This is a genomic window from Serratia sp. TSA_198.1, from assembly GCF_052686505.1.
Genome location: NZ_JBQZFP010000008.1, coordinates 114,395 through 155,704, shown reverse-complemented (window position 1 = coordinate 155,704; position 41,310 = coordinate 114,395). Strand labels below are relative to the sequence as shown.

The following is a 41,310-nucleotide window of genomic DNA, read 5'->3' as shown; positions in this document are numbered from 1 at the left end:
CACTCGCCCTTACTGAAGTCATAAAAAGCTTGTCGAATGTCTCAGGGCGTGAAGCGGACGTTTTCTTTGAGCCAGAACTGCCAAATTTCTATCAGTATCAAAACCATTAAACTGTGTGTGCCGCAAAGCGGTTTTCAGGTAATCCGGGACTGAGATCAGATTTAGCTTTGAGCAATGCACCGTCATATTCAGACAGCGCAGTGAGTCCCACTGTAGCCGTGGTGCAATAGAGACGGGTAAAACCCTCACCGGCGAGTGTCGGACAGGTGCTCTGGATTCCAGGTGACGTCAGAATAACGTCTGTGGTCCCATCCGGGCGGTAACGGACAACACGGTTCCCCCCCCATTCAGCATTCCATAGATAGCCCATCTCATCCACGCAGGAGCCGTCAGGCGCGCCGCTGCCTTCGCTTTCGGCGAACACGCGCTGGTTCTGCAGCGAGGGGTAATCACAGCACATTATCCGACCCTGCATCGAGTCACAGTAATAGAGCGTGCCGCCATCGGGGCTGAAACAGATGCTGTTCGGTATAGCGACATCGGGCAGTGCAAGCATCTCAACAGTCAGCGTTGCCGCGTTGAGTCGATGAAACTTACCGATGACTTTAACGGGATAACCGTCATCCATCGTCCCGAAGACAAAATTACCGGCACGGTCACATCGTCCATCACCTATGCGGGTGCCGGTGCCTCCCGGTGAAGCGGCCACTGGGGTAATTAACCCGCTGTTGAGATCATAGAAAGCCAGCCTTGACGCGAATCCCATCAGCAGAATGTGACTTTGTTCAGTCAGTGCAAAGGAGCCGAGGCGTTCAGGCAGCGACCAGCGCATCACAGCATCATTGCCTTCTTCTATGGCGAGCAGTTCACTGGCTTCAATGTCAGTCCAGTAGAGCCTGCGGGTTCTTTCACACCACAGCGGGCACTCTCCGAGCGTATTCCTGACCTCAGCTGCAATTGAAAACATGATAATCCTCCGGATATAAAAGGTCGTACTGCACGAGGGCAAAAGTGGATAACGCAGTTACTGCAGAAAACGTGCAGAGAGCCGATCGCCGAAAAGCATGACGGCAAGTCCGATCAGCATGACAACCATTCCCCCCAGCCTGAGTAACGAAACCGGACGCCGCACAGCGCCCAGCAAGCCAAAATGGTCAATCATCTGCGAGGAAAGTAACTGTCCGACAATCGCCAGCCCGAGCAGAGCTGAAAACCCGATTTTCGGCGCAAGCACGACATAGCTGAACAGGGCACATGCGCCTATCATTCCGCCCGCCAGACTCCAGAGGGGTTGCGACGGGATCGCCGCTAGCGATGTCATCAACCCACCCCGCAGCAGCGCGTAAATCCCCAGACTGAACGCGCCCGCCGTAAATGAAAACAGCGCCGCAGTGACCGGGTCGCCGCCCAGTCCCTTTGCCAGCTGGCTGTTCAGGGTCGTCTGCAGGGTGATCCCCAGACCTGCGGCAAAAGCGATTACGTAATAGATCATGCCCATGCTTTTCACCCTGGTCAGTCGGCCTGCACCAGCGGCAGGAAGGTGTCAGCAAAAATGTCAGGCTGGTAGCCAGAGGCTGCAAAAAGGTGCTCACGCGACTCATCAATCGCCGCACGTAGTCGCGCGCTGTCTACGCCCAGCACCTTACCGTTCTGTTTAACGATGCGTCCGCCGATCATGACGGTGTCGATGTTGCTGCGCTCGGCGGCATGAACCACCGTGCCAAAGGCATTGCCGGACGGGTAAAGATTGAGATCACTGACGCTAATCAGCACCAGGTCGGCTTGTTTGCCTGGCGTCAGGCTGCCCACTTTGTCCTGCAGCCCTGCACAGGCAGCGCCATCAAGAGTCGCGGCTTTAAGGAGTTGCGCCGCCGGAAGCGTTTTCAGCGCATGTTCAGAATCGCAGCACTGCTGCTGATGCATGCCCATCACGCGCTGCAGGTAAAAGGCGACGCGCATCTCCATAAACATATCGGTGCTGTACGACGTTTCATTGTCTACGCTCAGGCCAGGGTTGATGCCATGACGCTGCGCGGCCTCAATGGCGAACATCCCGCTTTCGATGCCATAGTGCGAATCTGAGCGCGGGCAGACATTCACCCGGACACCGGCCTCCCGTAGAATTTTCCATCCCCGGTCGGGCAGCGCCGTGCAGTGATTGAAAATATTGTCCGGACCCAGCAGCCCTTGCTGATGCAGCGACTCAAGTTCAGACCCCATCTCAGCGCCAAAGAACTCAGTGACAATCGACAGTCCCAGCCTGCGGGCCTCGGCCCACAACTCCGGCTCCAGCTGGGCCATGACGGCGAGAGAGACCAGGCTTTCAGGGTTGTCGGTGAAATACTTATCCTGCAGACGCTGCCAGTTTCCCGGCCAGTGGGCTTTATCCCATTCGCCAGCTACCGGTGCGCCGGAAGCATGAATGGCACGAATGCCGGTATCAAGCAGGGCCTCCACGGCGGCATCGGAATGCGCTGCGGTTCGGCTGTTGTGCGAGTTATCGATCATCATGGTGATGCCCGCGTCAATAGCGCCCAGCGCCGTCAGCAGGTTGCCAACATAGATATCGGCAGGACGGTAATATTTAGCGAAGGAGAAGTGCGTGGCGTTGCTGTAGTCGTCCAGGCAGGTGGCGTTTGGGTTAATGCGGCGCAGCTGTCCTTCCCATGCGTGACGATGAGAATCGACCATTCCCGGCATGGCGATCATGTTGGTGGCATCAATGACATGCGCACCCTGCACATCAAGGTTCTGGCCCACGGCGGTAATCGTTGAGCCGTTGATGAGAATATCGCCGCGCTCAATGTTACCGACGTTCCCGTCCATGCTCAGTATCGTCGCGCCACGAATCAACGTAGCCCGTGAAGTGACATTCTGATTGTTAACAATATTTCGGATGTAGTCGGTCATTAAACCTGCCTCTTTCCTGATTAATGGGGAAACGATACGCCACGTCATTAGCCTAAAAAAGATGCTTAAAACGTTTTCATAATTCATAATTCGCGAATAATCAGACTCACTTTTACCCAGGAGCAGGACGATGGATCGGATTCAGGCTATGCAGGTCTTTATAAGAGTTGCTGAAGCCGGAAGCTTTGTGCGCGCGGCAGAGACACTGTCACTGCCAGCTTCCACCGTCACCAGCACGATTAAAAATCTGGAGAGATACCTGCAGGTGCGTCTGCTTAACCGGACGACGAGGCGGGTCAGACTCACTCCTGAAGGCCTGCAGTATCTTGCGCAGTGCCGGGAAATCCTTTCACTGATTGAACACACGGAATCCAGCCTGACCGATTCCGTCAGGCGGCCCCAGGGGCGACTGCGGATAGATATGCCCGGTGGGATCGCCCATTTTATCGTCATGCCGAATCTGAAAGATTTTTACCGGCTCTATCCGGATATTTATCTGATGATTGGCGTCAGCGACCGGCAGGTTGATCTTGTTCAGGAGGGTGTGGATTGCGTCATCAGAACCGGGGAATTAACCGACTCCACGCTGGTTGCCCGTCCCCTTGGCCGGTTTCGCTGGGTGACCTGTGCCTCGCCGGACTATCTCAGGGAGTACGGTATCCCTGAGATGCCGGAAGCGTTGTCGCAGCATCGTGCGATCCATTATTTCTCCGGTTCGGGAAGACGGACCAATGAACTGCGTTTTACGCGTGGCACTGAGATGCTTTCCGTTCCGGTAGAAGGAGACGCAGCCGTTAACGAAACGGGACTCTATATCAGACTGTGTCTTGAGGGTTTTGGGCTGGCGCAGCTTGCTGAGAATGTGATTTCGGAGAATCTGCAGCAAGGCAAGCTGGTCGAGGTTCTGGCGGACTGGCAGCCACCTTCAGTGCCGGTGACGATGCTCTATCCGCATCAGCGTTTTCTCTCTCCCGCAGTGCGTGCTTTTGCTGACTGGGTCGCCGGGCTTTTTAACGATGGCGCAGGTCAAAAACGGTCTTCTCTGTAAAAGGTCGCCTTAAGTAGCAGGAATATTTATCGGAACGATAATGGAGAGTATCCACAGCAGGAGAACAGAGCGCTCTCCTGCAGTGTCAGCAAATTCAGCCCGGCTGCTGTGCCGGTTCCAGGTGTGCATTTCGTCCGGCAGCCATTCCTGTGCAGGCACCAGCGACCGCGATTGCTGCGGTCATCAGTAATGGCAATGTCCAGCCTCCGGACAACTCCTGTACTTTGCCCAGCAACAGCGGACCCATCGCCGCCATCAGATAACCGACGCTCTGCGCCATGCCTGACAGCGCGGCGGCGTCACCGGCATTTTTGGTACGTAGCCCGATGAAGGTCAGGCCCAGCATCATACTGGCACCCGAGCCGAAGCCGAGAAGAGCAGCCCACAACATCGCCAGATTTGGCAGGTATAGGATGCCGATAAAGGACGCAGCGGTTAACAGGCTGACGCCGGCAGCGGCTGCTTTCTGATCGTTGAGGCGATGCAGCGTGGCCGCCAGAATCAGGCCGGGAATAGCTGTGGTCAGCTGAAGAATGCCGTGTACTTCACCGGCCTGGGCTGAGGAGAGTCCACTGTCCGTTAGAATGGCGGGTAGCCAGCCGACAGCAACATAAAACGGCATCGCATTCAGGCCCATAAACAAGGTGACCTGCCATGCCAGAGGCGAGCGCCAGACCGCGACGGTCGCCGCTTTTTTCTCACCCTCTCCTGGCAACTGATGCTTCATCTTTAACTGGGGCAACCATAAAAGCAACGCAAGCAGCGGTGCAATAACCAGCATGGCTAACGCGATGTTCCAGCCCCAGCCCTGCGTCAGAGGAATGACAATGGCTGAACCAATAGCACCAGCCGCGCCCATGGTGATGGAATATGCCCCCGTCACGGAAGCCACGTTGCCAGAAAAGTCACGTTTGATAAGGCCAGGCAGCAGGACATTGCCGAGGGCAATCCCGATACCTATCAATATGGTTCCGCCATAAAGCGCCCAGACACTGCCTGCGGAGCGAAGCAGGATGCCCGCTGAAATCACGGCCAAGGCACCAAAAAGGGTGCGTTCAAGACCGTACTTGTGTGAGATGGATGCGCTCAGCGGTGAAAAGGCGGCAAAGGCCAGCAAAGGCAGCGAGTTAAGCAACCCAACGGCAGTAATACTTAGCCCAAAATCATGGCGAATAGACTCTAAAACGGGTGCGATAGCGGTAAAAGGAACACGCAGGTTGATAGCTATAAAAAGGATGCCGGTCACAAGTATGATTGAAGACCACTTGTTCGTAGTGTGGGACATAAATTTTGCTTTCTCTGGTAAAAAGAAAGACTTTAAAGGACGCATGAGTTACAGAATATAGATAATCTGACAACATATAACTAAATCATGCCAGTTAATAAAAAACCGGTGACCTCACCGGATGAGTTTAATGCCGATGCTTTCAGTCAGGCTGCTATCGCGCTGCATGTATCATCGTCAGGCGAGTATGCAGGTCAGAGTCCGCACTCTCACCGTAAGGGACAACTTATTATCTCTTTGCGCGGTGCAGTGAGCTGTGAGGTTGAGGATGCGCTGTGGCTTGTTCCACCGGGACATGCTGTCTGGGTTCCGGGTAAAATTCCCCACAGTTGCCGGGTCACGAAGAATGCAGATACCTGCTTTTTGTTCATCGAACCCGGCGCGGCAGCGATGCCGGAAATCTGCTGTACCCTGGCGATGACTTCTCTGGTCCGCGAGCTTGTTCTGTATCTGGCAGAGCAGGGACAGGCTTATTCTCCTGACAGTAAAACTGCCAGGCTCGCAGCGGTGCTGCTGGAGCATATTCCGGATGTGCCGGTTGAAGCGCTCCATCTTCCCGTATCCGATCATCCTAAAATCCGGAATATGGCGGAGGCACTTTTTAATGAGCCTGATGATCGGCGAACGTTAAAGCAGTGGGCTGCACATCTGGTCACCAGCGAACGATCGCTGGCCAGGCTGATAAAAGAGGCGACAGGAATGAGCTTTGGTCGCTGGCGTCAACAACTGCATTTGATGATTGCCCTGAGCCATCTGGCTGAAGGTCAGTCCGTGCAGCGTGTAGCCGGAACGCTGGGATATGATTCGGTCAGCGCGTTTATTACGATGTTCAGAAAAGCGCTGGGTAAATCACCGACGCAATATTTTTCGTCTCTAAACTAATGCAAAACAACACAAACCGAATTTTTATAAAGAACGTCAACGTCCGCTGTTTGCTCACAGCGGACCTTATGGCTTTGCTTTCTGTCCGCTCCGTGCCAATAGCGGACATAAAAGAAATTGCGATACCTTGAGTGGTGAAAAGCCGTTTCCGCTCAGTTTTTAATGTTGAGAGCGGCCTCCTACAGTGAATCCAGCAAATGCTAAAGGAACATTCACTCATTTACTGTATTAACGCCTCTTGCTGGTCGCTGACGCATAGCGCCCGGCGGATATCCATTGATGCGCTTAAAAGCTCTGCTAAACGCTGCCTGTGAGGCATAGCCGAGGCGAAGAGCAACGGTGTCAATTGAGATCTTATCGTGAATAATCCAGTGACCTGCGATGCGCATTCGCACCTCCCTTGCATAGCGCAGGGGAGGTATGCCGATGATTGATTTGAAGCGTTCAGCAAAAACAGAACGTGACACATGTGACTGTGCAGCAAGTTCAGCAACAGACCACTCCCGACCCGTATCGCGATGAATGGCCAGAATTGCACGGGCGAGTCGTGGATCACGTAACGCAGCGATCAGGCCAGCTGCGTTCTCGCTGCCGTTTTCGATCCATCCACGCACAATCATGGCAGCCGCCACTTCTGCGAGGCGGGCCAGAATGCCCGCGAAGCCAGCGCGTCCGGAACAGATTTCAAATTTCATCGCGCCCAGAATGGGAACCAGCCCCGGATAGATCTGTTCATTTGCCTCAACCACTATGGCTTGCGGCATCAGTTTACCAAGACCCTGCATTCCACCGAGATCGAACTCCATACAGCCATAAAACAGAACCGTGCTGGGTGTCGGATGCGAACTCGGGCAAGTATTGATTCCGCTGACGGCCTCGCCTAAAGGAGCAGAGCCTAACGTGTCGATATGTTGAAATGAACAGCTGACATCCGATACAAGCTGGTGATCCTCACCCTGCGGCATGAATACCATGCTGCCAGCTTTCAGTTCGTGCAATGTACCATCGTGTGTGCGAAGCAGAGCAGTACCTACAGCGATGTAATGAAAATAGGCATGTCCCGGTCTGTTGCTAAAACCCACGCCAAACTCAGAGCCAGTCTGTAAACGGCGATACTGCACGCCACGCAGGCGCATTTCCAGCAGCAATTCACTGATGAGCTCGGATGTAAGGGCAAAATGTCTGTTCACATGCATAATCGGAGTTTCGGGTAAAAAATCAGGATGTAGCATCATAGATCGTCCAGCGACTCAACTCTAGACTAGGCGTTATAATTTTTCTCCAGGTAGAGTGTGTTATGAGAAATGAAGCAACTGAAGCTGTATCCGCGAGTTTGAATAGTTCGGAACCCAAAGAATCCGCATGGATGGCCGTTATTTCACTGACTATGGGTGTGTTTGGCTTGCTGACTGCAGAATATCTTCCTGCCAGCCTGTTGACCCCCATGGCTGCCGATCTCGGTGTGACCGAAGCTCTAGCTGGTCAGGCTGTGACGGTAACGGCTGTGGTGGCCCTGTTTGCTGGTCTGATGGTTCCCCGCCTGACGCGTAATTATGATCGCCGAAATGTTTTGCTTGGTTTTACCGTGCTGATGATTGCCTCCAACCTGCTGGTCGCACTTTCATCCAGTCTGGCTGTTCTGTTAGTCATGCGCATTTTGCTGGGCATCGCGCTGGGAGGCTTCTGGAGTATGGCTGCTGCCGTCGCTATGCGGCTGGTCCCTGCTAAAAGCGTCCCGCGCGCTCTCTCCATTATTTTTAGCGGTATTGCTGTCGGTACCGTGGTTTCGATCCCGCTGGGGAGCTATTTGGGTGGGCTTTATGGCTGGCGTAGTGCTTTTATCGCTGCAACCGCAGTAGGCGTGCTGACACTGATTTTTCAGCTGTTTACCCTTCCTGGAATGGCTCCGCGTAGAATGATGATAACAGCCTCTGTCATGGATTTACTCCGTCGCCCAGGCATTGCGATGGGTATGACGGGGTGTGTGATTGCCCATACCGGTCAGTATGCGCTGTTTACCTATATTCGTCCGGCTCTCGAAAATATTGCCCAACTTGATGTGGATCGTTTGTCTTTGATACTGCTTGGATTTGGCATCGCTAATTTTATCGGTACGCTGCTAACCGGGTGGCTGATGGAGAGAAGCCTGCGTCTCACACTGATACTCATGCCAGCGCTTGTCGGTTTCGCGGCATTAAGCATGATTTTGCTGCCACTAGAGGAAAAAGGATTGGTGTTGTTCGTCGCGTTGTGGGGGATGGCATTTGGTGGCGTACCCGTTGCGTGGTCAAATTGGGTAGCGCGTTCCGTTCCCGATCAGGCTGAAACCGCTGGCGGCATGGTAGTCGCAGCAGTTCAGTCCTCAATTGCGGCGGGTGCTGCGTTGGGAGGATTACTCTTTGGTATCAGCGGCGTAACAGGTGTTTTCATCACCGCTGGTTGCATAATGTTTTTTGCCACGCTCGTTATTGGACTAAAGGTGAGGGTCGCTCTGACCTGACCACTTCCCCTGTAAGAAAGTTTCAATGAAGGCCAGCTGAACCAGGTGGCTGGCCTGAAAAAAACAGCGAGATTTCCTCCTCCTTTTCCGCTCTATTTGTTATCCGCTAGTCGTTGTCAGCAGATCTTCAGCGTCAAGTGTTTGTCTGCTGTGTGCCAGAAGCGGATGTTACTTCTTGCATATTTCAATTTTCTTCTCCCCACAGCGGTGTATCTCCTAACGCTTTAGCAATAAAATCAACAAAGCTGCGAACCTTGAAAGGAATACGGATCGCGCTGGGATAAACAGCCTGAATAGTAAGTTCAGTCGTCCGGTATGCTGGCAGCAGCTTTATCAGCTTGCCCTGCTTAATATGCTCGCCAAAAACAAAGTTGGGCCCGTAAGCAATGCCTGTTCCGGCCAGTACGGATTCAAGAAGCAACTGAATGTTATTGGCAGTCATACGGCATGGGCCTTCAATACTGTGCGGCCTGCCTTGTGCATCATAAATCGTCCAGTCTCCCGCTGAAACCGCCTGGCTGAACGCCAGTCGAGGCGCACGGGAAAGATCATCCGGCGTCTCTGGTGTGCCATGTTTTTTCAAATACTCCGGTGAAGCGCACAAAACCATCCTGCAAGGTGCCAGCCGCCGCGTAACCAGTGTCGGATCCTCAAAACGCCCAACTCGGATGGCAACATCGATTCGATTTTCGAGCAGATCGGCGTATTTATCCTCCAGTACAACGTCCAGACTGACCTCCGGAAATTGCTCCAGGTAGCGTGATACGATCCTACCAAGATGCATTGCACCGAAGGCGACCGGTGCTGCAACGCGAAGCAACCCCTTCGGTGTTTTCTGAACATCACTGGCTTCCCGGTTCGCATCCTCAAGAACCTCAAGAATAACTTTGCAACGTTCATAATACCGCTCACCGGCATCCGTCAGGCTAAGACGGCGTGTTGAACGCTGAAGAAGTCGTACATTTAGATCAGATTCTATAGCGCTGACATGCTTTCCTGCCATTGCAGCCGAAAGCTTAAAACGTCTCGCGGCGGCGGCGAAACTGCCTTCATCCACTGCCGCGATAAAAATCTGCATGCTGGTGAACCTGTCCATAACTTACCACCATTCGATAATCAGAGTATCGGCTGTCGACACAATTACGCTGATTATCATCACTCATGACAGCAATTACCATTACCTTAATGACATGAAGAGGCATGAGACGATGAAAATTAAGGTGAATGGAACGGGTATCCACATTGAGCAACAGGGCAGCGGTGAAATTGCACTGGTATTTTTGCATTATTATGGCGGTTCATCCCGTACATGGGAGAGCGTGATAAGTCAGTTACCTGACCACTACCGCACAGTTGCAATCGACCACCGGGGCTGGGGGGGCTCAGACGCACCTAAATCAGGATACCGAATTGGTGACCTTGCTCGGGATGCCGAAGGGGTTATTTCAGCGCTTGAGCTTAAACGCTACATTCTTATTGGCCATTCGATGGGGGGAAAAGTTGCCCAACTGATGGCGTCGCGTCGGCCTGCAGGTCTTGAAGGCCTGATGCTTATCGCTCCCTCTCCACCTTCACCTATGCGTCTCACGCCTGAGCAGCGCGATACGTTATCCAGCGCATATAACAGCCGCGAATCTGTCGGCTTTGTGATTGATAATGTCCTGACAGCGGGGGCACTAAGTTCTGCTCTGCGTGAACAGGTAATCGAGGACAGTTTGAGGGCCTCATCCGAGGCCAAAGAAGGCTGGCCTAATACGGCTATCGGCGAAGACATTACCCAGGAAGTGGCCTCAATTAATGTCCCTGTGACGGTCATTTCAGGGGAGTTGGATCGTGTAGACCTTCCGGCTACTCTGCAAAGAGAATTGCTGCCCCTTATTTCACATGCATCAATGTATATTATTCCAGACGTCGGACATCTCTTGCCTCTGGAGGCCCCTACAGAGGTCGCCAGCCACCTGTTAAAATTTACAGCCGCCATTGAAGGGGGGACAGCAGTCTACCATTCGCCTGTCGAAACGATAGCCGCGTTTGATGATGCTTTCAATGCAGGCAGGGTTGATGACCTGCTGGCTCTGTTCAGTAACCGTGCCACTATGAAAATGACTGATGGTGTGGTCATCGAAAGCGATCCTGAAAAGCTTCGGGACACTTTTTTGTCACTGACATCATCCCAGCCAGTTATCAGAAACCATATCCGCTCGATCCTCTCCGCCGGTGAAATTGCTCTGCTTATTATTGACTGGACTTTGACCATAACCACCAAGGATAGAACACTGCACGAAGAGTCCGGTACAGCAACGCAGGTGTTGTTGCGAAGCGTTGACGGAGGTTGGCGGCTGCTGATTTCAAATCCATCAGGAACGTAGTGAGTTCAGTAAGAATAGCTTGCGCTAGCAATATCGCGTGGCTGCAGAGAGGTAAGTGACATCCGCCACCACCCGCATGCCGTTTTAAGGCATGCGGTAATAACGATGAGCGCAAGATTGCTGTTATGTCTTGCTGCTTTCGGAGCGCCTGCTTTTCGCTCAGAGCGGACTGTGAGTCCTACAGCTGTCTGCTTCGTACCAGAAGCGGATATAAAGGCTCTATACCAACGCCTCGAATTCAGTGAGCGAGATCTGGTAGCGTTTGACTGCTTCTGAAAAGGCTTGTACGGCATCGGCATTCGATACCATGTATTCTTCAGTAACTCCGGTTTGAGACTGAAAAGTAATATTCCCATAAATACAGATAGGGATTTGATAGTTGTCTTTAAATCGGCGGTCTGGTGAACCATTCTTGTTCGTTTTAGCCCATGTATGCCCAGCTACACTGGTATCACTCGGTACGCCCTCCTCCTCATGGAATCCTCGATGTTCTGCACTAATTTGTAATTCGCGTAAGTCAATCAGAGCGAATGCACCATCGGCACGTGGTATGACAGCAACACCAGGGTAAAGCAAAATATCGTCACCATTAACATTTTCAAACCGCATCGCTCTTCCTGTAAACTGAATGAGATCAGTTGAACTGAAATCGAAGGTAACAGGATGACGATTAACAGATCGCGTGGCTAACGTCCTTTCGGCAAATTGGTCTGTAGCCTTATCCGCAGTAATATCCCATTTTTTTACGCTTGACTTCAATACGTCGAATGCACGAACCATTGCGGCATAGGCTCGCTGCGAGGCATCACTGCTTTCGAAAGTGATCGCAATTTTAGTGTTGTCTTCCCAAGATACGAGGCGAGCTATTTCTGCTTGGGTTTGGGGAAGTTCTGTCTCAAGTTCCGCAATACGGCGCTTGTAAAACCAACGGAACAGGCTTGATTTACGTCGAACCAATTCGCTCTTTTGTTTTGACTCTTCTGCAATTGCTTCTTGTAAATCAGCTTTTACCTCTGCTCTTTGCTCTCGTGCTTTGGCAATCAAATCTCGTAAAGGTAAAAGGGATGTGCTTGTCAGAACTTCAACAGAAGCGCTGGAAATTTCATTCATGCCGGCTTGGGGCATGTAAATTTTGGCGTTTGAAGGAATGTTATTTGGCATTACCTTAGGTATCTCGAAATGAGATTCTGTAGCGGACGGATTTAGTGAATTGGTAACTGGGCGCTTATCTTCGTAAGGCAAGTTAGGTGTTGTATACGATAAACCAGAGCCAGGTAATCCTACTGTGCCTCTAATTCCTTTTTGTCCAACATTGACTGTTGCACCCGGCACACCAATGCTCGCGCTTATTCCACGCTTACCAATATTGAGGCGTACGCCGGGGAAAAGAGTAAATGTTTGTCTTAAGCGGAGAGACATAAGGTAATCCTTGTGTGGTAATACATGCCAAAGTTCGAAGTTTTCTTTATATGAACATCAAGCCGATACAGAAGCCGAATCCTTAGCCCATCCCCGTACTGTCTTAAGCTGTTGATTATTACTTCAGAGAAATACAGCGATAAGCTTGCTTCTTCATGAGTGATTTTCACACTCCACTGGCTAAATTTCCATAGAAGTTATGTTGATGATAACCAAAGGTAACTTGTGGCAAGTATTGTTATAGTTATTAATACCTATGAATAATTGCCAGAAATTTCTGCGCGCTACCATGAAAGATGCTCTCTGCCTACATTCCCTATACGCCACTTAAGGTGGCCTCTATGGGGAGCAGGTCACGTCCGCTTCACGCCCTGAGACATTCGACAAGCTTTTCATGACCTAAGCCTGGTTGAAGCATCAACGGCTAAAATTTTCATAATCCAATAAAGACTTCTTTGCTGCCTTTCTGAGCTTCCCATAGCACCCTGTGTGGATTCAATCCATGCAGGAGTGCAGGCCATGAAAATCAGCACGTTGCTGACGTTGTTCCCTCTGCTGATGCCGGCATCGGTGTTTGCCGGCACGGTACTTTATACCGATTCCCACCATCCCCCGAGTAACGTCGATGCCTCGGTCTCCGTTATTTATCTTGACGGTCCTGAACAGCTACAGGCGCAGACGTTTGGAGAGCTGTCGTCGAACCTGGATGAAGCCGAGCGCCAGGCTAAAGCCGTGCTGCAGTCACCGCAATGGCAGGCTCATGAACAGGAGCTGGCCACGGTTTACCGCGCGGTGGTCCGTGCCTGGGAACTGGGCGTTACAAAAGTACCGGCCGTCGTGTTTGATGATAGGGATGTGGTGTATGGCACGGCTGACGTAGCCCAGGCAACGGCACTGCGCGCCCAGTCACAAGGGGGGCAGTGATATGCAACGACCCCCTTTGATGCCCCCGGAACAACCTCGCCTTACCCTTAAATCCCTCAGTGTGGCCATTATGTTATCCGCGGCCAGCGTGCCGGCAGCGAACGCTGCGCTCAACAGCGCGCAGATTGTCGCGAGTGCTGTATCGCAGGCTTGTATCAGCTGGCGTGTCAGCGGCATTTGTTATTGGCTGCTGTGCACGCCGTTTGGCTGCAAGGTGCGGACTTCCGTCAAAGTAACCCACTTTATCCCGGAAGCCGTAGTGTCGGCGTACAACACCCAGGGAGGTAATCCCTGGCGTGAAATGTCGATGTTGAGCCAGTCTGCCGGCGGGCTGGAAAGCAGTATCACCAGCGCGCTGAGTGGCGTGTCTGCCGGCGGTGGTAACAACGAGCTGAAAACCCCCGGGGAACGTAAAACCAACCTCCACTTCAAATATGCCGATGCCATTGGTCATCCGGCAACGTCCCTGATTGGCGGCAGCATTGCCGGCTATTCGTGCCGCAGCGCGGCGACCCCTTTTGTACCGTATTTCCTCAGCACGCTGGACAGCCTGGCGTGGCGTACCGGTATTCCCGAATCCCTCTACCCGGAGGCATTGGTGCCGGGGATGCGTGAGGTTGGCAGTCAGGCGGCCGCGAATATGTGGGGCAACGTCTATCCCCGCTCGGGGTTTGTGACCCAGGTCGATGACGACAAGGCCGGTGCCCTGGTAGCGCAGCGGGTGGCGGACATCATCACCCGTTCTGGCCAGCCCCACGTCTATCAACCCCTGATGGGCCAGCGCTCTGAGGGGTACTGGCCTCCAGGCGCTGTGACGGAGAACACCGGTACCAGCAACCACAAGTGGCAACGTCTGGCGCCGCAGCTCAGCCAGTCTTGTGCAGTGTTTCCGGACGGTGACCATCCGCCGGCAGCGGATGCGAACGCTGCCTTTGCCTTGTGGCAACCCTACAGCTGCTGCCAGCGCCGCGGGCAGCGTTTCCTCTCCAGCACGGACTTTTGAGGCATGAACGATGAATAACACGATGAATAAACGCACTTTCCGAGGCCGGCGCAGCCTGCTGTCTCTGTGTGTTGTCAGCAGTCTGATGCTGGTCGGCATGAACGCGCACGCTGACGACAATGATGACAACGGTACCTTGTTTGGCATTTCGTTGCCCCAGGTGAATGACAGCAATATCGGTTACGGGAAGAGCGCCAGCGGCGCGGTCTCGGACAAGCTGTTTTATTCCCTGGGCGGTGGCTCGGTGATCTCACAGCCGGCGACACGCGGCAACATGCAACGCCTGGGCATGAACCTGGGCTGGAGCTCGGATTTGATGTGCGGCAACTTCGACCTGAAGACCACCATTGGCAACCAGCTCAATGGGGTGACGGACGGTTTCAAGAACCTGATGGGTAGCGTTATCCAGGGGGCTACTGGCGCGGTGGCCAGTTTACCGGCGATGGCTATCCAGCGCGCCAACCCGGGACTGTATGAAATGCTGACTAACGGAGTGCTGCAGGGCGGCGTCGCGTTCGACAAGGCGCAGTTGAACTGTCAGAACCTCTCGAAGCGCATGATGGACATGGCGGATACCGGCGGCTGGAGCCAGGCGGCAGCGATGGAAGAAGCCAAGAGTCTGGTCAATAACGGGGATGCGGATGCGGTGCGTTCAATGAACGCGACGGAGAAGGTGACCGGGCAATCGGGGCAGACCTGGATCGGCGGTCAGAAGCGAGGTGGCTCCGGTCAGCCGGCCATCAAGCCAACGCACGACCTGGCAGCTGCCGGCTACAACATGATGAATGCGCTGCCCGTCATCAGTACCTCCAGCGTGTCTGGCAGCAACTGCACTGGCGGCGCCTGTGCCAAATATGCCAGCAGCGAAGAAGCGGCCGCTGCAGTGGTCAAGGTGTTGGGGGATTCCTCGCTGCGTACCTGTAAGGATGCGGCGCAATGTACCAGTGGTGAAGGCAGTGAGCAACCAGGCAGTACCGTGGCCGGCACCGGCTTTGCGCCGATGCTGGAAGAGGCGACGAAGGAGAATAACGAGCAGTTGACCAAACTGGTCAACGGGGCAGAGAAACCCACCTCGGCCAACCTGGCCAAACTCAAAACAGGCAGCCTGGCGGTGACCGCCGGGGTTATCAAGGCGCTGCAGCGTGACCCTGATAATGCTGCCCTGGTAGGCCGTCTGGCCAGCGAACTGGCAATGGCGGACACCATTGAAACGGCCTTCATTATGCGTCGCATGATCACTACCGGCATGTCCGAGCCCAATGCCTCCGCACAGAAAGTGGCGATGGAAGAGGGCGATCGGCGTATCGAGGCGCTGGATCGCGAGATCACTGCGCTGAAGAATGAAATGGAAATGAAACGCGAGATTTCCCGTAACGCGGTGCTGACCATCATCGATCGCGAGAACAACCGTGCGGAAACCAACCCGCAGCGCCAATCGGTTGACAGCCCGGACACCAAGTTCAACCAGCTGGCCGTACCGGAAACCGACCAGTAATCGTGGGGAGGCATCAATGACTGGAACAGAGAAACAAGGTATGTCGCCCCGCAGGGGCGGCCGACTCGGTCACCGGGCAAAGCGTGTCCTGCAGATGCTGGGCATGCTTGTGATTGCGATGATAGTGGCGCTGGGCATGGCCCACTGGGGTGTCAATCACCCAGGAGAGAGTGCCGCGCTGCGTGACTGGGTGCACAGCACCCGTTATGGCTGGCTGAGCTGGCGCCTGGCGCTTTACGCCGTGCTGACCTGGGGATTCTGGAAAATCTGGCACGCACCGGGCTGCAAGCCAGAATTCCGGCAACCGCTCAAACGTATGGCCATTGCGTGCGCTGTATTTGCCCTGGCGTGTGAATACAGCCTCTTTGGCGGAGGGCTGACCTTATGATGACCAACAGCTATCTGGAGTATTTCCTGACGCTGCTCGGCTGGCTGATTAACAACGGCCTGTGGGAGCTGCTGGTCAGTACGGGGCTGTTTGTGCTGCCTCTGCTGTTCAAGGTAGCGGCCATCTGGCTGAAGGTCCGGGAGGAAGGTGAGGATGAGGGCAACAAAGGGATGCTGTCCCTGCCGCGCATCGAGAACTTGCTCTACGGCGCGTTCTTCGTGATGCTTGCCTGCTGCCTGCCGCTGATGAATGTCAGCCTGGATACCATCAAATATGACAGCAGTCGGGCGGCAACCTGCGGTACCTGGACACCCAAAAAGCCGGATGAAACCGGGTACGCCAATATCATGTCGAGTATGAACGGCCAAACGGCGAAGGTGCCGGTGTGGTGGTTGGTAGTGCATAAGCTGTCGAAGGGGATCACCTCGGCGGCCGTGGCCACCATTCCGTGCCGGCCGGATCTGCGGCAGGTCCGCTTTGAGGTCCAGCACAGTCGGGTCAACAACCCAGCACTGGCAAAGGAGCTGCAGGACTTCACTAACGACTGCTACGCGCTGGCGCTGTATACCTGGCAGAACCGCGACCAGGGGCAAACGACCGACAAAACCACGTTGCGTGATATCGAGTGGCTGGGGTCGAAAACCTTCCTGAATGGTGGCTACTACAACAATCTGCAGTCGAAAACGCCGCGCGCCAGTTTCCCGTGGAATGAAGGGCGGGACAGCGGTCGGCCAAACACCGGACGGGGTGGGTACCCGACCTGCAGCGAGTGGTGGTCAGCCGGCGAGACGGGCCTGGAGGCCAGGGTAGTGAAGCAGGTCGATCCGGGCGTAATGCTGCGGATGTCGGCCGCGCTGAAGATGATGGGGCAGCCGGATGCGGACTATAAAGAGGCGGTGGTGCGCCGCCTGGTCAGCCCGGATAACCTGACGGTCTCCCAGGGCGGACGGGCGTATGCCGGCTATGGCGGTAATGCTGACTTTACCCTGGACAACTCGGTTAACCGTATTGCCTCGATGGGTGGGAGCGCACTGGGGAGCCTGGCGGCGTATCCGGCGTTTGATGCTATGCGTCAGGCGCTGCCGATGGTGCAGGCGGTGCTGTTGATGGCGGTGTACATCATGGTGCCACTCATCTTGGCATTCGCAGCCTATGAGTATAAGACGGTGATCACGGTGACATTCGTGGTGTTTGCGCTGAACTTTTTGACCTTCTGGTGGGAGCTGGCGCGCTGGCTGGACAGCTGGCTGCTGGAAGCACTATACGGCTCGGATACACACAGTCGTTGGAATGTAGCCGGGTTCCAAAACAGCACGGATGACCTGATTATGAACCTAGTAATGGGGTGCATGTTTATCGTGTTACCGGCGGTATGGTTAGGGGCACTTTCTTGGGCGGGGATTAGTATGGGGCATGCACTTGGCCAGGCTATCAGCACAGGAACTCAAGATTCAAAAGCTGCAGGTAGTCAGTTGGGAAGTGCAGCGGGAAGTGCTATTACACAGCAAGCCAGTAAATGAAAAAATAAGGCTGGATTGTATATCCGGCTTAATCATTCTGGTGCCAAGTCTGCCTATCATATGTGTTTTTATAAGGTTCATTTTCCCATGAAAAACGTTCGTAACTGTTTTTCTTTAGTCTTGTCTGACTTGTTGCACCAGTTGTTTGTCGTAAAGCATTCTGAATGATTGAAGCTACTGCCCAAAGAGCAATAATACAACCCAAGCTGGCTAAACTGACAATGGCATATGTCGATAACAGAGCGACAAGCACTACACCCAAAAATACAATAGGAATGTGTCCTATCCAAGAGGGAAGGTTTCTCTCCTGAACCTTCCCTACGCATACATTGTCCCAATGTTTCATTGCAGATGACAGGCGTTTCCAAGCCTTGGCGACATTTCTCCCGCGTTGGTAGGCTCGTTCATGATTTGATTGTTCCATTACCCCCCCTAAATGCCAAAGGAATATGTTTATTTCGCCCACTATAGTCGAAATAACAACCAATTGCTATTTGTCGGCTACCACTGACAACAGTTGTCCAGGTTGGTTTTTCTGTGTCTGATGACTACCTCAGGCTTAGTAAAGTATTCTGTTCCCCGAGAGATGATTTTGTTTCTAAATCATCTCTCGGAAGATACTGTTTTCATCCTTGTACGCATATGGACATGTTCAGAAATGCCATACCACGCCGGCATTCATACCGTTATCCTGATAATTCTGAGATAACAAACCGGTGTAGTTGAGGGATACGGCAACCGATTTTGTGACGTTGATTTCTGCCCCCGCCTTCATCACCATGCCGTCGCGTGAGGCTGCGACCGTGGCGGTATTGAAGGTGGCGTCAGTGCCGGCAAAGCGCAAGCCGACTTCGCGCTCAGTTGCGTTGTACTGATGCTGCCAACCCAGTTCACCACGCAGGGTAACGGCGCTGTCTTTACCGGTACTCCAGCGTTTGTCCGCACGCATACCCAGGGTGGATAATGTTGCGCTGGTGCTCTGGCTGTCTGCTTTCAACGCGGCGGCACCGCCATTTTCCGTCATATCATCGCTACGGTAATTCACCCACGCCAGATTGGCGAACGGCTCCAGATTGAACCAGGTATTGTCCAGACGGTAACCCGCTTCTGCGAAGATCTGGCCTGTTCCCGCGTTATAGCGTGCCTTGGCGTTATCGGACTGGCCGTAATACCCGATACCCCGGGAGGTTTCAATCCGGTGCCAGGTATAGGCGGTACCCGCGCGCAGATTCAGGTTGTCATAGGTTTTGCCGGCATAGACAGCCAAATGGTAGTTATCACTGTCGGCAGATGCGCCGTCTCCGTGCAAAGAGGTGCGGGTGTAACCGGTGGCCAGGCCCAGACGCCAACGATCGGCCAGCTCATTATCCGCACCGAGCAATACCCCAAAGGTAGAGTCGTGGAAGCCCGTGGCATTATCATTGCCGCTGGCGTGCTCCCAGTTGCCCAGCAAACTGACCCATGCGCCGTCCTCGTCTTGTTTGATGTCGCTGTTGTCCGCTGCACCCTGAGTCTGGCGCAAACGGCCGTTAAGCGTATCCCGAACATAACGGCTGTTATTCACCAGCGCGGAGGCGATATCCGCGTGTATCTGCCCGGACAATTGACGATAGGCTTGCCGCGCCAGTTCCGCAGAAGGGGCTATCAACAAGCTTTGATACACGGGGTGATCAGCCGGTAAGCGTTCAATTGCCGTCGCGAGGTTACGTTGATTGGCCGTGACGGCGACATCCGCAAAACGGGTGGCGTTACGTTGTAAACCCAATGAGAGGCTAGTGGCCTGATAGACCAGATCGGGCGTTAAAAACAGCCCTGCGTCAGCAGAGCCAAATTGCCCCGTAATACCTTGCGCGGCAGTAAGCAGGGTATTACGCTGTGCCAGGATATTGCCGGCGGAGGATGTTGAAGCCAGCAGGTTTTGCCCCGCTTGCGGCACCACGGCAATCTCGCCGCCGTTCAGTATCGCCTGGCCATTGACCTGCAGCAAATCGCTGCGACCAGCCTCAATTTCAGCCAGATAACGGGAGCCATTTCCCAGCGTCAGATCGTTATCAATCGTCAAGGTACCGATAGAATTACCGGGTGCCACCGAGCCTCCTTGATTGGCCGTCAGCGTGCCGATATGCCCACTGCCGCCTACCAGCCCGCCATCGCGCACCACAGTAGCGCCGGCGGCTTTACCGTTGGCGATAAAGCGCCCGTCAGCCGTGACATCGCTGGTTAATGTGCCGGTGTTGGTCAGTTGCAACACAGCGCCTTTGGCAATCCGCGTCTGGCCGGTGTAATCATTATTCCCGCTGAGCGTTTGGCTACCGCCCGCAATTGTCAGGCCGCCTTTATAGTGCGTTCCGTCAGGATTACTGAGGTCAGTGTCTGTGATACGGCCCGAGAAATTATCCTTCGCCTGGCTTAACACCAGCGTTCTGTCCCCCAGCGTGACCACGCCATTGCCGCTTAAGCTGCGGAGAGTGACGTTGTTCATGCTGTCTGGAACGCCCCACAGCGGATTAAAATTACCGTGTTCGGTGATGTCAAACCAACCGTTATTTTCCAGCGATGCAGAGTGGGCGAGACTGCCGGGGCCGGCAAGGTATAACACCGCGCCTTTATTCACCCGGGTCACGCCGGTATAGGTGTTCATGCCGGTCATGTTGACCACCACATCCGGCATGAGCGTTAAGTCGCCGGCGCCGGAGATGGCGCCCGCCAACCCAAGATAACCTTTTCCTCCATTAGGGTCACTCGAGGGATCGCCGGCAGGGGCACTCATCAGATTTCCCATTTGCCTGGTCACGCGGTTAAGGTGCAATCCGCTGCCGTTGGCATCGGTAGAGAAATTATCGGCATTGACGACGAAAGGAGTAAACGCCGTGAGCTGATTTTGCAAATCATACATCACTGAATATTGAGTGAAAAAACCTATACCCATCGTGATGTTCCAGGTTTCGGTGTCAGTGCTGTCACGATCGATAACCAGGCGATCATCACTGCCTCCCTGCAGAGTGATCCCGTTGCCGACTTTCTGCCCATTGGCATCGACAGGCTGAAGCGTCAGAGCTGTCACCGACGTGTTGTTTTCGCCATCCTTGTCAAATTTCACGCCATTCTGTTCGAGGATGTCGCCAAATTTTTTGCTGTCTATCGTTGCGTGAGTAGGATTACCCGTATCGAATAAAATTGCACCGCTCAGCGCCTCTGCGGGAAGTTCAACGGTGCTAGACTGACCATTGATATTGAGTGTGAAGGCGTATTTGAAGCGGCCTTCATGTTGCGATGACGCCGGTGCGCCAGAGTTGGGGAAATGGGTTATGTCGCCTTCACTGCGCGTCGGTGCCCAAGGGACCAGGGTATCAAACTGCGCCCGCAGGCTGGGCGTCAAATTGAGGATGGCACAAGGTGCGCAACCCGGTGAAAGCGTTGTTCCATTATCATTGGCATTGTCATTACCGGCGACGATAAAACCGGTTTTCGTGATGGTGCTAAAGGGGCTGCCGCCGTTGGGATTGCCTTTTGCATCCGTAAAAAGAAAATCCCCTACGCCAAAGGTGCCGTAGAAGTGCTTTTCTTCTGTCGGTCTTCCTGAAATTATGTTTTTTTCCGCACCCAGATCAATATAGTAAGGTTTCCCCTCTATGACTTTAAACGGCTTTTGATCTGCTTGCTGGGGATGGTCGAGCAACAGATGTTCAACCTGACCAATGACGTAGCCTTTATTATTGCTGTCGGGCGTCGCCACCGGTATCGGGGTGGCATCATTGGTGTAATAGGTCAGGTCCGTTATTTGCTTGCGCTGTAACCAATATCCGCCCCAGCCCTTGTTGCCATAGAGGTATTCGTATGCCTGATTCACATTCGGCCAGCGCGAGGTATCTTGCTGCCCAAGAACGGCGTTGAACTGATCCGAACCCGTATCAAAGATATATTTTTGCGCGGGGCCACCGTTGACGCCGACATTAATGGTTAGGCGATTATCCAAATGCCCCAAGGGAATAGTTACTGGGGCTGGAGCCCCTAAAGCAGAAGGTGAGTAATATGAAAACAATAATGAACTGACGAATAAGCTTATTGGTTTTAGTTTTGTTAACATAGTCATGTCCCAGATGGATAATTTTCTAGAATGAAAAAGTAAAATTGTTTTTTAAAATCTAGTTGTTAATTGCATTAAGTCAAGTTGATATGTGAATTTAATTTGTTTTTGTTGGTTATGCGGAATATGTGATTCTTAGGGTGTATGTCACGCATAACCATTTGAATTTTATGTTTATTATTTTCAATAAACTAAAGTGTTTTTATTAAGTTAAGGTAGTCTTGATGTAATAAATGAAATTTCATAATCATGTCCAGGGTATTGGCCAATCATTCGCTGTGAAAATTCTTTCTTTGTGATTTTATGGCGATAAGTATCATGCAATAAAATAAGAAACTCGTCTGATTTTTCAGTGGTATCAATCGGAATGCGTTTGTAATTATGATCGGATTTTATTTGGCTTAACAACTTGTTGAACCAGTCATTAAACGGCTTGTCGTCAAGTGCGGAAATAACCTGAGGTTCGTTGGTATTGGTACAGCCCTGAATTATTGAAAAAGAAAGCGCAAGGAGCAAAGAGCCTATTAATTTAAGTTTACTGTTTTTCATTTTTTAATTCCTCCTGTGTCGATTATCTTACTGAAAGTTGACTATCCACACTGTTTATAACCAATGTGAGGGTATTATTGTATGACTATTTCATCAAAAAAACATTGCGTTAATGTTCCTGGGGCATGAATACCTTGAGCCCATTTTAATACGTTGGATTTTTCGTCTTGTTCTACCATCCCCCCCCAGACATCAATAAATTCTTTGTTCTTAAAGAAAAAAACGCCAGGCTCAGAGGTTTTTGTTGAGGCGAAAATAGCTAGCCATTCTTTGTCGGCTAAAACTTCGGATACATCAATTTGTTTTGAGCTGACTTTTTCAGTCAGTACCTTTTGTACCAGACCTTGGTAAAGGCTCTTGTTCTCCGCATTAATTTTTAGCTTTAAACTCGCACAGTCGACAGTGGCTGACGCTATGTTTACTACAAAAAATAATGGGAGGGAAAAAAATAATGACACTTTTTTCATAATGATATCACTGGGTTAGAGTTTAGTGAAAGTGAGTATAGAACATAATGCCCCATCAAGTGCAAAAAAAAATAACCATTTGAATACAAATGCTATTTTGTGATTTTTGACTATACCCCTTATATGTTAAGGGTAATGCCATACTACCTATCATCCGATGGAAACTAAATGGAAACAAAGATCGAATTTATTACCAAGTAGGTATGAATACTGGGATTTATAACTAAGTTTAGGTAATTGACATTCAGGCATAAATTCAATATGCGAGAAAAGGCGGTTTTTCATATCTGAATGGTTTTACTGGCGATTTGGCTGGGAAATCAACGAAAGACTTGTTGCATTGGTCGAATGTTTTTTATTTAAAATCAATCGATTGTTTTTTTTCTTTATCAGTTTTTTCTGAAGTGTTTACGCAAGTAAGATTATTCGTAGAACATCTGCTACATTTCATGGACATAGACAAAATCCATCTATCCTCGCCTTTGTGGGGAGTGGGCGCGGATGAGGCGGAGTTTAGATGCATCATTTTAAAATTTTCTGTTTGTTATTAGCAATAACTATACCCACAAGTGCTTTTTCAAGCAGTTTTTCCCTGGGCGTGCAGACAGAGTTGGCAACTCAGGCATACAAAGCCAAACGTACACATTTTTATGCCATTCCCTATGTGGGATATGACAATGATGTTTGGTATGTCGACGGTATTGAAACAGGGTTTTACCTACTGAAAGATGCCGAAAATGAACTGAAATTGAAGGCCTACTATTACTATGAAGACGCTTACCGTCCTGAAGATGGCCACGGTGAAGCGATGAAAAGACTTAACAAACGCCGTGCAACTGTCATGTCGGGCATCAGTTACCAAAGGATCACTCCGTGGGGAGCGATATTTACCCAGGTCGCGGCGGATACGCTAAATAATAGCAAGGGTGTGGTTGCAACGGCAGCCTACATTGGCGAGCTCAATGTCAATTCTGTGATGCTTTATGGAGAAATCGGTACTGATTGGTCGAATGCACAACAAACACGTTATTACTATGGGATCTCCCAAGAAGAGGCCGAGCGCAGTGGGCTTAATGAATATCGTCCACATCAAAGCCTAACGCCGTTTATCATGTTGGCAGCAGAATACAAATTCACCCAGTATTGGGAAGGTTATATTGAATCCCGTTATAACTTCTTATCGAAAACCGTGCGTCATAGCCCAATGGTTGATCGCGATGGAACGTATAACTTTGTCATTGGCCTTAACTATAATTTTTAACCGGGGGAAGTCTCTATGTTTTGCCAACTAATAGGAGACTATGACAGTGTCAATCTTCTCTAACAAGATTGGTATCCTGCTCGCTGTGATGATTTTTGGCTTAACCTATGGTCTTAGTGCACCGCTGATCGCCATTAGGTTGGTCAATGAAGGGTATAGTGAAATCTTTGTGGGCATCAATGCGGCGATGCATGCCGTCGGCGTGTTCATTGTTGCTCCATTCTTACCGGTACTGTGCCGGCGATTTCATGCTAAGACATTGATAATATTTTCATTATTTATCTCATGTCTCGTGTTGTGCCTCTTTCCCCTCACATCTTTTGCAACCTGGTTTGTGTTGCGCCTTATGCTGGGCGCCATGAGCGAAATTATGTTGGTTGTGACTGAAACCTGGTTGAACTTTATGGCTGAAGAGGCAAGCCGTGCACGAATCATTGCCGCTTATACTGCCAGCTTGTCCACAGGTTTTGCTCTTGGCCCACTCATTTTAGTGTCCGTTGGCAGTAGCGGAAATACGGCATTTTATCTGGGGGCCGCCATCGCATTGTTGGCGGCAGTCGTAGTCACTCGCTCTGTAGTAAGGCCATTCCCAGCAGGCGAACAACATCAATCCAAACCTGTGCTGATGTATCTTAGTCTGGCACCCATTGCTATAGCGGCAACGGTTTTGAATGCAGGTCTGGAGTCTGCAGGTCTCAACTTACTTTCGGTGTATGCAATGAATTTGGGTTGGGACGAACAATCAGCAACTTCATTGATTTCTGTTTTATTGATTGGGGCAATATTGTTACAACTGCCTATCGGTTGGGTAGCGGATAAATACAATCGTCAGTGGCTAATTATCATCATGGCGGGTTTATCGGCCTGTGGGGCATTGTTATGGCCAATATCGCTTAATTATCCCTGGATGGCGTACACATTACTTTTTGTGTGGGGGGGAGTATTTGTAGGTATTTATACTGTGGTGGTCACTCTTGTGGGCGAACGCTTTAGTAACGGTGAATTGGTCGGAGTTTATGCTGTATTGTCGATTGCCTGGGGCGTTGGCGCATTGGTTGGCCCAATGATGGGTGGGGTAGCCATGGAGTTGAACACCCACGGCCTACCCTTGATGGCTGCGTTGCTTTGCGGTTTGTTTATGTTGTTTACCCTTAAGAATGCCAGGCGGGGTTGCTAAGCCGTCTTACAATTAAAAGAGATGAGAAGAGGTTATAAGGCATGGTTCAGTTGGTAATGATTTTACTGGGGGTTGATTATTTACGTAACCGCTGGCGTGGGTTGATGATTGCCGGCTGGTTAGGTGTGTTGGCTGGTTTAATCATCTTCATCGATGCGTTGGACAACGCGATTTATTTCCCCTTGCATCCCTTTGCTTTCCTGTTGTTGGTCGAAGGCCTGGCAACGTTGATGGTTGCACATACCGGCATCGGCGGGCAACGTACCTTGCGTTACGTAAAAGGAGGGGCATTCTCACTGGCCGCGATATTGATCTTGAGCGGGCATCACCATGGTCATTTTATTTTATCGATGATTTTTGGCATTTTATTTTTGACCGACGGGTTATTGCAAATCGTCACCGCTGGGGTTGTACGTTATAAAAACTGGAAATTTGTCGTCGCCGGCGGTGTCATCGAAATCATGTTAGCCATTTTCTTCTTTCAACCTTATCCGACCCATTATGTCGGCACCGTCCCTTATTGTTTAGGTCTGGGGTTGATATTCGGCGGGTGGAATATGGTTATGTTGGCGATGCGCGTCAAAAAGCTGGAGGTCAATCCCGCGGTGTTGGGCAATACGGCCGCAGAGGAAGCCAGCAGTGCAGAAACGGCGCCGTTGGTCACTGAATGGGACGGCCCTCCGGCTGCCGATGAACCGGCACTGACCATACATGTCTGGACACCTGTAGGATCCTCGAAGAGTGCAGTAGTGCCTCATCCTGTCATTGATCGTTATATTGCTGCGGTGGATAAAAATGGGGTGATTTCCACCGGCCATGCTGCGCTGGAATCTCCGGAGGGCGTCTATATCAGCCTGTATCCGGCAGTCGATATTGACCGGTCGCCCGATCAATTTACCCGCTTGCTGCGGGCAACGGCAGATAATAATGTCGAAGGGGAGTTTCAACCGGATTATGTGACTGAATCCGAAAAATGGTGCCCTTCCACCATGCAGGTGCGGATCAGGAACTATGATGCTGAACGTTTGAAACGTTTCTGGGAAATTTATCGGGAAGACAATACCTATAACCTTACGCATCGTAACTGCTCAAGCAGTGTGGCGCGAGGGCTGGAAGCGGCGCTGGAAGGCGTGGTGGGCAAGATATGGGGGCAGCGTGGGCACTGGTGGGTGTTGAGTAAAATTCTCACGACGCCGGAGTTATGGGTGGCGATACAAATACGTAAACGCGCAAAAACGATGGCCTGGACGCCAGGGCTGACGCTCGACTACGCACGTGCATTAAGCATGTTGGCAGATCCCCGACCGGCCGGCTGGATAACCACCATACGCCGTGCCCTAAAGAAAATGTTTTCTTTACGCAAGCAATGGCGCGATGAGAAAGCGCAGAGCACTATAGTGTCAGATGCTCACCGTGAACCCTCAAATGGCAAAGGCAAGTAGCTATTATGGGAATGTTTCCGCGGTTGACTTCACCAATAGCAAGCAACGAGCAAGACTGGGTATTGGAATATGCCCGGTTACCGAAGGTGGAGTGGGGAGAGCAGGGTAAAATTGTACTGCGCAATATTCGCAATTTCAGATATCAACCCACCCGCGACGATTATGTGCCTGATTGGTACGATGCAGATATCGATATTAGCCAGTTAAAAACGGTAGATGTGGTCTCCTCTTACTGGTCAGGTAAGGCTATTGCACATCTGTTTTTGAGCTTCGGTTTCGAAGACGGTCGCCATTTGGCTGTCTCGATAGAAACGCGGCGTAGCCGCGACCAGCGATATTCGACCTGGCGCGGCTTTTTTAAACATTACATGTTGACCTATGTGCTTGCCGATGAGCGGGACTTGATTGGCGTCAGAACCGATGTCCGCAAAGAGCGGGTTTACCTTTACCCCCTCCAGGTTTCGCCAGATACGGCCCAGGCTCTTTTTCTGGACTATTTACGCCGTATCGATCAACTGAGCCACCGACCCGAGTTTTATCACACGTTATTTAATAACTGCACGAGCAATATTTTGCATCATGCTACTGCGGTTTCTGCCGACATTCGCTATAGCTGGAAAGTCTTGGTCAGTGGCTATGCAGATAAATACATCTATGAGCTTGGCTTATTGAATAATAACCTTTCTTTTGAACAGTTAAAAAAACGATGCCTCATCAAAAGGCCGGACAATGCCGTGATCAATGAGGATTTTTCGCGTTTGATTCGAGAGGGTGTTAAGAGGGAAAGTTGAGTGGCTCACTTTCCCTGATTGTGAGACTGACGGCAGGATGATGGGGCATTCCTGCCGTTATTTTTTCTTTTTGGCCTCTCTGTCCATCATCTTTTGCTCATCCGCATCTTCAAGTTCGTCTTGCCGCATCAGGCAATTGGCATAGGCATCGGTCCCTTTGGTAAAACCATAACCATCACAAACTTTTTTATGGTTTTCCAGAGTCATCGCATCAAGCTCATCACTGATCCCACACCCTGATAAAAGAACCATTGAAACTGCAAGTAATACTGTTCGCATCATTTTTCTCCATTATTAAAGGCATCAAGCTAAATATCAGTTATTGACACTCAGGGTCACCCATGTCGCATTTTTTTATTTTATTCAGAGAATTTGTGCGTTCCGTTGTTCGCTCACTCAAACATAATGCGTTATTCATCGCGTTAATACTTCCACCCGCAGAATTTGAACTCAAAAACGCACAATCCGCATCTCTAAATTTTAGCCAGGCTCGCTGCGCCTGAAGTAATGCCTTACTTTTTTCAGGGGATGATTTTAACGTGTCCATGACTTTTTTATAGGATTTATTCATCTCTCCATCTGCATTTTTGTAAGTCTGAGCGGCACAATCATTCAGTTCAGCCTGATTTTGAGCTGTCTGCAAACAGTTGCTTTCCGGTTTATCCGCTGCCAGCGCGCTGGTTGAAAAAAAGGCTGAGAAAATCAATGGAAGAGCGACAATACGCATTCGCATATTTTAATATCCTTAAGTTGAGAAGTTTTCATCTAATAATAGGAAAGTCTTTGGCGTTACGCCAACTGGATATCAGTTGATGTTCCTTAATGAAGGGATAAGCGTGCATTTCAATCGTCAACGTTTACCGCCGCACGTTGTTGTTCCAGTAAAGCGATAAAACGCAGAATTAGCGCATTCATACGCAGCAGAGCAACTGTCGGTTCTGCCGAAGCAGGGGGATGTTGTTCCAACTGTTGGCAAAGATTGACCCCGCTTTGGTAGCCCGCCAGCGCAAAACTGCCTTTCTGCCGATGCAGCACCGCGGCGAATACGTCCGGCTGTGCGGTGGCGGCGAGCAGCTGTTGGCGGTCAGCGTCGCTGCTGCGTTGCAATTCGTCAATCAAGGTGGTCAGGACCTGCGGCTGCCCGGCGGCCATCAATTGGATTTCCCGCATGTCCACACGAATGGCCTGTTGCTCCGACACTAAGGTGCGCAAATCCTGCTGGGTTAGCGGTTTGATCAGCACTGCGTCCATACCCGCCGCCAGACAGCGGTATTGCTCATCGTTAAACGCATTGGCGGTACAGCCGACGATCGGCAGATATCGACGGTAGCCTTGTTCTCGCTCTCTTTGCCATTGCGCTAGCTGATAGCCGGTGAAAACCGGCATCTGACAATCGGTCAGCACCAAATCGTAGGTGGCTTGCTCCAGCCATTGCAGCGCCTGGCGACCATTGTCACAGGTGGTGACCTGATGTCCGAGCTTTTCCAGTTGAAGTTTCATCACCGTCAGGTTTGCGGGCAAATCATCCACAACCAGCACCCGCAGCGAGTGTCCAACGAGGGGGGCGGTGAGCGTCTCTTGCGCCTCATCGCCTGCGGCGGTGCGAGGTAGCGTTAGCGTGAAAGAGAACCGTGAACCCTGCTGCGGCGTGGAGTCAATCCGTAACTCGCTGCCCATCAGTTGCACCAGTTGGGTACAAATCGCCAGCCCTAGCCCCGTACTGGCCGGCGCGTTGGCATCAACCTGAGCATAGGGCTGCAAAATCTTCTGTTGCAGGGACGGGGCGATACCGATGCCACTGTCGCTGATACTGAACGTTAGATTGTCGTGATGGGGATCCTGTGGCTGTACATCGACCTGCAATGCCACAAAACCCCGTTCGGTATATTTGATAGCGTTGCTGAGCAAATTATTGAGAATTTGCGTCAGCTTGGCGCCATCCAGCAGATACTGATGCTGCCAGACGGCTTCGATATCGCTGTCCAGCCGCAGCGCTTTTTGCGCGGCCAGCGCGGCGTAGGTATCCAGCGCCTGCGTCAGCAAGGAATACAGTTCTGTGGGGTGAACCTGCAAGTGCATTTCACCGGCTTCAATCTTGGAAATATCCAACACATCCCCGACAATTTGCAGCAACTGGCGCGAGGTCGCATAGGCTATCGGTAGTGACGTCCCGGCGGTTTCAGGGCGCTGGGTTTCCAACTCAAGGATACCGAGGATAGCGTTCATCGGTGAGCGAATTTCATGACTCATGCGCGCCAGGAAATGACTTTTTTCGTAGCTGGCGTTGGTGGCCTGTTGCAAGGCATCGGCGAGATCGCGCTCCAGCCGTTTACGCTCGCTGATGTCATACCAACCGAGCAGCAGCCCTTGCGGCGTCATACGGCTGTCACTGTAAGCCGCCAGCCATTGGGCGATTTCCCGTTGCGCTCCCTGTATCACCATTGCACGGTCGGAAAACTGCGGTTGCATATTGCCGATGGCCGCTATGCGCTCTTGTTGGCTGATGGCGGGAATAATCGGATTTCGCGCGGTAAATTGCTCCAGGGAATGTCCAATCACTTGCTGCTGCGTTAGCGTCAGTGACTCTAGCAATGCCTGATTGCAATGGGTGATGTTACCGAGCGGATCACACACCAACAGTGGCGTTGGGATACTGTTGAGCAGCGTTTGCCAGTATTTCAACGCATCGCGCAAACCGCGTTCGGCACGGCGGCGGCGGAAAATTTCAGTCGACAGAAAACCGATCAGAAACAGCGACAGCGCGGCGCTGACCGCTGTCAACGGTTTGAACCAACGATCGCCGGCGGTGCCGCTCGGTTGCATTCCACTTAACGTTGAGTTCAACAGCCAGCGTTCATTGATCGATTGTGCAGCGCCTGTCGGCAGGGTGTCGATCGCATGATTAATACGCTGCAACAGCGCATCCTGACCCGGTGCCAGCCACAGTGGCTGGTTGCTGACGATCGCCGGCAACGGGTGCACGCTCAGCCGGCCGGGGTAAAGATTGCTGGCTAACAACGCCGCCTGCGTGGCATCGCAGACGATGCCTTGCGCGGCGCCGGCATTCAGCAGCCGGATCGCTTCATGTAATGACGCCGCCTCGCTGAGCGCCACGCCGGGGTAAACCGCCAGTAATCCCGCCTGCGCCGGGCTGTGACGTAATATCAGCACCCGCTGATGACGCAGGTCCAGCGACGATTCGTGCTGCAACGGCAACCGGTCCTGGCGAACCACCAGCGCCCAGCGCTGTTGCAACAGCGGATGCGAAACCAGTATCCCTGGCGGTGGCGGTGAACTTTGCGGCGGCGGCAAGGCTACCTGGATACTTTGCTCATTCAACATCTGCGCCAATTGACTGTGGCTGGATGCGGTCTGTGTGGCGAAATGCAGGCCACTTTGCGCAGCAAGGGCGCTCAGCAAATCTGTCGCCGCACCCTGCAGTTGATGGTTTGCGTCAAAATCGCTGTAGGGTGAGCGATCGTCGATCAGACCGACGTGAATGTCCCCGGCTGCCCAGGCCCATGCAGGCAGTAGGGTGAGCAGCACCAGCCAAGGCCACCTCATCTTCACAGCCCGGCTTCGCGCAAATAGGCGAACAAATCAACATCGGAGCTGACGCCAATTTTTAACATGGCGCTTTTTTTCTGTGCGCTGATGGTTTGTTTGGTGCGGCTGAGCATGGCGGCGATATCGTTAACGCTGTGGCCCTGGGCCAACAAGCGCACAACCTCCAACTCGCGTGGGCTCATCGCCACTGTGGAGGGCGATGATACGGCGTTGCCCGGCGGTCGGCGTCCCTGCTGTAATGCTTTCAAACAAGCGGTCAGCTCAGTGGTCAGGCTTTGCTTATTGATCACCGCTAACACGCCGGTAGCCAGAATGGAGTTGACCAGCCCGGGATTGGTCATCACGGTAATGACTACAATCGGCAACTGCGGGTATTTACGGCGCAGGGTACTAATCAGCCGCAGTCCGTCGGACTGCTGTTCACCCGGCATATTGAAATCAGTGAGCAGCACATCCGGCAATTTTTCCGCCAGCAAGGCCAGCAGTTGATCCACCGTTTGCGCCTCGCCGCCGATCGTAAAATTATCGCCAAAGGCCGTGGTCACCACGGTTCGCAGGCCAATCAGGAATACGGGGTGATCATCGGCTATTACCACGGTTTTTTGCACAAATGACTCCTCGGAACAGGCAATGCAATCAGTATAGTGAATCCGCTTTCGCCAGTGCCAATACGCCGGCCACCCCTAGTTGCGGATGGTGCAACAAACGGCATTCGACATGATGATAATGTGCATCGGGCAGCAGCAGGCGTAATGAGCAATATTGCGGTGTATTCCATGATTCGCTTGCGGTGCGCAGTAATGTTTTCAGCACCTCGCGATCGTCGGGGTGAACATGGGCCAGCAGCAGCGTCAGATTGGCTAACTGACGTGGCGGCATGCCGAAAACGGCGTCGTGTGGCTGCCAATCCAATTGTTCGGATCCCGCCGACAGGCGAAAAAAGGCGGGGTGGCGGGTTTGCAGCAACGCGTTCAGCAATAGCTGCTGTTGCTGCGTCTGTTGGCGCCGGGAGCGATGTCGTTGTTCCCGCGTTGCCACTAACAAACCCAGTGAGATGATCATCAGCAAGTACAGTTGTGAAGCTTCGACCGCCTGCATGCCGGCCAACGCTGGGCGAAATGGGCCATAGCCGTAGAGAGTTGCCAGACTAACCAGCAGCGTGAGCAGAATAAAGTACAGCGCCAGCGGCAACAGGGGCAACAAAGCGGACAGCAACAGCGATAGCGCCAGCACGGAATACAATAAAGCGTTATTCAGCAGGTCGTTGCTTAACAGGCTGGAAGGCAGGAAAAAAACGGCTATAGCTAATGGAAAAACCCACGCTGCAATAACGGCTTGCTGACGGGTGGGCCATTGCCACTGGCCAGGATTCAAACGATGGATAATAAATAGCGGTGCGATCGCCAGGCAGCCGGTAGCATTGGAAATTCCCCAGCTGATGAAATGCGAAACCCGCGTCGGATAGCCGAGAGCTTTAAGAATTAAATCACTAAACAGGCCGCCCACGGCGCTGGCAAGGTACACGCCGGCCAGCAAAAGCAACGTTTCTCCCGGGTGCGACAAACCGTTTGAATAGCGGTGCAGCCCATTCCAGATTAACGCCAGCGGGCAAATGATCGCTAAATCGAGCAGGGCGAACGCCAGCGCAATATCCCAGGGGCGGTCGTGCAGCAGGCTGACCGAAAAGTGCAGTACGCCTGCGCTGATCGCCCACATCGGCCACTGTGCCGGGGAGCGGGTGCATAATACGCCCAGCAACAGACCGGCCGGCAACCAAATGGTGCTGGACAGGCTCCAGGGATCGCGTGTTTCGAGACTGATGGTGGCGAGCAAGAAGTAAACCGCAACAAATATCAGCCAACGTAACAAGCCGTAACGACGTGGAATACGCCCGGCACCCATGCTTATCTCCCTTATCCTCTTTGCGGTAAATATTAACAGCCATCCTCTAGGTTTAGCTACGAATTGCTTTTCTGACTAGTCAGATATCCGCTGTTCCAATACGTCTTTATACTTCACATCAAGTTACGGCATCGCGCCGAATCGTCAATTTCCATCACTCAATTACTGAGGTTTGTCAGCTATGAAAAACATTCAATTTTTCGGTGGCATCATATTGGTATTTGCAGCAGCGCTGGTGCTGTTTTGTTCTTTAACTTCTGTTGGGCATAGCGCACGTAATACTGAGCCGGTATTTGTGATGAAAGAGGGGACGGTGTTGTTTTCCCTAAATGCCAGTATGCAGCAAAACCGTCAACTTGACGTTCAATACCAGCATGCCAGAGGGTTATTGCAGCAGGTCGGTGGTAAGTTGCGGAATGGCATGAAAAACACTAGCGTTGGAAGTTATTTTTCATGAGTTGATTTGATTTATTAAGTTAATTCAAAGGCGTTTTTTCATAAAACTAATATTGTTATAGGTTGCCAATCCATAATATTAATGGGTTTGATTTTTTCTAAGCGAAGTGAAAACCCATTACAATTGTTATACGACGATTGCGTAACTTAAGAGATCGTTCCGTTGGCCAATGACAAGCACGACGCTATGGGTGTTTGCCATTGGCCATACCCAGTCTGTATGCATTACAGGATAGGTACTGTTGCTCTGCACGGAATTTACCAAACATCTTACTGTGCTCAGGTGTTGCGGTGGGCACATGCAGCAAGAACCCTGGTTATTTACTGCTCCATTAGCACCTCACCTTGATGACGATGTCCTGACACCTCGTAACCGACCACCGTGATGATTGGCGCAAACATAAGAATGACCAAGCATATGACTATACCTACACCGTAAATCGCTGCGGTGACAGAGGCCGCGATTACGATACCGGTCGCAAGCAGGAGCCATACATGCAACTGATCGAAACGGCGCACAAGAAAATAGTGGAGCGCGTAGATCAATCCGAGGAATAGGGTCACTGGAATTGCGGTGGCGAGCAGGACTGATAATGACCCGATGTGAGCTTTATTTTCGATAAAGGTCGCAGCAACATCCAGGCCTGCTCCGGTAGCAACTATGGACGCGATAAGCAGTATCTGGCCATAGCTCCATATGAAAGCGCGCGAACGATGCCTGTGTAATACTTTCGCTGAGGGTAGAATGGAATATACCCACCACATCCCGAAGGTGAGCCCGACACCTGCAATACAGGCGAGTGCTGCGTCCATCGTCCAGCCCTGATGCTCCATTTCAGCTGATAACGTCGCGACCGTGCCCACCAATCCTTCACCAAGTGCAATTATCGCGAACAGACTATGGCGTTCGGTCATGTGCTCCGCATGCCAAGGGGTGCCACCATCCTTTCGTTCCGCTAGTGCGGGTCCCGCTAGTTCGACAAGAAACCATATGCCGCATAGTATGAGGGTAATATCCAAAGGGAAATGAAACAGGATAATCGCAATCCAACCTATTTGAGCAACAGTGATGGCGGCAGCATAAGTGAGGCAAGTGCGGCGGCGTGAAGGATCTTGCTTCGCTGCGCGCAACCATTGAAATATCATGGCTACGCGCATGATTACATAACCCACTACCATTATCGAGTTGTCGAGAGAGCCGTGCTCGATTGAAGAGAATAAACGTGGCAAACCAATCGCCAATATTAGCACTCCGCCCATTTGCACCAATGTGGCTATGCGGAAAATCCAATCGTCAGTGTCGTAGGCTGATGCGAACCACGAGAAGTTGAACCAAGCCCAACAGATGCAGAAACTCGCGAATCCGAACCCGAGCAGAGCCGTAGTGTACTCGCCCGCTGCCAATGCATGTGTTAATTGGGTTGCGGCAAATGCAAAACAGGTCGCGAAGGTTAGGTCGAACAATAATTCTAAAGAGGAGGCGACCCGATGTTTCTCGTGCGGGTCTCGCCCGGACATCCGTCGTATGTGATGGTGGAGAACTTCGGTAACAGATGCAGGTGAACTCATAGATAATCTTCCATCGGTGAACGCAGTTTGATAAATGTGATTTTAAGGTTTAAGTACAGCATAAGTAGTGGATAATTCTATAGCATTTTCCTGTGATAACCGAAACTGCTGTTTATGGGCGTCCATAGCCGTTAGGGATTGATGATGTTTTCGCCGTGAGATGCGGAACCCAAGGTGGATAGGCTAAAAACGATTGTCTGAGGTAGGATCGCTATAGCAATTTATTGATATTATTGCTCATACCTACGCAAAAAAAGTGTTTTAACCTTAACTGCAACTAAATGATTTTAACTATTACTTAACATTGCGCAACCTTTAAGCTTTGTGAAATGTGCGCACTCCGGTAAATGCTTCTGAATGGGGCAGGATTTCGGGGTAGGGGCAATCAGCAGAGTGAGGGTATATCCATAACGAAGCGTTCTTCCGACGAACTGGGTACTGTGACTAATCCTGAGGGCTGGTCGCCAAAGCTGTGACCATGCTCTATATTCCGAAACGGCCCATTCATCGCTAGTTCAGTCAACGCATAGTTCCCAAAAGTAGTCACCAATCGCTTAAGAGATGAGATAAAGATTTCATCACGGCCGAGATTTTTTGTTTTGAAGCATGCGTTATTCATTCTAGGTATAACCGTAGTACCTTTTCTGCAAAATCATCATCCAAGATATAAAAATAGCATTCAGGCACATTAAGTACTCTGGCGAGCGCGCACATCGTTGTAAATGAAGGGGTATAAGTACCACTCTCATATTGCGAGATCCGTGAACGAGCAGTCGCCTCATCAATACCTGCCAGCACGCCCAACTTTTCCTGCGTAAAGCCGGCTCGTAAACGCGCAAATTTCAGTCGTTGAGGAATCATAGGATATCGTCAGATAAGTTAGATAAAAAGTTGACGACATGTTTAGCATCACTTAACATAAAACTTGTTTAGAGTTGCTAAACATCAAGGCACGCATAGCCGACTAAAAATAAGGCGACACCCAGGGAACAGGCCGGTCATTTTGACCGGCCTAATTTTTGTAAGATCAAGATAGAAAGGGTTTTTTAGTCAGTTCTGTGGTAATTCAACATAAGGAAACGGTGTAATTATCTGATTGATATCATTGAGGCGGGGTTAGGGGGCAGTTGTAGTCTACGCTGAGTGATTCTCGTTGCGGACGTGAGTTGCGATTGACGCTCTTTCAAGATTATCATTCGTATAAAAATAGCGATAAGCTAATGGCATTGTCGGACAGTCGGGTCCATGCTGGAAAATTTTATTTATTGGGAAGTAAATACTGGATGTAACTCCTTTTTTAAATATTCGTAGAAAACGTTTGATGTCTTTTGTATAACTCTATTTACAGATTTTTCTTTTAGTTGGCTAAAATAATAAACCTAGATTTAGATTGCATCTAATAATTAAAAATTATTAGATAGTAACTCTGTTTTGGATTTATTAATTAAATCCAGTTAAGTAATTTAAATGTGAAATTTTAAGTTTCCCTTTTTTCGGAAGTTTAATTGATAATGTCACTGTTTAATCTCGCTTAAATAACCAAGGTTTTTTATTTTTAAAATAAAGGTGAGGTGTAAGGGGACAGGAATAAATCAGGGGTATTAAACGAGATTTTGAAGAGGCTTTTTAAGTGGGAATATTAAAATATTATCAATCCTATCCACGTTAAAATAATATGGGGCTGAAGGTAAAAATACGTTAGCCGTGAGTGTGTGGATGACGATAATTGACTATGCAGGATATTATCGCTTAAGCTAACTGCGCTGTGTTGTCGTCCTAGGACGACCATCTAATGTCTCAGCACTCTGTGAGAGGCGCCTTCGGGTGAGTGCCATCCAATGTTTCATGTGACCTGTGAGAAACGCCTTCGGGTGGTCACAATATCCTCGTAGCCTGGAAGAGGATGCCCATGTGGCGGTACCTCCGTTTACCCTTTGAGAACGGAGATCACGACAGTGATGAAGGTTCACTAATGACTCAACCGCACCAGTCCTGGGACGGTTCCTTTCACTAAAACGTATGCATTACGTCCTTCCGCTGTAAAGCTCGCCAAGGCGAGGTTTTAGGCTTCAATGCTTTGATTATTTTATCTTTTAAGACGTGTTGCTGACGATGCGACTTTTGAACGCACGTATAAGGCCATTTGGTACATTTGGCCGCTTACGTGAGTCTCATTAGGAGCTGAGGAGCGCGCGTCACTTGTGAAGTGGCGAAGACACTACCAAGTGACGCGCGTAGCGCATAATGTCTCAACCCACGTACGACGTGGCTTTCAACGTTTTACTACCATCTGACCAACACGTAGTCCGTGTCAGTACGGTTTTAAACACTCATTAACTTCAACGTAATTACAACGGAAAATACCGTTTTGAACGTTTCACTATCTAAAAGGAGGAAATCGACTCGGTATCGATGGCGACACTACGAACAGTAGTGTGTGGAGGCAGACTGACTAACGTCAGGCCGGCGAAAGCCGCGAACAGGTCAGAGACCTGGGGAGCCTCGAAATAACTCAACATTTCGCCGCCCCGATGCACAGATACCAGTCGAGACGCAGGAAGCGCAAAAGCAACCGTGTCGTCGGGGTTGAAATTACTGGGGTACAGATCCGTCTGCTTTGTGGAAAGCAGAGGGTTGTGCATCCCGTGGGAGGAGAATCGATGTCAAAACTCAGTAAGCAGCTGGTTACTCTCGCCCGCCAGGGACGGGGGAGTTTTAAAACCGTCGCTGACCGTTCGAGAATAGCGGAACGCTTTTCTGAACGTCTTGCGAAATTAAATATCCAGATCCGTGACGTTAAGCATGTTAAGACGTCCCATATTGAAAATTATATTAATAGTCGTAAGGCTGAAAATATATCAATACGCACGCTCCAAAATGAAATGGCATCGGTCCGTTCGATCATGTCAGCAGCGGGGCGAAATAAACTTGCAGACCCTTCGCATGATAAGTTGAGTAATCAGGCGCTGGGTATATCAGGAGCAAGCCGCGATGGGACAAAAACACCACTCCCCGATGATAAGTTATCGGCAATTGTTAACCATGTTTTTAAAAAGGACGAAGGGGTAGCAATCGGCGTGCAATTATCTCGTTATTTGGGGCTGAGAACGGAGGAGACGGTTCAGTCGGCCAAATCGCTAAAAACCTGGAAACAAGCCATTTTAAATGGTAACGATAGGGTGAAGGTGGTTTTCGGGACAAAAGGTGGTCGCCCTCGAGATACAACAGTTTTTAACCGTGAGAAAGTTTTATCTGTTTTGGATAAGGCGATAAAACATTGCGATGAGCATAAAGGGAAGTTGATTGATAAGCCTTCTCTACATACGGCGATAGAACGATACAGAAATATCGTACGTGACGCAGGTATGATTGGAAAGGATGCGCCTCATAGTTTGCGATATGCCTATGCAAAGGATGCTGTAACTCATCATGTCAATAATGGTATGAGCCGAGAAGAGGCGAATGCATTGGTCTCTATGGATTTAGGTCATGGTGATGGGCGGGGACGTTATATTAGACAAGTCTATTTTAAAGATGATATTGAGTAAGTAGTGGTAAAAGGTCGCAGCTCTCACGGGGCTGCGACGTTACAAAAAGTTACGTAAATACTTTTATCATATTAGAAAGAATAAAATGCACCTATTGTGAAAGTGAAATAATCATCCTTCTGCACGATGGGGCTGTGCCTCACATGGTTAGCCAGTGTAGTATAGTGTAGAGCCGCGTAACCAGACCAGTTTTCATTAAATAAGTGTTGCCAGTTAATACTATAATCGACACTGTATAAGCCCCCTGTGGAGTTAAAACTCTTGAACTCTGAATTTCGGCTTTGCTTCTCATTAACACCAAACCAGGTGTTATTATAACGAGCGTCGCCATAATGCATGACGCCACTGGCTGTTAGCGTGTTGCTGTCATCATTAAATAAAACAGCATTAACACCTATGTTGTAATTAACTCCTTGGCTTTCAGTCAGGGGGGCGACAATGGTTCCTTCAACGCCAATCCAGGGAGTCATCCACCAACCGAGAGTTGTTGTTGAGTTTAATGCTGTGTTTATTTTCCCCATTCCTTTGAGGTGGTCGGAGCCAGACTGTAACCACGAATCACCATCAGTTGTTCGACCCCATGTATACCCCAATGCCTGCCCCAAGTATAAACCATTATCAAAGGAATGAGTAATCCCAATACCTTTTTCTGAGCTCACGAACCAGCTCCCGTTGGTCCATTCAAAATAAGGTGCGTTTGTCACGTCATATTTATCGGCTCCAATATACGTAGGTGCATACTGTGTTCCTATTCCAACGGTTATCTCATGTTTATTTTCGACAGATGATGCATAAGTTACAAATGGCAAAAACAATATCACCGATAGTGTCCTTTTTATCCCCTTCATACGAGCTCCTAGAGTGAATTATGCTTGTTAACAACTCCGGAAGTATCGCCACAAATAATAAAGAAATCGACAAAGGTTTATCAATGTTTAATCAATGTGAGTCTGTGAAACATGTCTTAATCATTGAAGGCGATCCGGACCCGGTGAATGATAGTGGATCAACCGGATAACTTGTCTCCAATGAGTGTGCCTTCATAACAAAATCCATCGACCACGCCCGATTCGGGGTACCCAGCTTCAGAGTTTTAGGAGGGTGCTAACCTGAAAATGTTCGGCCGGGGTTGGCCTGGTGAGTGCTTTCCAGCGATTGGTCTGTAGGATGCAGATCGTAATCTGTCACTGTTACCTTAATTATTTCAGATGTTTAATCATGTTTTTCATTCATTGATCAATTTATTATCTGGTGTCTTTTGTTGACTGAATATTGATGTTGTATTGACCAGTCATTGATTATTTCACGCTAGTGTGCCCTGTAATCATAAAATACGATTTCACCTCATTGATTCTGCACGAACACCTGAATTTATTTTTTGCAGTATTGATGAAGTAGAAGGCGCTAGCTTCGGAATATCATAATGTCTCACATTTCAAACAATCGTACAGCAGTTTCACTTCCTGAATCACCGCTTGGACTTTACATGGCCTTATCTATCGGTAATCTGCAGCCGCACCGGTTCTGGAACTCTCCTCACTTTCGATTTAAATTTTTTTCTCGTTCTCTGCTTATGCCGGTGAAAACTTATCAGTTACTGAGTCTTCTTACGAGTCATCCGCTTTATTATGAGCTTTTGCAAAATCAGCCCCGGTTACCCTGTCGGATCCACCGCCCGTATGTAAGCGCAGCCTTATCCAGTGGAGAAAGGATGCAAGCCATCCTTTACCATTACAGCATGCTGACCTCTTTCCTGGATGTTGAAGCGTTCAAGAGCCATCTGTCGCCCGACGGACTCTGCTTGTGTCAGTTTATGGGGAAAGATGATCAACTATTTATCCTTCAGTTTGTTTCGACATGTAGGCTGGATCGAGAAGGGGAAGCCAGCATCATTCTGAGAGACGGTTCCGGACAAATGCTGGCGGAAATCACGTTTGTGCTTTGCTTACGCGATAACAAAAGGTCTGTAATTATAGGTGGGTTACAGGGGCCTAATAATGACAACGCTCAAGAACTTGTCCAGCAGGCAACAAAAAATCTGTATGGTTTGTTCCCAAAGAGGCTTGTTCTGGAGTCTCTAATTCAGGTTGCCAGTCTGCTCAGCGTGGATAAAATTTTCGCAGTATCCAATAAACTTCATGTATACCAGGCTGTCAGGTATAAAAACAGGGTTAAACATTTGCATGCTGATTATGACTCCTTCTGGGAAATGTCTGGCGGAGATATAGACAGCCATGGTTATTATTCGATACCTATTAATATCATCAGGAAAAGGTTAGGCGATGTGCCGAGTAAAAAACGTGCTGTATATCGGCGGCGTTATGAACTTACCGATGCCATTAGTGAGCAGACACGTCAAGCACTTACCCGAAAGTGTTCTTGATGCACCATGATACATACCGAATAGCTGTTTTTTTATCGCTGGCAGGGATTCCCAGTCAGATTGACTGAGTTGCTGGCTGCTAAGCGTTTACAGATCTGGTGATGAAATCCATCTTGAGTCCGTAGATGGGGGGATGTTTCTGGTTCTGCCAGCAGTGTGCCTTGAGGAATGATAGTAGAGGTGGGGTTCTTAGATCAACTTATTGATGATGAATCAGGAAAAACACCTAAGGCATCCTAGCAAAAAGTGTCGTTTGAAACTGTTATGGATTAATAATTATGGGCGTAGAGCTTATCGTGGGAATATGCTAATGAATGTCAATTAAAATCACAAGTTGATAAAAAATTGACAATTGATTAGCAGTATCT

General features: G+C 50.5%; 35 protein-coding genes. 16 read left to right on the top strand and 19 right to left on the bottom strand.

Features of this window, described 5'->3' with window-relative positions:
- Positions 1–106 precede the first annotated feature (106 nt).
- The 3 genes from ACUTSW_RS23320 to ACUTSW_RS23310 are packed head-to-tail and all read right to left on the bottom strand — an operon-like array spanning position 107 to position 2,910.
- Positions 107–967 carry an SMP-30/gluconolactonase/LRE family protein gene (locus tag ACUTSW_RS23320; protein ID WP_004958559.1) on the bottom strand — a complete coding sequence of 287 codons (861 nt, stop codon included), beginning with the start codon at positions 965–967 and terminating at the stop codon, positions 107–109.
- A gap of 57 nt (positions 968–1,024) precedes the next feature.
- A complete protein-coding gene (locus ACUTSW_RS23315; RefSeq protein WP_004958554.1) occupies positions 1,025–1,498 on the bottom strand; it encodes a DMT family transporter in 474 nt (157 codons plus the stop codon).
- Between the two features lie 14 nt (positions 1,499–1,512).
- Complete coding sequence (locus tag ACUTSW_RS23310) at positions 1,513–2,910, bottom strand: amidohydrolase family protein (RefSeq protein WP_039991723.1); 1,398 nt, start codon at positions 2,908–2,910, stop codon at positions 1,513–1,515.
- A 130-nt stretch (positions 2,911–3,040) separates the two neighbouring features.
- Here ACUTSW_RS23310 and ACUTSW_RS23305 point away from each other — a divergent pair, with 130 nt between their 5' ends.
- Positions 3,041–3,958, top strand: a complete 918-nt coding sequence (locus tag ACUTSW_RS23305) for a LysR family transcriptional regulator (protein ID WP_004958547.1) — start codon at positions 3,041–3,043, stop codon at positions 3,956–3,958.
- Between the two features lie 94 nt (positions 3,959–4,052).
- Here ACUTSW_RS23305 and ACUTSW_RS23300 read toward each other — a convergent pair whose 3' ends face one another.
- Entirely contained in the window at positions 4,053–5,243 is a 1,191-nt protein-coding gene (locus ACUTSW_RS23300; protein ID WP_039991721.1) for an MFS transporter, read from the bottom strand.
- A gap of 87 nt (positions 5,244–5,330) precedes the next feature.
- Here ACUTSW_RS23300 and ACUTSW_RS23295 point away from each other — a divergent pair, with 87 nt between their 5' ends.
- On the top strand, positions 5,331–6,125 hold the full coding sequence (locus ACUTSW_RS23295; protein WP_004958543.1) for an AraC family transcriptional regulator: 795 nt from the start codon (positions 5,331–5,333) through the stop codon (positions 6,123–6,125).
- Positions 6,126–6,337: 212 nt separating this feature from the next.
- Here the strand turns inward: ACUTSW_RS23295 and ACUTSW_RS23290 are convergent, their stop codons facing one another.
- A complete protein-coding gene (locus tag ACUTSW_RS23290; protein WP_004958612.1) occupies positions 6,338–7,360 on the bottom strand; it encodes an AraC family transcriptional regulator in 1,023 nt (340 codons plus the stop codon).
- Between the two features lie 62 nt (positions 7,361–7,422).
- On the opposite strand from ACUTSW_RS23290, the gene ACUTSW_RS23285 reads away from it, so the two are divergent.
- A complete protein-coding gene (locus ACUTSW_RS23285) occupies positions 7,423–8,625 on the top strand; it encodes an MFS transporter (protein ID WP_041417645.1) in 1,203 nt (400 codons plus the stop codon).
- A gap of 184 nt (positions 8,626–8,809) precedes the next feature.
- On the opposite strand, the gene ACUTSW_RS23280 is transcribed toward ACUTSW_RS23285, so the two are convergent.
- The gene (locus ACUTSW_RS23280; protein ID WP_004958616.1) at positions 8,810–9,703 is read right to left on the bottom strand and encodes a LysR family transcriptional regulator; all 894 of its coding nucleotides are present in this window, start codon (positions 9,701–9,703) and stop codon (positions 8,810–8,812) included.
- On the opposite strand from ACUTSW_RS23280, the gene ACUTSW_RS23275 reads away from it, so the two are divergent.
- A complete protein-coding gene (locus ACUTSW_RS23275; protein WP_004958618.1) occupies positions 9,702–10,994 on the top strand; it encodes an alpha/beta fold hydrolase in 1,293 nt (430 codons plus the stop codon). The two genes, ACUTSW_RS23280 and ACUTSW_RS23275, sit on opposite strands and share 2 nt — an antisense overlap.
- Before the next feature lie 219 nt (positions 10,995–11,213).
- Here the strand turns inward: ACUTSW_RS23275 and ACUTSW_RS23270 are convergent, their stop codons facing one another.
- Positions 11,214–12,413, bottom strand: a complete 1,200-nt coding sequence (locus ACUTSW_RS23270) for a DUF4236 domain-containing protein (protein WP_445585469.1) — start codon at positions 12,411–12,413, stop codon at positions 11,214–11,216.
- 519 nt (positions 12,414–12,932) lie between these two features.
- Between ACUTSW_RS23270 and ACUTSW_RS23265 the strand changes: the two genes are divergently transcribed.
- From ACUTSW_RS23265 to ACUTSW_RS23245, 5 genes are read left to right on the top strand one after another with little or no spacing between them, the layout of a single operon-like run.
- Positions 12,933–13,337: a TIGR03757 family integrating conjugative element protein gene (locus ACUTSW_RS23265; RefSeq protein ID WP_445585468.1), complete on the top strand. Its 405-nt coding sequence runs from the start codon at positions 12,933–12,935 to the stop codon at positions 13,335–13,337.
- Position 13,338: 1 nt separating this feature from the next.
- Positions 13,339–14,340, top strand: coding sequence for a TIGR03756 family integrating conjugative element protein (locus tag ACUTSW_RS23260; RefSeq protein ID WP_445585467.1), 1,002 nt, complete (start codon positions 13,339–13,341; stop codon positions 14,338–14,340).
- 10 nt (positions 14,341–14,350) lie between these two features.
- Positions 14,351–15,835, top strand: a complete 1,485-nt coding sequence (locus ACUTSW_RS23255; RefSeq protein ID WP_445585466.1) for an integrating conjugative element protein — start codon at positions 14,351–14,353, stop codon at positions 15,833–15,835.
- 16 nt (positions 15,836–15,851) lie between these two features.
- A complete protein-coding gene (locus ACUTSW_RS23250) occupies positions 15,852–16,223 on the top strand; it encodes a hypothetical protein (RefSeq protein WP_445585465.1) in 372 nt (123 codons plus the stop codon).
- Positions 16,220–17,743, top strand: a complete 1,524-nt coding sequence (locus tag ACUTSW_RS23245; protein WP_445585464.1) for a conjugal transfer protein TraG N-terminal domain-containing protein — start codon at positions 16,220–16,222, stop codon at positions 17,741–17,743. The genes ACUTSW_RS23250 and ACUTSW_RS23245 overlap by 4 nt, the downstream gene beginning before the upstream one ends.
- A gap of 28 nt (positions 17,744–17,771) precedes the next feature.
- Here the strand turns inward: ACUTSW_RS23245 and ACUTSW_RS23240 are convergent, their stop codons facing one another.
- The 4 genes from ACUTSW_RS23240 to ACUTSW_RS23225 form a co-directional block, all read right to left on the bottom strand.
- On the bottom strand, positions 17,772–18,167 hold the full coding sequence (locus ACUTSW_RS23240) for an MFS transporter (RefSeq protein WP_142591083.1): 396 nt from the start codon (positions 18,165–18,167) through the stop codon (positions 17,772–17,774).
- Positions 18,168–18,395: 228 nt separating this feature from the next.
- The gene (locus ACUTSW_RS23235) at positions 18,396–21,719 is read right to left on the bottom strand and encodes an autotransporter outer membrane beta-barrel domain-containing protein (protein ID WP_445585463.1); all 3,324 of its coding nucleotides are present in this window, start codon (positions 21,717–21,719) and stop codon (positions 18,396–18,398) included.
- Positions 21,720–22,040: 321 nt separating this feature from the next.
- Positions 22,041–22,379, bottom strand: a complete 339-nt coding sequence (locus ACUTSW_RS23230) for a hypothetical protein (RefSeq protein WP_260629174.1) — start codon at positions 22,377–22,379, stop codon at positions 22,041–22,043.
- Positions 22,380–22,453: 74 nt separating this feature from the next.
- Positions 22,454–22,846, bottom strand: coding sequence for a hypothetical protein (locus ACUTSW_RS23225; protein ID WP_260629173.1), 393 nt, complete (start codon positions 22,844–22,846; stop codon positions 22,454–22,456).
- Positions 22,847–23,363: 517 nt separating this feature from the next.
- Here ACUTSW_RS23225 and ACUTSW_RS23220 point away from each other — a divergent pair.
- From ACUTSW_RS23220 to ACUTSW_RS23205, 4 genes are read left to right on the top strand one after another with little or no spacing between them, the layout of a single operon-like run.
- Positions 23,364–24,107 (top strand): MipA/OmpV family protein, encoded by a 744-nt coding sequence (locus ACUTSW_RS23220; protein ID WP_020439773.1) that lies wholly within the window; start codon positions 23,364–23,366, stop codon positions 24,105–24,107.
- A 40-nt stretch (positions 24,108–24,147) separates the two neighbouring features.
- Positions 24,148–25,284 carry an MFS transporter gene (locus ACUTSW_RS23215; protein WP_020439772.1) on the top strand — a complete coding sequence of 379 codons (1,137 nt, stop codon included), beginning with the start codon at positions 24,148–24,150 and terminating at the stop codon, positions 25,282–25,284.
- Positions 25,285–25,325: 41 nt separating this feature from the next.
- Complete coding sequence (locus tag ACUTSW_RS23210; RefSeq protein ID WP_020439771.1) at positions 25,326–26,726, top strand: HdeD family acid-resistance protein; 1,401 nt, start codon at positions 25,326–25,328, stop codon at positions 26,724–26,726.
- A gap of 5 nt (positions 26,727–26,731) precedes the next feature.
- Entirely contained in the window at positions 26,732–27,517 is a 786-nt protein-coding gene (locus ACUTSW_RS23205; protein ID WP_064799158.1) for an Lnb N-terminal periplasmic domain-containing protein, read from the top strand.
- 57 nt (positions 27,518–27,574) lie between these two features.
- Here ACUTSW_RS23205 and ACUTSW_RS23200 read toward each other — a convergent pair whose 3' ends face one another.
- The 5 genes from ACUTSW_RS23200 to ACUTSW_RS23180 all read right to left on the bottom strand — a co-directional run bounded on the left by ACUTSW_RS23200 (position 27,575) and on the right by ACUTSW_RS23180 (position 32,986).
- Positions 27,575–27,799, bottom strand: a complete 225-nt coding sequence (locus ACUTSW_RS23200) for a hypothetical protein (RefSeq protein WP_145917166.1) — start codon at positions 27,797–27,799, stop codon at positions 27,575–27,577.
- A 37-nt stretch (positions 27,800–27,836) separates the two neighbouring features.
- Positions 27,837–28,250, bottom strand: coding sequence for a lysozyme inhibitor LprI family protein (locus tag ACUTSW_RS23195; RefSeq protein WP_260629170.1), 414 nt, complete (start codon positions 28,248–28,250; stop codon positions 27,837–27,839).
- 110 nt (positions 28,251–28,360) lie between these two features.
- A complete protein-coding gene (locus tag ACUTSW_RS23190; RefSeq protein ID WP_445585462.1) occupies positions 28,361–31,081 on the bottom strand; it encodes an ATP-binding protein in 2,721 nt (906 codons plus the stop codon).
- Positions 31,082–31,083: 2 nt separating this feature from the next.
- Positions 31,084–31,692 carry a response regulator gene (locus tag ACUTSW_RS23185; RefSeq protein ID WP_073439122.1) on the bottom strand — a complete coding sequence of 203 codons (609 nt, stop codon included), beginning with the start codon at positions 31,690–31,692 and terminating at the stop codon, positions 31,084–31,086.
- Positions 31,693–31,720: 28 nt separating this feature from the next.
- Positions 31,721–32,986 carry an MASE1 domain-containing protein gene (locus ACUTSW_RS23180; protein WP_445585461.1) on the bottom strand — a complete coding sequence of 422 codons (1,266 nt, stop codon included), beginning with the start codon at positions 32,984–32,986 and terminating at the stop codon, positions 31,721–31,723.
- Positions 32,987–33,167: 181 nt separating this feature from the next.
- On the opposite strand from ACUTSW_RS23180, the gene ACUTSW_RS23175 reads away from it, so the two are divergent.
- A complete protein-coding gene (locus ACUTSW_RS23175; RefSeq protein ID WP_445585460.1) occupies positions 33,168–33,443 on the top strand; it encodes a hypothetical protein in 276 nt (91 codons plus the stop codon).
- Positions 33,444–33,763: 320 nt separating this feature from the next.
- Here the strand turns inward: ACUTSW_RS23175 and ACUTSW_RS23170 are convergent, their stop codons facing one another.
- Together ACUTSW_RS23170 and ACUTSW_RS23165 are read right to left on the bottom strand one after the other, a co-directional pair.
- Positions 33,764–35,011: a low temperature requirement protein A gene (locus ACUTSW_RS23170; protein WP_020439763.1), complete on the bottom strand. Its 1,248-nt coding sequence runs from the start codon at positions 35,009–35,011 to the stop codon at positions 33,764–33,766.
- Positions 35,012–35,626: 615 nt separating this feature from the next.
- Positions 35,627–35,872: a helix-turn-helix transcriptional regulator gene (locus ACUTSW_RS23165; RefSeq protein WP_071825613.1), complete on the bottom strand. Its 246-nt coding sequence runs from the start codon at positions 35,870–35,872 to the stop codon at positions 35,627–35,629.
- A 1,799-nt stretch (positions 35,873–37,671) separates the two neighbouring features.
- On the opposite strand from ACUTSW_RS23165, the gene ACUTSW_RS23160 reads away from it, so the two are divergent.
- The gene (locus ACUTSW_RS23160; protein ID WP_006327938.1) at positions 37,672–38,559 is read left to right on the top strand and encodes an integrase domain-containing protein; all 888 of its coding nucleotides are present in this window, start codon (positions 37,672–37,674) and stop codon (positions 38,557–38,559) included.
- Positions 38,560–38,630: 71 nt separating this feature from the next.
- On the opposite strand, the gene ACUTSW_RS23155 is transcribed toward ACUTSW_RS23160, so the two are convergent.
- The gene (locus tag ACUTSW_RS23155; RefSeq protein ID WP_020439760.1) at positions 38,631–39,407 is read right to left on the bottom strand and encodes a MipA/OmpV family protein; all 777 of its coding nucleotides are present in this window, start codon (positions 39,405–39,407) and stop codon (positions 38,631–38,633) included.
- Between the two features lie 575 nt (positions 39,408–39,982).
- On the opposite strand from ACUTSW_RS23155, the gene ACUTSW_RS23150 reads away from it, so the two are divergent.
- Positions 39,983–40,942, top strand: a complete 960-nt coding sequence (locus tag ACUTSW_RS23150; protein ID WP_006327936.1) for a VirK/YbjX family protein — start codon at positions 39,983–39,985, stop codon at positions 40,940–40,942.
- Positions 40,943–41,310 lie beyond the last annotated feature (368 nt).

Excerpts from the sequence above, each read along its gene's own strand:
- ACUTSW_RS23320 (WP_004958559.1), bottom strand. The coding sequence starts at position 967 with ATGTTTTCAATTGCAGCTGAGGTCAGGAATACGCTCGGAGAGTGCCCG.
- ACUTSW_RS23315 (WP_004958554.1), bottom strand. The coding sequence starts at position 1,498 with ATGGGCATGATCTATTACGTAATCGCTTTTGCCGCAGGTCTGGGGATC.
- ACUTSW_RS23310 (WP_039991723.1), bottom strand. The coding sequence starts at position 2,910 with ATGACCGACTACATCCGAAATATTGTTAACAATCAGAATGTCACTTCA.
- ACUTSW_RS23305 (WP_004958547.1), top strand. The coding sequence starts at position 3,041 with ATGGATCGGATTCAGGCTATGCAGGTCTTTATAAGAGTTGCTGAAGCC.
- ACUTSW_RS23300 (WP_039991721.1), bottom strand. The coding sequence starts at position 5,243 with ATGTCCCACACTACGAACAAGTGGTCTTCAATCATACTTGTGACCGGC.
- ACUTSW_RS23295 (WP_004958543.1), top strand. The coding sequence starts at position 5,331 with ATGCCAGTTAATAAAAAACCGGTGACCTCACCGGATGAGTTTAATGCC.
- ACUTSW_RS23290 (WP_004958612.1), bottom strand. The coding sequence starts at position 7,360 with ATGATGCTACATCCTGATTTTTTACCCGAAACTCCGATTATGCATGTG.
- ACUTSW_RS23285 (WP_041417645.1), top strand. The coding sequence starts at position 7,423 with ATGAGAAATGAAGCAACTGAAGCTGTATCCGCGAGTTTGAATAGTTCG.
- ACUTSW_RS23275 (WP_004958618.1), top strand. The coding sequence starts at position 9,702 with ATGCTGGTGAACCTGTCCATAACTTACCACCATTCGATAATCAGAGTA.
- ACUTSW_RS23280 (WP_004958616.1), bottom strand. The coding sequence starts at position 9,703 with ATGCAGATTTTTATCGCGGCAGTGGATGAAGGCAGTTTCGCCGCCGCC.
- ACUTSW_RS23270 (WP_445585469.1), bottom strand. The coding sequence starts at position 12,413 with ATGTCTCTCCGCTTAAGACAAACATTTACTCTTTTCCCCGGCGTACGC.
- ACUTSW_RS23265 (WP_445585468.1), top strand. The coding sequence starts at position 12,933 with ATGAAAATCAGCACGTTGCTGACGTTGTTCCCTCTGCTGATGCCGGCA.
- ACUTSW_RS23260 (WP_445585467.1), top strand. The coding sequence starts at position 13,339 with ATGCAACGACCCCCTTTGATGCCCCCGGAACAACCTCGCCTTACCCTT.
- ACUTSW_RS23255 (WP_445585466.1), top strand. The coding sequence starts at position 14,351 with ATGAATAACACGATGAATAAACGCACTTTCCGAGGCCGGCGCAGCCTG.
- ACUTSW_RS23250 (WP_445585465.1), top strand. The coding sequence starts at position 15,852 with ATGACTGGAACAGAGAAACAAGGTATGTCGCCCCGCAGGGGCGGCCGA.
- ACUTSW_RS23245 (WP_445585464.1), top strand. The coding sequence starts at position 16,220 with ATGATGACCAACAGCTATCTGGAGTATTTCCTGACGCTGCTCGGCTGG.
- ACUTSW_RS23240 (WP_142591083.1), bottom strand. The coding sequence starts at position 18,167 with ATGGAACAATCAAATCATGAACGAGCCTACCAACGCGGGAGAAATGTC.
- ACUTSW_RS23230 (WP_260629174.1), bottom strand. The coding sequence starts at position 22,379 with ATGAAAAACAGTAAACTTAAATTAATAGGCTCTTTGCTCCTTGCGCTT.
- ACUTSW_RS23225 (WP_260629173.1), bottom strand. The coding sequence starts at position 22,846 with ATGAAAAAAGTGTCATTATTTTTTTCCCTCCCATTATTTTTTGTAGTA.
- ACUTSW_RS23220 (WP_020439773.1), top strand. The coding sequence starts at position 23,364 with ATGCATCATTTTAAAATTTTCTGTTTGTTATTAGCAATAACTATACCC.
- ACUTSW_RS23215 (WP_020439772.1), top strand. The coding sequence starts at position 24,148 with ATGACAGTGTCAATCTTCTCTAACAAGATTGGTATCCTGCTCGCTGTG.
- ACUTSW_RS23210 (WP_020439771.1), top strand. The coding sequence starts at position 25,326 with ATGGTTCAGTTGGTAATGATTTTACTGGGGGTTGATTATTTACGTAAC.
- ACUTSW_RS23205 (WP_064799158.1), top strand. The coding sequence starts at position 26,732 with ATGGGAATGTTTCCGCGGTTGACTTCACCAATAGCAAGCAACGAGCAA.
- ACUTSW_RS23200 (WP_145917166.1), bottom strand. The coding sequence starts at position 27,799 with ATGATGCGAACAGTATTACTTGCAGTTTCAATGGTTCTTTTATCAGGG.
- ACUTSW_RS23195 (WP_260629170.1), bottom strand. The coding sequence starts at position 28,250 with ATGCGAATGCGTATTGTCGCTCTTCCATTGATTTTCTCAGCCTTTTTT.
- ACUTSW_RS23190 (WP_445585462.1), bottom strand. The coding sequence starts at position 31,081 with ATGAGGTGGCCTTGGCTGGTGCTGCTCACCCTACTGCCTGCATGGGCC.
- ACUTSW_RS23180 (WP_445585461.1), bottom strand. The coding sequence starts at position 32,986 with ATGGGTGCCGGGCGTATTCCACGTCGTTACGGCTTGTTACGTTGGCTG.
- ACUTSW_RS23175 (WP_445585460.1), top strand. The coding sequence starts at position 33,168 with ATGAAAAACATTCAATTTTTCGGTGGCATCATATTGGTATTTGCAGCA.
- ACUTSW_RS23170 (WP_020439763.1), bottom strand. The coding sequence starts at position 35,011 with ATGAGTTCACCTGCATCTGTTACCGAAGTTCTCCACCATCACATACGA.
- ACUTSW_RS23165 (WP_071825613.1), bottom strand. The coding sequence starts at position 35,872 with ATGATTCCTCAACGACTGAAATTTGCGCGTTTACGAGCCGGCTTTACG.
- ACUTSW_RS23160 (WP_006327938.1), top strand. The coding sequence starts at position 37,672 with ATGTCAAAACTCAGTAAGCAGCTGGTTACTCTCGCCCGCCAGGGACGG.
- ACUTSW_RS23155 (WP_020439760.1), bottom strand. The coding sequence starts at position 39,407 with ATGAAGGGGATAAAAAGGACACTATCGGTGATATTGTTTTTGCCATTT.
- ACUTSW_RS23150 (WP_006327936.1), top strand. The coding sequence starts at position 39,983 with ATGTCTCACATTTCAAACAATCGTACAGCAGTTTCACTTCCTGAATCA.